Raw genomic sequence first — 57,671 nt, 5'->3', positions numbered from 1 at the left:
GTAGAGCGCCGAGAACACCAGCGAGGCGGCACCAAGCGCCAACACAAGCCGCTTGAAGGTAGGCGGTGCGCACACGTTGTGCAGGCCCATCACGATCACGGGATAGATCAAGTAGAACTGCCACTCCACCGACAGCGACCAGGTGTGCAGCAGCCAGTTTTCCTGAAGCGGTGCATCGAAATAACTGCCGTCACGGGCGAAATAATGGTTGGACGTGAACAGCAGGCTTTCCTTGCTGGTGCGCAGCAACTCCCGGTAGTCGTCCGTTGCCAGAAAGAAATACCCGAACACGGCCAGGGCGATGCACAACCCCAGCAGGGCCGGAATGATTCGCCTGGCCCTGGCCGCGTAGAAACCGATTAGCGAGAACTGCTGCTTGTCCAGGCCGCTCACGATGATCCGGGTCATCAGGTAGCCCGAAATCACGAAGAACACATCCACGCCGAGAAACCCGGCCGAGAACCCCGGGATCTTGAAGTGGTACAGCACGACCGATATGACGGCCAACGCCCGCAGGGCGTTGATGTTCTTGTGAAACAGCATGGGAGGGGTCCTGATCTGGCCTGGGCCGGGTGGCCCGCTTCCTTTTGGCATGGTCGGCGCGACCATGCATTTCGAGGGGCGCAGACTACCACATGGCCCATGGCCTGTACCTGAACGTCTTCACCCCAGGGCCTCGCGCAGCCGGTACCACAACATGCCAAGGGCCAGCAGGGGCGAGCGCAGCGCTCTGCCGCCGGGGAACGTGAGGTGGGGCACGGCGCTGAACACATCCAGCCCCTTGCTTTGCCCCAGCGCGATGCTCTGGGCAAGCAGCCTGGCCGTCCAGTGTGTGACGTTCAGCCCATGGCCCGAATAACCCTGGGCATAGTAGACGTTGGGATGATCACGCAGTCGCCCGACCTGTGGGAAGCGGTTGGCCGTGATGCCGATCAGGCCGCCCCATTGATAGTCGATGCGCACTTCGCCCAACTGCGGGAACACCCGGTGCACCTTGGGCCGCATGTACGCGGCGATATCGCGGGGATCGCGCCCGGAGTAGTGGCAGGCACCGCCGAACAGCAAGCGCCGGTCGGCGGTCAGGCGATAGTAGTCCAGCCCCACCTTCTGATCACACAAGGCCATGTCTTGGGGAATGAGTGACATTGCGACCGTTTCCTCCAGTGGCTCGGTCACGACCACGTAGCTACCCGCTGGCAGCACCTTGCCGCTGAGCCTGGGCTCCAGGCCCTCAAGGTGGGCATTGCAACCCAGTACCAGGCTGGCAGCGCGTACCTTGCCGTGCGCGGTGTGCACCGTTACGGTGGAGCCATGGTCGATGCGCATGACCGGGCTCTGTTCAAAGATCTGCACCCCCAGGGACTGCGCCGCTCGGGCTTCGCCCTGCACCAGATCCAATGGGTGCAGGTGCCCTGAGCCCATGTCCACCATGCCGCCTGCATAACGGTCGCTGCCAACCACTTCGCGCAGGCGCTCTGCCGGCACCCGGTAGGTGTGAGGCTGGTAGCCCAAGGCCGCCAGCTCCTGCTGCTCGGCGGCAAAGGCAGCGAACTGGGCGGGGGTATTGGCCAGCTCGCAGAAGCCCCAGCGCAGGTCGCATGCTATGCCGTGGCGGGCGATGCGCTCAGCCACCAAGGTCACCGAGTCGATGCCTGCCTGCTTCAGATACCTCACGCCGTCCTCGCCCACGTACCGAGCGAAGCCGTTGACATCATGGCCGATGCCACGGATCAGCTGGCCGCCATTGCGCCCGCTGGCACCCCAACCCACGCGCCGGCCTTCGAGCAGCACCACCGACAGGCTGCGCTCGGCGAGTTCCAATGCGGTGTTGACCCCTGTCAGGCCGCCGCCGACGACGCACACATCGGCATCGACTTCGCCGTCGAGGTACGGATAGCGGGTTGTATCACGGGCAGTGGCCGCATAGTAGGACGCGGCATGTTCGGCAGATAAAGGCATGGGTAAGGCTCACTCAGCGATTGGACTTGATCTTGGTCCAGGCGCGCGTCATCAGGCGCATGATCTTCGGGCTTTGTGTCGTGGAGATGTACAACTTGTCCAGCACCTGCTGGGGTGGGTAGACCTCGGGGTTGTTCACCAACGCCGGGTCCATGAATGCCTTGGCATCGGGGTTGGCATTGGCATAACCGACCGTCGCACTGACCTTGGCGATCACCTGTGGGTCGAGCAGGTAGTTGATGAAGGCCAGGGCCTGCTCGGGGTTGTTGGCATCCTTGGGGATGGCCAGCAGGTCGAACCACAGGTTGCTGCCCTCCTTGGGAATGCTGTAGGCGATCTTCACACCATTGTTGGCCTCTGCCGCGCGGTTGGCAGCCTGGAACACATCGCCCGAATAGCCAAAGGCGATGCAGATGTTGCCGTTGGCCAGGTCCGAGACGTACTTGGAGGAATGGAAGTAGGTGATATAGGGCCGCAGGGCCAGCAGGCGCGCCTCGGCCTTGGGATAGTCCGCTGCGTTCTCGCTACGCGGGTCCATGCCCAGGTAGTTGAGCATGGCCGGGAACAGCTCATCGGGCGAGTCCATGAAGGCCACGCCGCACTGCTTGAGTTTCTTGAGGTTTTCGGGCTCGAACAGCACCGCCCAGGAGTCCACCCGATCGATGCCCAAGGCTGCCTTGACCTTGTCCACGTTGTAGCCGATGCCGTTGGTCCCCCATAGGTAGGGCACTGCATAGCGGTTACCGGGATCGTTCTGCTCCAGCAGCTTGAGCAGCTTGGGGTCCAGGTGCTGCCAGTTGGTCAGCTTGCTGCGATCGAGCGGCAGGAAGGCGCCGGCCTGAGCCTGGCGTGCCAGGAAGTGGTTGGACGGCACCACCACGTCATAGCCGGTGCGACCTGCCAGCAGCTTGCCTTCGAGGGTCTCATTGGAGTCGAACACGTCGTACACCACCTTGATACCGGTGCTGGCCTGAAAGTCCGCCAGCGTCGTGTCACCGATATAGTCGGTCCAGTTGTACACGCTGACCGTCGGCGCTGCCTGGCTGGTGGCCGCGAACAATAGGGTGAATGCAGAAGGGATCAGGGCTTTCAGGTAATGCATGACGACACCTCGTTGGCATTGTTGTGGGTGTACGGTGCTAAGGGGCCGCGTTGCGGCCCCTGCAGGATCAGACGCTCAGCATCAGGAACTCGCGCTCCCATGAGCTGATGACGCGTTTGTAGTTCTCATGCTCGGCCCGCTTGACCGCCACGTAGCCCTGCACGAATGACTTGCCCAGGTACTGTTGCACGGTCTGGCAGTCTTCCATGTGCTGCAGCGCATCCTCGATGGTGATCGGCAAGCGCAGGTTGCGCCGTTCGTAAGCCCGGCCCTGGACCGGCGCGCTGGGGTCGATCTGCTCGACCATGCCCAGATAGCCGCACAGCAGGCTGGCGGCGATGGCCAGGTAAGGGTTGGCATCTGCGCCCGGCAAGCGGTTTTCCACGCGCATCGACTCGGGCGTGGACGTGGGAACGCGCAGGCCCGCGGTGCGGTTCTCTTCGCCCCACTCGACGTTGACCGGGGCGGAGGTGTCCGGCAAGAACCGGCGGAACGAGTTGACGTTGGGGGCGAACATCGGCAGCAACTTGGGTATGTACCGTTGCAGACCGCCGATGTGGTGCAGGAACAACTGGCTCATGGTCCCGTCATCGTTGGCGAACACCGGCTTGCCGGTGGCCACGTCGAGCACGCTTTGGTGCAGGTGCATGGCACTGCCGGGTTCATCGGTGATGGGCTTGGCCATGAACGTGGCCGCCACGTTGTGCTTGAGGGCCGCTTCGCGCATGGTGCGCTTGAACACCGTGATCTGGTCGGCCAGGTCAAGCGCGTCACCGTGGCGGAAATTGATCTCCATCTGCGCCGGGCCGTCTTCATGGATCAGGGTGTCCAGGTCCAGCCCCTGCAGTTCGCACCAGTCGTAGACGTCCTCGAACAAGGGGTCGAACTCGTTGGCCGCGTCAATGGAGAACGACTGGCGCCCACTCTCGGCACGCCCGGAGCGGCCCAGCGGCACCTGCAATGGCAGGTCCGGGTCTTCGCAGCGCTGGGTGAGGTAGAACTCCATCTCAGGGGCTACGATGGGTTGCCAGCCTTTATCGGCATACAGTTGCAGCACTTTCTTGAGAACGTTTCTAGGTGACAGCTCGATCGGGTTGCCCTGTTTGTCGAAAGTGTCATGGATCACGATGGCGGTCGGCTCGATGGCCCAGGGAATTTGGTACACCGCACTGGGGTCAGGCCGGCAGATCATGTCGATGTCGGCCGCATCGAGCAGGCTGTAATAGATGTCATCGTCGACATAGTCGCCGGTGACGGTCTGCAACAGTACGCTCTCGGGCAGGCGCATGCCCCGTTCGTGCAGGAACTTGGCGGTAGGGGCGATCTTGCCGCGGGCGATGCCGGTCAAGTCGCTGATGACGCATTCGACCTCGGTGATGCGGTGCTCTTTCAGCCAGGCGGACAGCTGATCGAAGGGGGCGTTCATACGGACCTCTTGAGGTTATCGGTGAGTGCGCGGCATCACAGGTGAACAGGCATTGGCTTCCCAGTCGACGCGCTGGCGACTATCTTGGTCGCAGTCCCGGCTACGATCTATCCACTTTCTACGCTGTCGAATGCACCATAAGAGTGCACAAAGGATGTCGCGTGAATACCGCAGATGCCTTGCAGGTCCAGGCTTACCACACTCACGATGTTACCGAGCAGATCCGCGTCACACCTGGGTGGCAGCAGCACTACCGGCAAATGTCGCCGGGTCATTTCAGCGGCGAGCTGCGCTGTCTGGGACTGGACGGGCTGCAGGTGTACGAAGAGCGGCTCAACACCCGGGTGGAACAATTCTTTCGACCGCCTTCGGGCTCGCTGACCTTCTGCTTCGACCGAAGCGAGAACAACCTGTACCTGCTCAATGAGCATACCCGCAACATCTGGATCACCCCCGAGCACTACCAGGAAGTGGCCGTGGTGTTCGAGCAGGCCTTCCTGCTCAGCCATGGGCTTAACCTCGAACGCCTTGATGGCCTGTTCATGGTGCCGCTGGGCAGCGGGCAAACGGCGCTGTTCAGCAGTTGGCTCAGCGCCACGCTCACCCACCTGGGGCAGTCACAGGGCTGTGTGCAGGGGCAAGCCCTGGCCGAGCAACTGCTGCAGGATTGCCTGTTCATTCTGGATAACGCCTGCCAGCGCCTGCAGGGCGTGGCATTGGGGCAGCGGGGGGAGGCAAGGGCCATCATGCGCCGTGTCAGTGACTGGGCCGCCGATTGCCCCGAGCAGACCCTGAACCTAGTCGAGCTGGCCAGCGTTGCAGGCGTTTCGCTGCGCCAATTGCAACAGGCATTCAAGGCCTTCACAGGGATGACCCCTGCGCACTGGATGCGGCTAAGACGCCTGAACGGCGCCCGGCGGGATCTGCTCAATGGGGCCAGCGGCACGGTGGCCGAAGTAGCGATGCGGTGGTCATTCTGGCATTTAGGAAGGTTTTCAAACAGTTACAGGCATTTGTTCAAGGAACTTCCCAGCGACACGCTGCGGCGCGCCAAGAGTTGAGCAGCCCCCGCATTACGGCAGGACGGTCCTCGGGTGTTTGGTGCCTGCATCAGGGCGATAAAGTTGCTATCGTGCCGCCCTTATAAACACCTGAGGTGCCGATGTTCTACCTGCCTTTGCCCAGTGACCAGGCCGACAACCTCGCCGCCGGCACCTGTGCCGATCCACTTGTCTCTGCCAGTGTGCTGCAAGCGGCTGCCGTGCTGTTTGTCCAGCGTCTGGCCAGTCAACGGACGCCGCTCACGGCCGACGCCCAGGAGCGGCGCTTCGCCGAGGTGCTGCGCATTGCCCAGCAGGTCGAGCAGGCAGCGCCCGGGCGTTTTCAGGCGCAGGTGCAGCAGCAATTCGACCGCGAAGTGTTCGCCATGGGCCTGGGCATGCTGGGCGAAAATGGTGTTGCGCTGTTGTCGCCTGAGGTTGCTCATGCGCCGGACGAGTTGCTGGACGATCAGGGGCAGTGGAACTACCAGTTCGCCGATCTGTACCGGCAGCGCGTCACGCCCCTGCATGCCGTACACCTGCCGTCGCTGGCCAGCGATCTTAGGCTCAGTGATCAGCAAAACCGTCTGTTGCGTGAGTTTCTCAGCGGGGTGGACGAATCGGTGGCTGTGCAGGGGTTTGCAGGCACCGGCAAGACCTTTCTGATTCATCAGTTCGCCAGGTTGCTCGATCCGCAGCGCACCTTGCTGCTGGCCCTGACCGAGGGGCAGCTGCGGGCGCTGCAGGCGCGGGTAAAGGATGCAAAGGCCTACACGGCCATGACATTCGGGCAACTGGCCGATGAGCTCTTGAACCGTGATCTGACCCGCACCGGCTGGCGATTGCGTGACCCGTACCGCACCCGGCAGTCCTGGCGACCGCAGGAGGCGCAGATCGTGCGCTGGCTCGGCTTGCCCGACGTCGGGCCGCTGGCCGCCGTCGACGTGGTGGGCGTTTGCGTACGCGCGGTGCGCGCCTTTTGCCACAGTGGCGACGCGCAGATTGACTTGCACCATTTGCCGTCGTCCGTACCGGGTATCACGCCGCTGGACCAGCACGTGCTGCTCGAAACGGCGCGCCGTTACTGGCAGGCGCTGATCCGCCCCCCGGCCAGCGATATTCAGTTGCCGCTGCGCGATTATCACCGGGTCAAATTGCTTGCCCTGACCGGCTACCTGATCGATGCGCGATATACCCACGTCATCGTGGACGAAGCCCACGAATTGTCAGCGCCCATGCTCGAGGTGCTCGACCGTAGCCCACAATCGGTGATTGCGCTGGGTGACGAGTTGCAGAACCTCAATGGCCTTAGCGCCCATCATGGTGGGTTCATTCGTCAACGCTACATCGACCATTCATTGCGGGTCGGGCCGGCCATGGACAATGTGCTCAACCCGTTGATTCAAGCGCATCCGGCTGCCATCCAGGCCGCGTTCAGCGGCAGTGCCGAGCATTACACACGCGTCAGTTTCTTCGACAGCGTGACCGTGCCCCAGCAGCCCACGGCCTTGATCGTCGAGGACGAATGGGGCCTGTTCGGTTGGTTCCAGCGCCTGACGCATCTTGGCGTTGCGTTCGTGATGCTGCACGGGGCACGCAAGGACTTCGAGCTGTTTGTCGAAGACTGCATCGAACTGTACCGCCACGGTACTCGGCCGCGGCACCCGATGCTGTTCCGGTACGCCAGCTGGCAGGCGCTGGCCGAGCACAAAGGGGACGACAAGGCGTTCATCGCGGTGGCTTCGATGCTGGGCAAGGGATATACCTCGCAGCATTTTGCCAAGGCCAAGAGCCGCTACCGCTGGGACAAAGCGCCCAAGCTGTTCCTGGGGCGGGTCAGGGATGTGAGGAACATGGAGTTCGCGCGGGTGATGGTGTCGCCAGAGCTGATGGTGCCGCAACAGGTGACAGGCAACCGCAACGAGCGCGCCCGGCTGCTGGCGGGGTTGTATACGGCGTGTTCCAGGGCTCGGCACGAGCTGATCGTGCCAGGTGGGATGCTCGATTGGGTGAAGGATCAGGGGCGGGGGTGATGGTGGGTGAGGGTAAGTGGGTTGTCGGGCGCTGGGCCCGATCTGCATAGTAGGCTCAGAGCCAGTGCTGTCGATCTCCCACGGGGACCGCATAACCGTGATACTCGCGTAAAGCCTGTGTGACAATTGCACCTCATCTGCGAGTTGCCGGGTCGCCGGGCCGGTCGCGGCAGGCCCCCGGATTCAGCTCGCACTCTAGATCGCCGGGGCCGCGCAGCGGCCCCCGACGGTGTAAAACGCGAAGCTAAACCCCCATCACCGTCACAACACGGCACCCAAGCCAGACAGCGCCTCAGTTGCGATCCAACCACACCGTCTGCACATTGGTGAACTCACGCACGCCAAAATGCGACAGTTCACGCCCGAACCCGCTTTTCTTCACCCCGCCGAAGGCGACACGGGGGTCGGAGGCGCAGTAGCCATTGATGAACACTGCACCTGTCTCCAGCGCCGACGTCATGCGCTCGGCCAAGGCATAGTCGGCGGTGTAGATGGTCGAGGCCAGGCCAAACTCGCTGTCGTTGGCCAACGCCACGGCATGGTCGGCATCCCGCGCGGTGGTGATCGCCGCAACCGGGCCGAACAGTTCCTGCCTGAAGGCTGTCATCTGCGGCGTCACATCCCCCAGCACGGTCGGTGCGTAAACGTTGGCCACACCCTCGACCTTGTGACCGCCGAGCAACAACGTAGCGCCCTCGGCAAGGCTGGCCTGCACCTGGCCATCGAGCTCGTCGCGCAAATCGTAGCGGGCCATGGGGCCGATATAGGTCGCCTCTTCAAGCGGGTTGCCCACCTGCAATGCCTGCGTTGCCTCAACGAACTTGCGTGTGAAGGCCTCGGCGATGCTCTGCTCGACGATAAAGCGCTTGGCGGCCGCGCACACCTGCCCGGTGTTCTGGTACCGCCCGATCACTGCTGCCTGCACGGCTGCATCCAGATCGGCATCGGCCAGTACGATAAATGGGTCCGAGCCGCCCAGTTCCAATACGCACTTCTTCAGCGCAGCACCGGCCTGGGCGCCGATCGCCATGCCGGCGCGCACGCTGCCGGTCAAGGTCACCGCGGCAATGCGCGGGTCGTTGATGGCGCGAGTCACACCTTCCGGTGTCACGTTGAGCACCTCGAACACACCCTGCGGGACGCCCGCATCCTTGAACAGCTTGTCCAGCAGGTAGGCGCTGCCCATCACATTGGGGGCATGCTTGAGCACGTAGGTGTTACCCGCCAGAATCGCCGGTACCGCGCCGCGCAGCACCTGCCAGACGGGGAAGTTCCAAGGCATCACGGCCAGGATCGGGCCCAACGGGCGGTATTCGATGCGGGCTTTTTCGACCTGGGTCGTTTCAGGCGCGAGCATCGCGGGGCCGTGCTCGGCGTACCAGCGGCATAGCCCCACGCACTTGCTGACTTCACCCCGGGCCTGGGTGATGGGTTTGCCGATTTCGCGGCTGATCATCTGGGCAAACGTCTCTGCCTGAGTCTCCAGGGCAGTGGCCAGCGCCAGGAGGTGTTCGCTGCGCTGATCGGCCGACAGCCGGCTCCACTGGCCGTAGCCATGCTTGGCCCGCGTTAGCGCAGCTTCGAGCGCGGCATCGGTGTCGAACGGGTAGGCGCCGATCTGTTCGCCGGTGTACGGGTCAAGGGAGATGGCGTGGGTCTGGCTGCTGATCGCATTCATGGCGGGACACTCTCGCTGTAGGTATGCAGTGGGCTCAGACTAGTGGGCTAGGGCTTTAATGAAAACTGAATAATAATGAGCCACTCATTCACGTTTGGAGAAAGCCGTGGACCTGATACAACTTGAGATGTTCAAGGCAGTCGCCGAGCAAGGCAGCATCAGTGCAGCGGCGCAGCATATCCACCGGGTGCCCTCCAACCTGACCACGCGCATCAAGCAATTGGAAGAGGACTTGGGCGTAGACCTGTTCATCCGCGAAAAAAGCCGCTTGCGCTTGTCCCCGGCCGGCTGGAATTTTCTGGAGTACACCCGGCGCATCCTCGACTTGGTCCAGGAGGCGCGCAGCACGGTGGCAGGGGAGGATCCGCAGGGCACGTTCGCACTGGGCTCCCTGGAAAGCACCGCGGCGGTGCGGATCCCGGCCGTGCTGGCAGCCTACAACCAGCGCTATCCCAAGGTGGACCTGGATCTGTCCACGGGACCGTCCGGCACCATGCTCGAGGGTGTTCTGTCGGGTCGGCTGGTGGCCGCGTTCATCGACGGGCCGGTGTTGCACCCGACCTTGGAGGGCATGCCGGTCTTTGAAGAAGAGATGGTGATCATCGCGCCCCTCAACCACGCGCCCGTGACCCGGGCGCAAGACGTGAACGGCGAAAACATCTACGCCTTTCGCGCCAACTGCTCGTACCGGCACCATTTCGAGAACTGGTTCGTCAACGATCAGGCCGTCCCACGCAAGATCCACGAAATGGAGTCCTACCATGGCATGTTGGCGTGCGTCAGCGCCGGTGCAGGCTTGGCCATGATGCCGCGCACGATGCTGGAGAACATGCCAGGGTGCAGCACGGTCAGTGCCTGGCCGATGTCTGAAGACTTCCGTTACCTCAAGACCTGGCTGGTCTGGCGCCGTGGAACGGTCTCGCGCAGCTTGTCAACGTTCGTGAATCTACTTGAAGAAAGTATCTCATCTACCTGATTCAAAATGATTTTGAACGATTCTTACAGCGACCAGTCTAGGCATCCGTTGCCGGCTCGATGCGTTGGACCACTATGCCAGGGCCTTGGATATGGAAAGCGGTCTAGCGCGCCTATCCAGCCCAATCCAAGTAGTAAACGGCTAAGGAACACGAGAAGTGATAGCAATCTACTTCCAAGTTCCTATACAACTGACCATAATCCGGCAATTATTACATCGTGTGACCGAAACATGAGATTCGGTTACCAAAAATTTCGAGAGGTCAAAGCCCCAGGCCGTCCAGTCGATGCTCAGCAGGCTGATGCAACCGACTGACCCAGGGTCCAGACTTCCAGTTGTCGCACTTACCATCAGGAGATGTCATAGATGAAATCCCGTATCGCTGCTTCGTTGGCTGCCGCCGTGCTGGCCTTCGCCGGGGCGAACCTGGCCCAGGCTGCTCAGGTTTCCGGCGCTGTCGGTGTTACCAGCCAAGGCGACATGACCTACCGTGCAGGCTTGTCCTTCGACTGGGACAAGCAGTGGTTCGAAACCAGTGTTGGTCACCTGACCGGCTACTGGGACGCGGGCTACACCTATTGGGAAGGCGGTGACGCCAGCGGTGCCCACTCGCTGTCCTTCAGCCCGGTGTTCACCTATGAGTTCAGCGGCTTCACCTACACCCCCTACATCGAAGCGGGTATCGGTATCGCGGCATTTTCCAAGACCCGTGTCGGCGACCAGCGCCTGGGCTCGTCCTTCAACTTCGAAGACCGTATTGGCCTGGGCTTGAAGTTGCCGTCTGAGCAGAAGGTCGGCATCCGCGCCATCCATTACTCCAACGCCGGCATCCGCCAGCCTAACGATGGCATCGAGTCGTACTCGCTGTTCTACAGCAAAGGCTTCTGATGAACAGCCCGGCTCGGCGGCTGCGTTGCCGCCGAGCCGGTCGAGTGCCTGTCAGAAGGTGTAGGCCACCCCGGCCTGCACCGTACGCGGCGCGCCGGGATAGGCGTAGGTGTTGAACGAGCCTTCGTCATAGCCCTTGTTGAACAGGTTCTTCACGTCCAGGTTCAGGCGTACGTGCTCGTTCACCTTGTAGAAGCTCAGCAGGTCCACCACGCTGTAGCGCTCCATGGTGTAGGTGGTGGTTGCGGTCTGGCCGGCGCGGTCATCCACATACTTCACCCCAACGCCCAACCCGAGCCCCTTGGCCAAACCGTCCTGAAACTCGTAGGTGTTCAGCAGGCTGAAGGTATTGCGCGGGATATTGGCAAGGCGCGTACCGCTGGGCAGGCTGGTGTCCTTGGTGACTTCGGCGTCGACATAGGAATAGCCACCGATGACGCGCCATTCGGGGGTCAGGTTGCCTGCCACATTGATATCCAGCCCGCGGCTGCGCACTTGGCCTGCGGCCACCTTGAAGGTGTTGGTAGGGTCGCCTGGATCGTTGGCCAGGACATTTTCCTTGATGATGTGATAGACCGCGGCATCCGCGCTCAGCTGGCCATCGAGCGACGCCCACTTCAACCCCAGCTCATAAGACTTGCCCTTTTCCGGATCGAAGCCGCCACCGCTGGCGGGCGTGCCGGTGTTGGGCTTGAACGAGCGCGCGGTATTGGCGTACACCGCCAGGGTATCGGTCAGGTCGTAGATCAGCCCAACGCGCGGCGTGACGCCATTTTCCCCTTTGCTGAAGTCGCGGTTGGTGGGCATCTTGTCGTCGTAGTCATGCTCGAAGCGCTCCAGGCGTACCCCGGCCAGCGCCTTGAGACGTTCGGTCAGGGCCACTTGGTCCTGAATGAAGAACGCCCAGGTTTGCAGGTTCTCCTTGTCCCAGGTGGTGGTGCGCGTCAGGGCAGGGCGAGGCTGGCCCAGTACCGGGTGATAGATATCGATGGGGTAGGTACCATCGCGCGCCGAGGAGCGCTGGATGATGGAGTTGTAATCGTAGTTCTCGTATTCGACGCCGGTCAGCAAGGTGTGGCTGAACGCGCCTGTGTCGAAGTGCCCCGTCAGGTTCAGTTGCCAGTCCCGGTCGGTCCACTGCAGCTTGCGCCAGTTGAAGTTACGCTCCAGGGTGCGGCCATCCACCGGGGCCTTGTTGGCCTCCACGGCGTTGCCGTGCAGGCTGCCATCGAGGAACTGGAAACCGCCAGCCAGCGTCCAGTCCTGGTTGAGCAGATGCTCGAAGCGTACCTGGGCCATGTTGTTGTCGTTGTGCAGCAGGTTGTCACTGCCCTTTTCCCAGATGTAGGTGTCCCGCGAGGCACTGCGCGGTTGGCTAGCGTAGCGGGTCAGGCCACGGTCGAGGGGGTGGTTGTTGCGCATGAAGTCGCCTTCGAACACCACCTTGGTGCTGTCGTTGACCTGCCAGCTGAGTACTGGCGCTACGTCATAGCGCTCGCCCTGCACATCGTCACGGAAGCTGTCGCCGCCTTCGCCCAGCACATTGAGCCGGTAGGCCACGGAGCCATCCTCGTTCAGCGGCCCGGTGGCATCGAGGGTAGCGCGGTGCATGCCTTGGTCGTCGAACTGACTGCCCAGGGTCACTTTAGGGTCTGGTAGGGGTTGCTTGCTGACCACGTTGAAGGTGCCCCCCGGATCGCCACGGCCATACAGGCTGCTCGCCGGGCCGCGGATGACTTCCAGGCGCTCGACCGTGTTGGCGTCGGGCGCGTTGGGGTAGCCCCGGTTGATCGGGAACCCGTTGCGGTAGAACTCGCCAGTGGTAAAGCCGCGCACCGTGAAGGTGGTAAGGCCCTGGCCGCCGAAGTTGTTGGCACGGCCTACGCCGCCGGCATAATCGAGCCCGTCCTGCAGGCGCGTGGCGCCAGTATCCTGCAGGACATCCTTGGGCACCACGCTGACCGACTGAGGCGTCTCGTGCAGTGCGGTGTCAGTGCGCGTGGCGCTGGCCGAGCGACTGGCCTTGTACCCCTCGACCGGGCCATCGGCCCGCTCGGCGTCGGCACTGCCGGTAATGCTCAAGGCTTGAAGTTCGATTTGCGCGGTGTCGGGCGGGGAGGCCGGGTCGGCAAACGCCAGGGGAGAAACGGCGTGAAGTACACAAAGCGAGACGAACGTGCGACGCATCGACAGTACGATCCTAAGTAGGGCGCTGATGTTGGAGGTTTAACCGCGCCGCGAAAAATACTACGAATCATTATCAAATGCATCTGTTTCGGTTTACACCTGTGCTCTGTATGCGCAGGCGGTAATGAGCAGGTCGCTAGCCAGCTGTCATCCATTTGGTCAGGCCATTACGGCCGCTTACGCCTAGCTTGGCAGCGGCGCGTTTTAGATAGGTCTCAACAGAACTGTTCTTTACATTCAACCGCTGGGCCAGCTCAGGGACAGTGCAGCCGCCCAGCAAGCCCACGCAAACCTCCTGTTCGCGCACCGAGAGCTTGACCGACGCCTGAAGCAGGCGCCTGCCGAAGGCTTGCTGCAGTCTGCCGACCTCCGCGTCATCCAACGCCTGGCCGATCACTTCGGCGCCGTCATGACCGAGCAATTGGCCGTGATGTTCCACGAGCGGCAGCAAGGTGCTCGAGAGGCTTTTGAGCTGCGACAGCTCTGCCAGCGAAAAGCGTCGCTCGCTGGGCAACCGGTAGGCACTGATCACCCAGCGCTTGCTGCCGCTGCATGACACCAGGTGGCATTGATGGGCCCGCCGCAGGTTACGCGGATTGCTACCGTCGGGCGCCTTGAACTCGATGAGCAACGGGTCGTGCATCCGCTCGATCGACTGCAGCAGGGGCTGAGGCGCGCGTGAACCCACCTGCCTGGCATGCACACCGGCGCGGCCGAGCACTTCGACGCGGCTGTCCGTCAGCTGCGGTGCATCGAGGGTCCATTCACTGATCTCCAACCCGTCGATGCTGACTTGATCCTGTACCAGGCGAAGCATCTGTTCGGCGAAACAGGCGCCTCCGGTCAGCGCGATCAATTCACCCAGTTGCAGGTAGAGGTGAGGGTCCGGGCGGTAGTCGGAGCGAGCGTTCAACATCATGTCGATGGGTTCCTGAGGCCTGCTGGAGTTGCGTCTGCCCGTGCAACCACATTGCAGCCGGACAGGGTGTATGGGCGTATTCAAGCCCGCTGGCTGGAAAGCGTCTGTAGTGGGATTCAGGGACAGAAAATGCCAGCAAAAGGTGGTAGGCGCAGGTCAACTCAAGCGCGGGGGAACGCTAGGAAACGGGCCATATGCCAGCAAATTGGCGTCAGAACGGTGGCTCATGGGACCTGAATGCAGCGAATACGGTATGCCGTGAGCCATCGTCGCCGGCCCCGTGTAGGTAATCTCCTACAAGGATTTCAGCAGCCCGCGTTGCTTCCAGGGCTGTCCGGGTTTAATGGGCCATACACAGCAGGCGCCCGGTGTTTGAATCACACGCTGACCCCTCAGAAGGACCTGACCGATCATGCCTGCCGCCGACCTTTTCGACCTGACCGTTGCCCAGCGGGATATCTGGCTGGAGCAACTCAGCCAAAGCTCGTCCCCGCTGTACAACATTGGCGCCTATGTCGCGCTGGAGGGGCAGGTGGACAGGACCAGGCTGGCGCAGGCACTGGATCATCTGGCTAGCCTGCACGATGCCTTGCGCACCACCTGGGTGCAGGACGGTGGCTTGGCACAGCAGCGTTTCGCCACCCAACTGCCCGTGAAATTGATGTGGGAAGACCTGCAGGCTGAGGCCCACCCCGCCGATGCCGCCCTGAACCTTCTCGACGCCTGGATGCGCAGCCCTATTGCACTGGAGCAAGGGCCACTGTGGGAGGCCAGGCTGATCAGGCTGAGTCCCCACGAGCACCTGCTGGCCTTGCGCGCCCATCACCTGGTGCTCGATGGGTGGGGCGTGGACCAGTGGTTCAAGCAACTAGCCGACCTCTACCACAAGCTCGAAGACCACCAGCCGTTGCCCGCCAGTGCGCCCTCGTACTGCGCCTACATCGAGGATGACGCCCGTTATCAGGCCTCGGCACGTTATCAGCGAGACCGTGACTACTGGCTGGCCAGGCTTGCCCAACTGCCCGACCCCCTGCTGCGGCCTAACCCGTCGGCCCTGTCGCTGGAGGGCTCACCTAGCCATGCGGATGACCTGGCGGTTGCGCCTGACCTGATGCGCAACCTGCGAGCGCTGGCCAACACCCTGGACGTGTCGCCGTTGCCCGTGTTGCTGGCGGCACTGCACGTCTGCGTCTGCCGCACGTGGCAGCGCGATCAGTGGATGGTCGGCTTGCCGGTGCGCAACCGGGCCAACGCACAGTTCAAGGCGACCCTGGGATTGTTCACCCAGGTCAGCCCGCTGCGCATGGACTTTGGCAGGAACCTGCCCTTCGCGGGCCTGATTCAAGCCATTGCCGCTACGCTCAAGCAGGACTTTCGTCATCAGCGCTACCCGCTGAGCGCGCTCAAGCGCGACCTCGCCGCGCAACATGAAGGGCGCACGCAGTTGTTCGAGCTGCTGGTGTCGTTCGAAGAAGACACCAACGCACTGCGAATCGGCGATGCAGCAGGTGCGACGGTCATGATCTGCAATGGCCATGAACCCTCACCCTTGAGCATCCATCTGCGCTGCAACACCCACGCAGGCACGGCGCGCCTGCACCTGGTGCACAGCCGCGCCTGGTTCAGCGACGAACAAGCCGAGGCCATTGGCGCACGGTTGCTGCACGTGCTGGAGCAGGGGCTGGCCCAACCCCAGGCCCTGGTATCGGCCTTCGACATGCTGACTGCACCCGAGCATCAACGCCTCAAAGCATGGAACCTGACAGCCCTGCCGGCGACCGACACTGCGCCCTGCCTGATTCAGCAACGCATCGAGCTGCAAGCCCGCACTCGTCCGCAAGCCCTGGCAGCCTGTTTCGGCGACCAAACCTTGAGCTACGGTGAGCTTGACCACCGCGCAAGCGCCCTGGCCCAACACCTCGCCAGCCTGGGCGTGGGCCCTGAACGGCGCGTGGCGGTGGTCGCCCAGCGAGGGCTGGAGACCCTGGTTGGGCTGCTGGCGGTGCTCAAGGCAGGCGGCGCCTACGTGCCGATCGATCCGGCTCACCCGGCAGAGCGTATCGCTTACCTGTTGCAGGACAGCGCCCCGCACGCGGTCCTGACCCTTTCGCGGTTCGCACCGCGCCTGCCCAAGCACGGCAGGCTACAGATCGAACTGGACAACCCGTCGTGGCCCACCGAGCCCGTAGCCAGTTTCTCATTCGCACCGCAAACGAGTACGGATTTGGTCTACGTCATCTATACCTCTGGCTCCACCGGCCAACCCAAGGGGGTGATGGTCGAGCAACGCATGTTGGCCAACCTGGTGGACTGGCACTGCACCCAATTTGCGCTTGGCCCAGGTCGCCATCAGTCCAGCGTGGCCGGCTTTGGCTTCGACGCCATGGCCTGGGAGGTCTGGCCAGCGCTGTGCAGTGGCGCCACTTTGCACCTGGCCCCCGTGCGCGAGGGCGCCGAAGACGTGCACGCCTTGCTCGCCTGGTGGCGGGCGCAACCGCTTCACGTCAGCTTCCTGCCCACGCCGATTGCGGAGCTCGCCTTGGCCCAGGGGATGCCTCATCCAACGTTGGAAACCCTTCTGGTGGGCGGTGACCGCCTGCGACGACTGGGCCCAGCGCTGACGTACAAAGTGATCAACAACTATGGCCCGACCGAAGCCACGGTGGTGGCCACGTCAGGCCAGGTGCTGCCGGGTGGGTCATTGCACATCGGCGTCCCGATTGCCAACACCCAGGTGTATGTGCTGGACGGCCAGGGCCAGCTGCTGCCGCCCGGCGCGGCCGGCGAGCTGTACATCGGTGGCCAGGGCGTGGCCAGGGGCTACCTCAACCAGCCGCAACTGAGCGCCGAGCGCTTCGTACAAGACCCGTTCAGTAGCGCGCCTGGCGCCCGGCTTTACCGGACCGGTGACTGGGTGCGCTGGTTGCCCGACGGCACGCTCGAGTACCTGGGCCGCAACGATGACCAAGTGAAGATCCGCGGCATGCGGGTGGAGCTTGCGGAGATCGAAGCCGCCTTGAGCCGTCACCCGGCGGTAAGCGACGGCGTGGTCATGCTCTGCGAGGGTCAGCTGCATGCCTGGTTCACGGCGCCCTATCCGGTCATTCCCAGGGCCTTGCACGATCATCTGCGCGACAGCCTGCCTGTCGCCCTGCTGCCGGTCGCCTACATGCAGGTCGCCCACTGGCCCTTGACTGCCAATGGCAAGCTCGACCGGCGCGCCTTGCCTCCAGCCAATGACACGGCCATGGTGCGGCACGAACACGAGCCGCCAGAAGGGGAGATGGAGCAACGCTTGGCCGCGCTCTGGAGCCAGTTGCTGCACATCGAGCGCATCGGCCGCTACGATCACTTCTTCGAACTGGGCGGGCATTCGCTGCTGGCTGTCCAACTGATCGAGGGCATGCGCCAACAAGGCCTGCAGGTCGATGTCCAGGTGCTGTTCGGGCAGTCGACCCTGGCAGCGGTCGCCGCCAGCACCAGGGCCACCGAGTGCGTGCAGACCCCCGCGCCTTGCATTGCGTCGGGTTGCCAGCGCATCGAGCCCGGTATGCTGCCTTTGGCCACGCTGGGTCAGGCAGCGCTCGACCGCATCGTAGCGAGGGTGCCGGGTGGCGCGGCCAATGTGCAGGAAATCTACCCCTTGGCGCCCTTGCAGCAGGGGCTGCTGTACCATCACCTGACGGACACGGTCGACCCGTACCAGCAACAGGCTGTGTTCTCGTTCGCCACCGAGCAACAGATGCATAGCTTCGCCGCTGCGTTGCAGCATGTGGTGGAGCGCCACGACATCCTGCGCACAAGCTTGGCCTGGGAAGGGCTGGAGACGCCGCATCAGGTGGTCTGGCGCCATGCCCGCCTGCCGGTCGAACGATGGCAGGGGCCTGAAGGTCAATGGCGTGAGCACTATCATCCCAGCCGGCGCCCGCTCAGTCTGGACAAGGCCCCGATGCTGGCGCTGGTGTGCATGGATGCACCTGAACAGGGCCGTTGGCTGGCGCTGCTGCGGTTTCACCATCTGGTCAATGACGCGGTGTCGTTGCAAGTGCTATTGGGTGAGCTGGAGGCCTGGATGGCAGGGCAGGGCGCGCAATTGCCAGCGCCTGTGCCGTACCGGGATTACGTGGCGCTCACTAACCGCGCCGAGCGCCAGGCCGCCCACCGGGCATTTTTCACCGAGCAATTGGCGGGTTTGGAGCCGCAGCAGCCCTTGGCAGGCTGGGGCGGGGCGGCGCTCGATCAGGCCGACCTCGAGAACGCCAGCCATGACCTGCCCGCCGCCACGGTTGCCGGCCTGCGCAGCCTGGCAAGGGCGCATGGCGCCAGCCTTGCGAGCCTGCTGCACCTGGCATGGGCCCATGCACTCGGTAGCCTGGGTGGGCGCGACCAGGTCGTCGTGGGCACGGTATTGCTGGGACGCAGCATGGCCGGCACCGGCGCCGACCGGGCGCTGGGGATGTTCATCAACAGCTTGCCACTGCGCATCAACCTCAATGGCTGCACGCCAGCGCAGGCGTTGGCGGACACCCATGCTCGCCTGGCGGCGCTGCTGGCCCATGAAGATGCGCCGCTGATCCTGGCTCAGCAATGCAGCGGTCTGCCGGCCGGCAGCGCACTGTTCGATAGCCTGGTGAACTACCGCCAGGGTGCCGTGCCATTGGGCGAGGTCATGCCGGGTGTCGCGCTGGTCGAAGCCAGTGAAGTGACAAGCCATGGCTTGGTATTGACGGTGGATGACCCGGGAGACTGCCTGCAATTGGCCGTGCGCGCCCCGCGTGCGCTCGGGGCGCAGCGTATGCTGGACTACCTGGACACGGCGCTTGAGCAGATCGGCCAGGCATTGTCGGCCCCGGCGTCCGGTATGCTCCAGCAGCTATGCCCGGTGCCTGCACGGGAGCTGGCGTTGATGCTCGAGTACTTCAACGCCACCGAAGATCCCACCAGCCCTGTTCACCACACCCTGCCAGCGCTGTTCGAAGCCCAAGTGCAACGTACGCCCTGGGCCATCGCCCTGCAGGCCGACGGCCAGAGCCTGGACTACCAGACGCTGAACGAACAGGCCAACCGCCTGGCGCATTACCTGATCGGCCTGGGCGTGACACCTGATAGCCGCGTGGCGGTGTGCATCGAGCGAGGTGTCAGCCTGATGATCGCATTGCTCGGGGTGCTCAAGGCAGGCGGCGCCTACGTGCCGCTGGACCCCGAATACCCGGAAGAACGGCTGCGCTTCATGTTGCAGGACTGCGACCCGGTCACGGTGCTGGTGCACGGGGCCACGGCAGGGCTGTTCGCGCCGCTGCAACAGCCCACCCTGAACCTGGACCGCTGTGATGTGACCGAGCGCCCCTGCACCGACCCTCAGGTGCCAGGCCTCGGCCCACAGCACCTGGCCTATGTGATGTACACCTCAGGTTCCACCGGCACGCCCAAGGGCGTGATGATCGAGCATCGCGGCCTGTGCAACCTGATGCACTGGGGTTCGCAGATCCGGGCCCCACGCGCGGGTGACGCATTGCTACAGCGCGCCCCGTGCACGTTCGACGGTTCGGTCTGGGAGTTGTTCTGGCCGTTGACCGCGGGCTTGCGCCTGGTCCTGGCTCGCCCTGGCGGGCACCGGGACCCTGGCTACCTGGTGGAGCTGATCAAGGCGCAGCAGGTCAGCATCGTCAAGTTCGTCCCAGCGCTGTTGCAGCAGTTCCTCGATCAGCCAGGTGTGCAGGGGTGCACCCGCCTCACCGACATCTTCTGCGGAGGCGGCGACCTCACCCCAGCGTTGCTGCAAAGCCTTCGCGAGCGCTTGCCTTGGGTTTGCGTGCATAACGTGTATGGTCCCACCGAGGCCACAGTCGACAGTACCGCCTGGTCGTTGCCGGCCCATGCGCCATTGCCGGTGCAGGCACCGCCCATCGGCCGTCCGATCCCCAACACCCGCGTCTACGTGCTCGATGAACACGACCGCCCGGTACCGCTGGGTGGCGTGGGCCAGTTGCATATCGGTGGAGTCGGCGTCGCGCGCGGCTACCTGGGCCTGCCTGAGCTTCAAGCCGAGCGCTTCATCCCCAGCCCCTTCGTCGACGGCGACCGGCTCTACCGCACAGGCGATCTGGTGCGCTATCGAGAAGACGGCGACCTTGAGTTCATGGGCCGCAACGACTTCCAGGTCAAGCTGCGCGGCCTGCGCGTGGAGCTGGGTGAAATCGAAGCCTCGCTTACCGCCCACCCGGCGGTTGCGCAGGCGGTGGTGCTGATGCGCGAGGAGCGCCTGGTGGCCTACTTCACCCTGTGCGACGACCAGCCCGCGCCGGCCCTCGAAGCCCTGCGCGGTCACCTGCTGGCCTGCATGCCGGAGTACATGGTGCCCCAGGCCTTCGTGCGCCTGGCGCAGTTGCCCTTGAGCGCCAACGGCAAGCTGGATCGACGCGCCTTGCCCGAGCCCGGCGCCGATGCGGTCATCAGCCGTGCCTACCGTGCACCCGAAGGCGAGCTGGAAGCGGCCATGGCAGCCATCTGGGCCGAGTTGCTCAAGATCGAACAAGTGGGCCGTGACGACAACTTCTTCGAGCTGGGCGGGCATTCATTGTTGGCCGTGAGCCTGGTGGCGCGCCTGCGCCAGGCCGGGCTGCATGTCGATGCCAGGGCGCTGTTCACCCAGCCCACGCTCTCGGGGCTCGCCGCCAGTACCCAGGCGCAGCCTGAACAGGCCGTCATCGCGCCTACCACCATCCCAAGCCTGGGCAAACGCAGGCGCCTTTGACGCCAGGCCCGGGGCCAGCCGGCCCCGGCAATCGTTTGCGCAGTTGTCCCCACTTCCCATGTCAGACCGGCCGGTCGCGTTGCTTTAGCGTGTCGGCCATCAACCCTTCCAGGCAAAGCAGGATGCTTACCGATGCACTTCAGCGAACTGATCAACGCACTTTCCACCCGTCCCATCCGTCTGCAGCGTGAAGATCAGGACCTGATCGTCCTGGGTGACGATCAGACGCTGGACGACCCGTTGTGGGAGGCGTTGGCCCGGCACAAGCCGGCTTTGCTGGAGATGCTTGCAAGTCAGGATGACGATTGGCTCAGCCCAGCATTTCGGGTCACCCCGGACATGCTGCCATTGGTCAGCCTTGACCAGGTGGCCATCGACCGTATCGTCGACAGCGTGCCGGGCGGCGCCGCCAACGTACAGGACATCTACCCGCTGGCACCCCTGCAGCAGGGCATGCTGTACCACCACCTCTCGGCCCAGGACGGCGACCCCTACTTGTCGCAGGTGCAATTGCGCTTGGCCAGCAAGGCGCACCTCGATGCCTTCGCCGATGCCCTGCAAGCGGTCATCCAGCGCCATGACATCCTGCGCACTGCCGTGCATTGGGAATACCTGGACGAGCCCGTGCAGGTGGTGTGGCGCGAAGCGGCCCTGGTGCGTGAAGCGTTGCCGTTCAAGGGCCATGACGCACTGGCCGAGCTGTGCGAGCGCCTCGCCCCACGCCGGTATCGACTGGACCTGCGCCAGGCGCCCCTGATGCACCTGGCCCATGCCCAGGGTGAAGGGCAGACGTGGGTGGCGCTGCTGACCTTCCATCACATGATCATGGATCACACGGCGCTGGATATCGTGCGCCGGGAAATTCAGGCGCACCTGGCCGGTACTGCCGCCCAATTGCCCGCGCCGACGCCGTTCCGCAACCTCCTGGCGGCGGCGCGCCAGGCCCTGGACGAACAGGCCCATACCCAGTTCTTCGAGCACATGCTGGCCGATATCGACGAGCCGACCCTGGCCTTCGGTGCCCAGGCAAGCCCCGAGCAGCGCCTGCAGCAAGCGCGGGTGACCTTGCCGACACCCCTGGCTCGGCGCCTGCGCCAGCAAGCCCGGCAGCAGGGGGTCAGCCCAGCCAGTGTCCTGCACCTGGGCTTCGCCCGTTGGGTGGGGCAGCTGGCCGGGCGTCAGGCAGTGGTGTTCGGCAGCGTATTGCTGGGCCGCATGACCGCCGGGGAGGGTGCTGAGCAAGCCTTGGGAATGTTCATCAACACGCTGCCGCTGCGTATCGACCTGGCAGAGGTGGGGGTCAAGGACGGCTTGTTGCACACCCACCGTCGCCTGACCGGCCTGCTGGCCCACGAGCAGGCGTCCCTGGCCCTGGCCCAGCGCTGCAGCGGTGTGGCGGCGCCCACGGCCCTGTTCAACAGCATGCTCAATTACCGTCACAGCGACGCCGGCGATGCCGCCGAGATCATTCCTGTGGCGCCGGGCATCGACATTGTCGACGCCGAAGAGCGTACCGATTACCCGTTGACGGTTAGCGTCGACGACCTGGGCGATGACCTGCGCCTGACCGTGCAGAGCCTGCCTCAGTGGGATGCCGCACGCTTGTGCCAGCAGTTCCAGCAGGTGCTCGCCAATCTCGTGCACGCCCTGGAACAGGCGCCCGACACGCCCTTGCTGCACGTGGCCGTGCTGCCAACGCAGGAATTCGATCAGGTGGTGCGTCGCTTCAACGACACCGCCTGCACTTATCGCCAGGGCGACACCGTGCACGCACGGATCGAAGCGCGCGCGCGCGTGGCGCCAGACGCCATCGCGTTGCGTCAGGACGGCCAGGCACTGAGCTACGCCGCGCTCAACCAGCAGGCCAATCAGCTGGCCCACCGGCTGCTGGCAGAAGGTGTGGAGCCAGGCCAGCGCGTCGCCCTGTGCCTGCCGCGCAATGCCAACAGGCTGGTCGGCATGCTTGCGGTGCTCAAGGCCGGTGCGGCCTACGTGCCAGTCGACCCCGCTTACCCCGCAGACCGTATTGCCTACTTGCTGACCGACAGCGCGCCCGCCTGGGTGCTGGCCGAGTCCGGCATCGAGGGCCTGCCCACGGGCGTGCCGCGCATGGACCTGGACCAGCCCCATGCCGACGCCCCTACGCACGACCCTGTAGTCACGGGTCTGGATGATCGGCAACTGGCCTACCTCATCTATACCTCAGGCTCGACCGGCCACCCCAAGGGTGTGATGGTCGAACACCATGCCCTGGCCAACCTGGTGGACTGGCACTGCCAGGCCTTCGACCTGGACGAGCACGGCCATGCCTCGAGCGTGGCCGGATTCGGTTTCGATGCCCTGGCCTGGGAGGTATGGCCCTGCCTGTGCGCCGGGGCAACATTGCACCTGCCGCCGGCCGATCTTGGCAATGAGCATGTGGAGGCCCTGCTCGACTGGTGGCTGGAGCAGCCGCTGACGGTGAGTTTCCTGCCAACGCCGGTGGCCGAGCACGCGCTGCGCCGCGAGCGCCAGCACCCGACCTTGCGCACCCTGCTGGTGGGCGGCGATCGCCTGCGCCACTTCGAGCGCGACCCAGGCTTTGCGTTGGTCAACAACTACGGCCCTACTGAAACCACTGTGGTCGCCACTTCTGGAGAACTGCGCCCTGGCGGTGCCCTCCATATCGGCACCCCGATCGCCAACACCCAGGTCTACGTGCTGGACGCCGGCCTGCAACCGGTGCCTGTGGGCGTCGTAGGCGAGCTGTACATCGGGGGTGCCCAGGTGGCGCGGGGCTACTTCAACCGCCCAGAACTGACGCAATCGCACTTCATCAAGGATCCGTTCAGCGATGATCCCCAGGCACGCCTGTACCGCAGCGGTGACCTGGTCCGCTGGAACACCGACGGCACGCTGGACTACCTCGGGCGCAATGACGATCAGGTGAAGATTCGCGGCGTGCGCGTCGAGCTGGGTGAAATCGAGGCTGCGCTCAAATGCCAGCCCGGTGTCGAAGACGCCGTGGTGCTGGTGCGAGACGGGCGGCTGCTGGGTTGGTACACGCAAACCCAACCCCTTGAGCCGCTGGCGCTGCGCGAGGCCTTGCAGGCCTGTCTGCCGGCGCAACTGGTGCCGGCGGCAGTGACCTGCCTCGATGCGCTGCCGCTGACCCGCCATGGCAAGCTCGACCGCCGTGCGTTGCCAACGCCGGACACCGCCAGCCTTGCGGCCACCGCGTTTGAAGCCCCGCACACCCCGACCGAAACGGCCATGGCCGCGATATGGGCCGAGGTGCTGCAGGTCGACCGGGTAGGGCGCCATGACAACTTCTTCGAGCTGGGTGGGCACTCGTTGCTGGCGGTCACGCTGGTCGAACGTCTGCGCCGGGCTTCGCTGGTGGTGGACGTGCGCGTGCTGTTCGCCCAGCCCACTGTCGCCGCCCTCGCCGCTGTGGTCGGCGATAGCCCGGCCCAGCAGGTGCCGGCCAATCGCGTGCCGACGGGCGCGCAGCGCATTACGCCAGACATGCTCAGCCTGATCGCGCTCGAGCAACCCGTGATCGACCGCATCGTTGCCCAAGTGCCAGGCGGCGCGGCCAACGTTCAGGAAATCTACCCACTGGCGCCGTTGCAACAGGGCGTGCTCTACCATCACCTGAGCGCAGAGCAGGGCGACCCCTACCTTTTGCAGACATGCCTGGCATTCGACAGCATCGAGCGCCTGCTGGCCTGGGCCGGGGCCCTGCAACAGGTCATCGACCGCCATGACATTCTGCGCACCGCCGTAGTGAGTCATGGCTTGCCGCAGCCGCTGCAGGTGGTGTGGCGCAAGGCCGAGCTGGGCGTCTTTGAGGTGACCGACCTGGCCGAGGGTTCGAGCACCTCGCGCATCGACCAGTTGCAGGCGCGCTTCGATGCCCGCCATCACCGCATGGACCTGGGCCAGGCACCCCTGGCGCGGCTGCACTACAGCCTGGACCCTGACAATCACCAGGTGGTGGCCGTGTTGCTGTTCCATCATCTGGCACTGGACCATACGGCCCTGGACGTGGTGCTGTTCGAGATGCGCGCTTTGCTGTTCGGGCAAGGGCATACCCTGCCGCCGGCCGTGCCGTACCGCAATTACGTTGCCCAGGCCTGCCTGGGCGATGAAAGCGCCCACGAGGCCTTCTTCAAGACCTTGCTGGCCGATATCGATGAGCCCACCCTGCCGCTTGGTCATGCCGACGTGCAAGGCGACGGCGCTGGCATCGAGCACGCCCTGCTGCCGCTCGACCACGGCCTGGCCCAGGGTCTGCGTGCCCAGGCCAGGCGCCTGGGGGTGAGCGCTGCAAGCCTGATGCACGTGGCCTGGGCCCGTGTGCTGGGGGTGCTGGCCAACCGCAGCGATGTGGTGTTCGGCACGGTGCTCATGGGGCGCTCGCAAGCAGGCGAAGGCGCCGACCGCGCGCTGGGCATGTTCATCAACACCCTGCCACTGCGCGTCGATACTGCCGCCGGGGTAGAGCAGGGCGTGCTGGCCACGCACCGCCACTTGTCGGCGCTGCTGGCCCACGAGCATGCGTCATTGGCACTGGCCCAGCGCTGCAGCGGCGTGGCCGCCGGTACGCCATTGTTCAGCGCATTGCTCAATTACCGCCACAGCACCGACCCGGCAGCCCAGGCAAATGATGGGCTGTGGGAGGGCGTACAACTGCTGGGGGCAGAAGAGCGCAGCAACTACCCGCTCACCCTCAGCGTCAACGACCTGGGAGATGGCTTTACCTTCAACGTGCTGGCGTTGATCGACATCGGCGCGGCGCGGGTTGCCGGGTGGATGGCAATGGCCGTGGCGCAGTTGGTTCGGGCGTTGGAGCACGAGCCGCAGGTCAGCGTTCAGCGCCTGTCCATACTGGACGACGGGGCGCGCGAGCAGGTGCTGGGCGGCTTCAACGGGACCGCGCAAGCGTACCCCCAAGGCCAGACCGTTCATGGCTTGATCGAGGCCCAGGCTGCCGCGGTGCCCGATGCCACAGCGGTGTGCCAGGGCGCTTTGACCCTGACCTACGCCCAGCTCAACCGACGCGCGAACGCGTTGGCCCATCGACTGATCGCAGAGGGCGTAGGCAAGGGTGAGCGCGTCGCCTTGTGCCTGGATCGCACGCTGGACCGTATCGTCGCCCTGCTGGCCGTACTCAAGGCCGGGGCCGCCTATGTGCCCGTGGACCCGGCCTATCCGGCCAGCCGTATCGCCTACCTGCTCGAAGACAGCGCACCGACCCTGGTACTGGCCCAGACCGATATCGGCGGCCTGCCGCCGCACATGCGCCGCCTCGACCTCGACCAGCCGGATGCGGGCCTGAGCCGTGCCGACAACCCGCACGTGGCGGGGCTGACTGCCACTGACCTGGCGTACCTGGTGTACACCTCAGGTTCCACCGGCCAGCCCAAAGGCGTCATGGTCGAGCACCAGACAGTGACCAACCTTGTCCACTGGCACTGCCAGGCATTTGCCGTGCAGGGGGGCACACGCACCTCCAGCGTGGCTGGTTTCGGTTTCGACGCCATGGCCTGGGAAGTCTGGCCAGCCCTGTGCGCGGGGGCCACGCTGCACCTGCCGCCGGCCTGCCTGGGCAATGAGCAGGTCGAGGCGTTGCTGGACTGGTGGCTCGAACAACCCCTGGCGGTCAGCTTCCTGCCGACGCCTGTGGCTGAACAGGCGCTGCGCCGCCCACACCAGCACGCCACGTTGCGCACCCTGCTGGTGGGCGGCGATCGCCTGGGTCAGTTCAAGCAGGACCCAGGATTCACCGTGGTCAACAACTACGGCCCCACCGAATGCACCGTGGTCGCCACCTCGGGTGCGTTGACACCCGGCGCAGCCCTGCACATCGGCATGCCCATTGCCAATACCCGTGTCTACGTGCTCGATGCCCTGGGCCAGCCTGTGCCGGTCGGGGTCACCGGCGAGCTCTACATCGGTGGCGCGCAAGTGGCGCGAGGCTATTTCAACCGGCCGGACCTGACCGCAGAACGCTTCCTGCGTGACCCGTTCAGCCGCCTGCCCAACGCCCGGATGTACCGCAGCGGCGACCTGGTGCGCTGGAACGGCGATGGCACGCTTGACTACCTGGGCCGTAACGACGACCAGGTCAAGGTGCGTGGCGTCCGGGTGGAGCTGGGTGAAATCGAGGCCGCGCTCAGGGGGCAAGCCGGTGTCGGCGATGCTGTGGTGCTGGTGCGCGGCGAACGCTTGCTGGCCTGGTTCACCGAGACGTCTGCCGTCCAGGTGAGCGACCTGCGCCAGGGCTTGCAGGCGTGCTTGCCGGGTCAGCTGATGCCCCAGGCCTTTATCCGCATTCAGGCGCTGCCCCTGACCAGCCACGGCAAGCTCGACCGTCGCGCGCTGCCCGAGCCACAGCCCCATGACCTGGTGCAGCAGGGGTACGAGGCCCCGCTGGGTGAAACCGAGGCCATCATCGCCCAGGTCTGGGCCAACGTGCTGGGCCTGGAGCAAGTCGGCCGGCACGACAATTTCTTCGAACTGGGCGGGCATTCGCTGTTGGCCGTGAGCCTGATCGAGCGGCTGCGCGAACAAGGCCTGGCCCTGGATGTGCGCGTTTTGTTCGCGCAACCGACGGTGGCGGCACTGGCCGGGGCGCTGGGCACAGCCCGTCAGGTACGCATCCCTGCCAACGGTATCCCGGCCCACTGCGCCCGCATCACCCCGCCCATGCTGCCCTTGTTGACGCTGGAGCAGGCTGCGCTGGACCGCATCGTCGCTGCAGTCCCCGGCGGCGCGGCCAACGTCCAGGATATCTACCCACTGGCGCCGCTGCAGGAGGGCATTCTCTATCACCATCTCAGTGCAGACGGTGTCGACCCTTACCTGCTGCAATGGCGAGTTGCCTTCGATTCGCTGCAAAGGCTGCATGCCTTTGCCCAGGCCCTCGACCAGGTGGTGGCCCGCCACGACGTGTTGCGCACGGCGGTGCTCTGGGATGGCTTGCCCCAGCCGGTGCAGGTTGTACTGCGCTCGGCGAACCTGGCGTTGATCGAGGTGACAGAAAAGGACGTGATGCTCGACGGCCAACGCATCGAGCTTGCCTCGGCGCCGCTGATCCGGCTGTTGCATGTGCATGATGCGGCAGGGGTGCAGGTCGTGCTGCAGTTCCACCACATCGTGCTCGACCACACCGCCATGAAAGTGGTGCTGGCAGAGATTCGCGATCACTTGCAGGGCCAGACGCCGGCAGGGGCGCCGGTGCCTTACCGCAACTATGTGGCCCAGGCTCTGCTGGGTATCAGCGAGGCCGAGCATGAGGCGTTTTTCAGGACCGAACTGCGCGATGTCGAAGAGCCGACGCTGCCCTATGGGCTTGCCGATCTGCAGCACCAAGCCAGTGATTTCGAGCTGGCCAGTACCGAATTGGCCCCTGAGCAGTATCAACGGCTGCGGGCTCTGGCCCGCCAGTGCGGGGTGAGCGCCGCAAGCCTGGTGCACCTGGCCTGGGCGCGGTGGGTCGCAGCCACCAGCGGCAAGGACGACGTGGTCTTCGGCACCGTGCTGCTCGGGCGGCTGCAAGGCGGCGAGGGCGCCGACAGGGCATTGGGCATGTTCATCAACACCCTGCCGCTGCGCCTGGACCTGGCAGGGCTCGACGTACGGGCAGCGCTACAGCTGACCCACCAGCGCCTGGCTGCGCTGCTGGTCCACGAGCACGCCTCGCTGGCGCTGGCCCAGCGCTGTAGCGGCGTGGCTGCACCCACACCCCTGTTCAGCGCGATGCTCAACTACCGTCACGGCGCGACCGAGCAAGAGCAGCAGGCGCGCGACCAGGCCCTTGAGGGTATCGAAGTGCTGCCGGCCGGTGGGCATGGCAACTACCCGATCAGCGTCAACGTCGACGACCTGGGCTCAGGGCTGCGCATCACCGCTCAGGTGTGCAGGCCCATTGGCGCACGGCCGCTGTGCGAGCAATTGACGCATGTGCTGGTCGAGCTGCTGGAGGCGCTTGAACGGCGTCCGGCCCTACCGGTGCACAGCGTGTCACTGCTTGACCCTGCGGCGCGCGCAGCGGTGCTGGGTAACCACCGCGCCTGCCCACATGACCTGACGCAGACCCTGCACGGTCTTTTCGAAGCACAGGCCCGGCGCAGCCCACAGGCCATCGCGCTGGTGGCCGAAGAGGGCGAGCTGAGTTACGCCGAGCTCGATCGACAGGCCAACGGCCTGGCTCACCATCTGCTGTCGCTGGGCGTACAGCCTGACGACCGCGTTGCGATCTGCCTTGAGCGCAGTGCCGCGCTGGTGGTTGGCCTGCTGGGCATCCTCAAGGCCGGCGCGGCCTATGTGCCGATCGACCCTGGCTACCCCGCCGAGCGCATCGGTCACATGCTGCGCGACAGCGACCCACGCGCGGTGCTGGTGCATCGCGCCATCGGCGAGCTGGCGCTGCCCACCCAGGCGCCCAGGGTGGACATGGACGCCGCTCAATGGGGGGAGCAAGCGCATCTGGCTCCCCTGGTGCCAGGGCTCACTGCACGCAACCTGGCCTACGTGATCTACACCTCCGGCTCCACCGGGCTACCCAAGGGCGTCATGGTCGAGCACCGCAACGTGGTGAACCTGGTGCACTGGAGCCAAGGGCAGTGGCCGCTCGCTGCGACCCAGGCTGTACTGCACAAGACGCCGATCAGCTTCGACGCCTCAGTGTGGGAGCTGTTCTGGCCGCTGTGCAGCGGCTTGCGCCTGGTGCTCGCCCGCCCGTTGGGCGAGCGCGACCCGGACTACCTGGCGCGGTTGATCCAGGCGCAGGAGATAGGCGTGGTGCAGTTCGTGCCTGCGCTGCTGCAGCAGTTCCTCGACCACCCTGGCAGCCGCCTGTGTTCAGGGTTGACGGACATCGTGTGTGGGGGCGGGGAGCTGACCTGTGCGCTGGCCAGCCAAGTGCGCGAGCAGTTGCCCCAGGTGCGTCTGCACAACGTCTACGGCCCCACCGAGACCACGGTCGATTGCAGCGTCTGGACACTGCAGCCCACTGCCGCCATCCCCGTCGCTGGCCTGCCCATCGGAAGCCCGGTGGACAACACCCGCTTGTATGTACTCGATGCACACGACCAGCCAGTGCCGCCCGGCGTTGCCGGGCACCTGCACATAGGCGGTGCTGGCGTCAGCCGCGGGTACCTGGGCTTGCCCGAGCAGCAAGCGGAGCGGTTCCTCGATAACCCCTTCGTCGAGGGCGAGCGGCTTTACCGCAGTGGCGACCTGGTGCGCCTGAATGCTCAGGGCGAGCTGGTATTCCTCGGCCGCCTCGACCAGCAGATCAAGCTGCGCGGCCTGCGGATCGAACCCGGCGAGATCGAAACCTGCCTGCAGCGCTTGCCTGGTGTGGACTCCGTGGTAGTGCTCGCGGTGGACGCCACCCGGCTGGCTGCCTGGTACACCGGTGACCCGCAGGCCCCCGAGGCACTGCGCCAGGGCTTGCTCGAGCACGTGCCCGAGCACATGGTGCCCGCGGTGTTCATTCACCTGGATCGCTTGCCTTTGACGCCCAATGGCAAGCTTGACCGCAAAGCCCTGCCCACCCCGGACAGCGTGTTGCAGGCACGGGCCTTCGAGGCGCCGGTAGGTGATACCGAAGCCCTGCTGGCCCGCCTGTGGGGCGAATTGCTGGCGGTGCCGCAGGTGGGCCGATACGATAATTTCTTCGAATTGGGTGGCCACTCGCTGTTGGCCGTCACCCTGACCGCTCGGCTGCGCCTTGAAGGCTTGCAGGTCGATGTGCGCACCTTGTTCGGCCAGCCGACCGTAGCGGCTCTGGCGGCCACGCTCACGGCCAGCCGCCAGGTCCAGGTGCCCGAAAACCGCATCCCGGCGAACTGCTCGCACATCACCCCCGACATGCTCAGCCTGATCGAGCTGGACCAGGCCGCCATCGGGCGGATCGTCTCGCAGGTACCGGGCGGTGCGCCCAACGTGCAGGACATCTACCCCCTGGCGCCGTTGCAGGAAGGCATCCTCTACCATCACCTGTCGGCCGAGCATGACCCCTACGTGCTGCATACGCGCCTGCGTTTGAGCGACAGGCAACGGCTGCAGGCCTTCGCCGCTGCACTGGACCAGGTCATCGCCCGCCACGATGTATTGCGCACGGCGATCTTCTGGGAAGGGCTGCCGCAAGCGGTGCAGGTGGTGGTGCGCCAGGCTCGCCTGAGCGTGGACGCCGTAGCTGACCTGTCGGCCACTGCCAACCTTGACCTGGCACGGGCCCCGCTGCTGCGACTGGTGTACAGCCAGGGGCAGGACGGCATCGAGGCCAGCTTACACTTCCACCACATCGTGTTGGACCACACGGCGCTGGAGGTAGTGGGCGAAGAGCTGACGGCCCTGCTTAGTGGTGCCCCTGCACCGGCTCATGCTGCGGTGCCTTACCGCAATTACGTGGCCCAGGCCAGGCTAGGGGTCGATCAGCACGCCCATGAGGCGTTCTTCACCGCGCAGCTGGGTGACATCGATGAGCCGACCTTGCCCTATGGCCTGGATGACGTGCAAGGCGACGGCCGCGACCTGGATGAGGCCAAGCAGGTCTTGCCCGAGGCCCTGTCTGCCGGCTTGCGCCAACAGGCGCGGCGCCTGGGCATCAGCGTTGCTTCGTTGTTCCATTTGGCCTGGGCCCGCCTGCTCGGGGCTGCCAGTGGCAGATCGTGCGTGGTGTTCGGCACCGTGCTGCTGGGGCGCCTGCAGGGCGGTGAAGGGTCCGAACGGGCGCTGGGCATGTTCATCAACACCTTGCCATTGCGCGTGGACCTGGAGGCCATCGGCCTGGTGGAGGCGGCCAAGGCCGTGCATCAGCGGCTCAGCGACCTGTTGGCCCATGAGCATGCTTCGCTTGCGCTGGCACAGCGTTGCAGTGGCGTCGCGGCGCCGCAGCCGTTGTTCAGCGCCATGCTCAACTACCGCCATGGCACCCAGCCGGGCGCCGATCGCGGCGAAGGCTGGGCGGGCATCGAGGTGGTGGACGGGCAGGAGCGCACCAATTACCCCCTGAGCCTGAACGTGGATGATCTGGGCGACGCGTTCCGACTGGTGGCTACCGTACCTTCCCAGATCGGCGCGCAGCGCATCTGTGGGCAGGTGCAGCAGGTGCTGCAAGCGCTGCTGAGCGGGCTTGACCGCACCCCGACGCTGCCCGTGCAGCAATTGCCCGTGCTCGAGAGCCATGAGCGTGAGCGCGTGCTAGTAGGTTTTAACGCTACCGAAAAGGCCTACGGGCTCGATCACACGCTGCATCGACTGATCGAGGATCAGGTACAGCGCACCCCGCAGGCTGTCGCCGTCAGTGCCGAGGAGGGCGAGCTGACCTTCGAGCAGCTCAACGCCCAGGCCAACCGCCTGGCTCACCACCTGATCGCGCTGGGTGTGAAACCCGACGATCGCGTGGCGATCTGTGTCGAACGCGGCTTGTCGATGATGGTGGGCTTGCTCGGGATCCTGAAGGCAGGCGGCGCTTATGTGCCGGTCGATCCGGACTACCCGGCAGAACGTATCCGCCACATGCTCACCGACAGCGCGCCGGTAGCGGTACTGGTGCACGCGGCGACCAGGCAGGTGCCTGAGCATGGCGTCGTGATCGATCTGGACGCGCCTTTGAGCCTTGAACTGCCTGCCCGCAACCCTGAGGTGCCGGGGCTCACCGCGCAGCACCTGGCGTACGTCATCTACACCTCTGGCTCTACCGGCCTGCCCAAAGGGGTGATGAACGAGCACGCCGGCGTGGTCAACCGCCTGCTGTGGATGCAGGACGCCTACGCGCTGGATGCTGGCGACGTCGTGCTGCAAAAGACCCCGTTCAGCTTCGACGTTTCGGTTTGGGAGTTGCTGTGGCCCTTGCAGACCGGTGCGAAACTGGTCATGGCCCGGCCCGGTGGGCATCGCGATCCGCAATACCTGCAACAGGCCATCGAAGCCGAAGGCGTCAGCACACTGCACTTCGTGCCGTCGATGCTGGACGTATTCCTCTCGGCCATGGAATCAGGCTGGTCCGCGCCTTCGCTCAAGCGGGTGGTGTGCAGCGGCGAAGCATTGCCGGGCAGCTTGGTGCGCCGCTTCCACCAGCAACTGCCAGGCGTGCAACTGCACAACCTCTACGGCCCAACCGAAGCCGCTGTGGATGTGAGTGCCTGGCACTGTGTGACCGCACCCGACAATACGCCCATCGGCAAACCCATCGCCAACACCACCCTGTACGTGCTGGACGAGCAAGGCCAGCCGGTGCCGCAGGGCGTGGCCGGTGAGCTATACATCGGTGGCGTACAGGTGGCCCGCGGTTACCTGAACCGACCCGAACTGACCGCCGAGCGCTTCGTGGATGACCCGTTCGGCCAGCGCCCAGGCGGGCGGCTGTACCGCACAGGCGACCTGGCACGGCACCTGGCGGACGGCAACCTCGAATACCTGGGCCGTAACGACGACCAAGTGAAGTTGCGCGGTCTGCGTATCGAATTGGGTGAAATCCAAGCAGCCATGACGGCTGTCGAGGGCATTAAGGAGGCCGTGGTGGTCGCCCGCGACCAGCGCTTGATTGCCTACTACACCGGTGCCCAGCAACCGGTGGACGCGCTTCGCGGGGCCTTGCTGCGTCAATTGCCGGACTTCATGGTGCCGGCGCTGTTCATGCACCTTCAGGCCTTGCCGCTGAGCCCCAACGGCAAGCTCGACCGCAAGGCCTTGCCTGCCCCTGACGTGACCCAGGAACGCGCCTTCGAAGCACCACTGGGCGAGACCGAAACCTTGCTGGCCGCGCTCTGGGCCGACCTGTTGGGCGTGGACCGCGTGGGCCGACAGGACAACTTCTTCGAACTGGGCGGCCATTCGCTGCTGGCGGTCACCCTGACGGCGCGCCTGCGGGAACGCGGGCTGCAAGCCGACATTCGAGTGCTGTTCGGTCAGCCGACGTTGCAAGCCCTGGCTGCCGCGCTGGGTAGTCAGCGCAGCGTCGTCGTGCCGGAAAACCTGATCACGCCTGACTGCACCCGTATCACACCTGAGCTGTTGCCGCTGGCGGACCTTTCGCAAGCGGCCATCGACACGCTGGTGGCGCAGATACCCGGCGGGGTCGAGAACATCCAGGACATCTATGGCCTGGCGCCCTTGCAGCAGGGCATTCTTTATCACCACCTGACCTGCGAAGACCGCGACCCCTATGTGCTGCAGGCCCGCTTCAGCTTCCCCGACCAGGCGCAGCTGGACGCTTTTGCCGCTGCCCTGGACGTGGTCATCGCTCGCCATGACATCCTGCGCACCAGCATCCATTGGCACGCGCTCGAAGAACCCGTGCAGGTGGTATGGCGCAACACCCCTGCGCTGGCCAGCCAACTTGCCATCGCTGGCGAGGGGCTGAAGCTTACCCAGGCGCCGCTGGTGCGCCTGGTGCAAGCGTCCTCTGGGCAACAGGTGCAGGCAACGCTGTTCATCCACCACATCATCCTCGACCATGCGGCGGTCGAGCAGCTGGTGGCGGAAATAACCACGGTGCTGCAAGGCCAGCCGGTGCTGCACGCCAGCACGCCCTACCGTAACTACGTGGCCCAGGCACGCCTTGGCGCCGATCCGCAGGCAGACGAAACGCTGTTCCGTGAGTTGTTGGGCGACATCGACGAGCCAACTGTCGTGTTCGGCCTGCACAACGCCGATACAAGTACGGGCGAGGTGTTCGAGACGCGTCAGTGGATCGAAGGCGAGGTGGTCGTGCAGTTGCGCGAACAAGCGCGCCGACTGGGCGTGAGCCTGGCCAGCCTGGTGCACCAGGGGTGGGCGCAGGTGTTGTCGCAGCTCAGCGGCCGCGAGGAGGTGGTGTTCGGCACTGTCCTGCTCGGCCGCCTGCAGGGCGGCGCAGGCGCCGAGCGTGCCTTGGGCATGTTCATCAATACCTTGCCGCTGCGCGTCAGCGCAGGCGCGGCGGGTGTCGCCGATGGCGTGCGCCTGACCCATCAGCGCCTCGCCAGCCTGCTGGCCCACGAGCAGGCATCCTTGGCCTTGGCCCAGCGCTGCAGTGCGGTGCCGGCTTCACAAGCACTGTTCACCAGCCTGCTGAACTTCCGCCACAGCGCACCGGCCCAGCAGGGCTTGAGCCAGGCCTGGAACGGCATCGAGCAGGTGGCGGCGGTGGAGCGCAGCAACTATCCGCTGGTGGTCAACGTAGACGATGTGGGCGATGCAATGGCACTTACCGTGCAGGCCGTGGCCCAGGTCGATGGCCAGCAGGTCTGCACGCTGCTGGCCCATGCGCTTGGCCAACTGGCGCAGGCCTTGGAACAGGCGCCCGGTACCCCGTTGTGGCAGGTTTCGCAGCTACCGGCTGGCGAACGCGAACGGGTGCTCGACGGCTTCAACGCCACCGCGCGCGACTATCCACGGGACCAACCGCTGCATGCATTGTTCAGCGCACAGGCTCACCGTGCGCCCAGTGCCTGCGCCGTGGTGCATGGCGAGCAGCAATGGACGTATGCCCAGCTCGAACGGCATGCCAACCGTCTCGCGCACCACCTGCTGGACCTGGGCGTGATGCCGGGGGACAGCGTGGCGCTGCTGTTACCGCGTAGCTTCGACCTGTTGGCGGCGCAACTGGCCGTCAGTGCCTGCGGCGCCGTCTACGTGCCGCTGGACAGTTATGCGCCCGTGGAGCGCCAGGCCTATATGGTGCAAGACAGCGGGGCAGCCGTGCTGCTGACGTTGAGCCACGAGCCCGCGCCGCACTGTGCCGTACGCATCGACCTGGACCGCTGTGATCTGACCGATCAGCCGGCCCAGGCGCCGCACACCGAGGTTTCAGCCCAGCGCGCGGCCTACGTGATGTATACCTCCGGCTCCACCGGGGCGGCAAAGGGGGTGCAGGTGCCCCATCGGGCCATTGCCCGTTTGGTCATCAACAACGGTTTTGCGGCGTTCACCGCCCAGGACCGTGTCGCCTTCGCCTCGAACCCGGCATTCGACGCCAGCACCCTCGAAGTGTGGGCGCCGCTGCTCAACGGCGGCGTGGTGGTGGTCATCGATCAGGACCAGGTGCTGGCGCGCGACAAGCTGCGCGATGCATTGCTGAACCAGCAGGTGAGCGTGTTGTGGCTCACCGCCGGCCTGTTCCATCAATTTGCCGAAGCCTTGCTGCCAGCCTTTGCACGCCTGCGCTACCTGATGGTCGGTGGTGACGTGCTGGACCCGCATGTCGTGGCCCGGGTGCTGCGTGACGGTGCCCCGGCACACCTGCTAAACGGCTACGGGCCAACCGAAGCCACGACCTTTACCACCACCTTCGAGATGACCCGTGTCGAGGCGGGCAGCCTGCCCATAGGCCGGCCGATCGGCAACACCCGCTGCTACGTGCTGGACACTCACCAGCAACTTCTGCCCGTGGGGGCCGTCGGCGAGTTGTACATCGGCGGTGACGGTGTAGCCCTGGGTTACCTGGGCCAGCCCGCGCTGACGGCCGAGCGCTTCATCGCCGATCCGTTCAGCGGCCGGCCGCAGGATCGGCTGTACCGCAGTGGCGACCTGGTGGCCTGGCAACCAGACGGTACCCTGCGCTACCTGGGCCGCGCCGACCAGCAGGTCAAGCTGCGTGGTTTCCGCATCGAGCTGGGTGAAATCGAGACGCGCCTGGCCGAATGCGACGGCGTGCGGGAAGCCGTCGTGCTGCTGCGCGAAGATCAGCCGGGCGACAAACGGCTGGTGGCCTACTTCACTGCCCACGCTGCTGCGCCCCTGATCGCCGACCTGCACGCCAGGTTACAGACGCAGTTGCCCGACTACATGCTGCCGGCTGCGTACGTCCAGCTTCAGGCATTGCCCCTCACGGCCAATGGCAAGCTTGATCGCCGTGGCTTGCCGGCGCCTGGCCTCGACGCGGTGCTGACCCGTGGCTTCGAACCCCCGCAGGGCGAGGTCGAAGTGGCCTTGGCGAGCCTCTGGGCCGAGGTGCTCAAGGTCGAGCGCGTCGGCCGGCATGATCACTTCTTCGAACTGGGCGGGCACTCGCTGCTGGCCGTGACCCTGGTCGAACGGATGCGCAAAGCCGGCCTGGGCGCCGACGTGCGTGTGCTGTTCGCCCAGCCCACCCTGGCAGCCCTGGCCGCCGCCGTGGGCCAGGACCGCGACCTGCAAGTGCCTGACAACCGCGTGCCAGCGCACGCCGAGCGCATCACGCCGCAGATGCTCAGCCTGATCGCGCTTGATCAGGGCAGCATCGACCACATCGTGGCCAGCGTGCCTGGCGGGGCGGCCAACGTGCAGGAAATCTACCCCCTGGCCCCGCTGCAGCAAGGCATTCTGTTCCATCACCTGAGTGCCGAGCAGGGCGACCCGTACCTGCTGCAATCGCGCCTGGCCTTCGACAGCCTGGCGCACCTGCAGCGGTGGGCCGCGGCGTTGCAACAGGTGATCGACCGCCACGACATTCTGCGCACCGCCGTGATCAGCGAAGGCCTGGCGCAACCGGTGCAGGTGGTATGGCGTAAAGCGCAGATGGCGGTCAGCGCCGTCGACGGGCTGGACGAGGCCGACGTGCTGCACGCCTTGCAGGCCCGCTTCGATGCCCGCCAGCAGCGCCTGGACCTGGCGCAGGCGCCGATGATGCGCATGATATACGCGCCCGATCCGCGCAATCTGCGCGTGGTGGCCATTTTGCAGTTCCACCATCTGGCCCTGGACCACACCGCCATGGAAGTCATCGCCAGCGAGATGCAGGCGCTGATGACCGGGCAGGGGGACACCCTGGCGGCGCCGGCGCCGTATCGAAACTACGTGGCCCAGGCCCGGCTCGGTGCCGACGAGGCGGGGCACGAGGCGTTCTTCCGGCAGATGCTGGGTGATGTGGACGAACCGACCTTGCCGCTGGGCCTGGCCGACGTGCAAAGCGAAGGGCATGCCATCGAGGAGGCGCGCCTGGGCGTCGATGCCCGCGTGGCCGGAGGGTTGCGTGAGCAAGCGCGGCACCTGGGGGTGAGCGTCGCCAGCCTGGCGCACCTGGCCTGGGCGCGGGTGCTGGGCGCACTGGCCAACCGCAGTGACGTGGTCTTCGGCACCGTGTTGATGGGCCGCCTGCACGGCGGCGAAGGGGCCGACCGGGCGCTGGGGGTGTTTATCAATACCTTGCCGCTGCGTATCGACCTGTCCGTGCCGCTGGTCGAAGCCGTGCGCACCACTCACCAGCGTCTGAGCGCGCTGCTGATGCACGAGCACGCGCCCCTCGCGCTGGCCCAGCGCTGCAGTGGGGTGGCCGGCTCGCTGCCGCTGTTCAGTGCCTTGTTCAACTACCGCCACAGCAGCGCCGCGGACGGCAGCCACACCGGGGCCATGCAGGGCGTGCGTCTGCTCGGGGGCGAAGAGCGCAGCAACTACCCGCTGACCTTGAGCGTCGATGATCTGGGCGAAGCCTTCAGCTTGAGTGTGCTGGCCCAGGTCGGGATTGACGCTGCGCAGGTGGCCAGTGCCATGAACCAGGTGTTGACGGGCCTTGTGGCCACGCTTGAGCAGTTGCGTCAGCCAGGCGCAGCCTCTGGAACGGGCCTGCCGGTGGCCCTGCTGCCGGTGCTTGGCGCTCCAGCGCAGGCGCAGCTGTTGCACGCCTTCAACGCCACCCACAAAGCCTACCCTCAAGGGCAGACCGTGCATGGGCTGATCGAAGCCCAGGCGGACCGCGCGCCACAAGGGGCTGCGCTGGTGCAGGACGGATGTGTGCTGAGCTATGGCGAACTCAACCGCAGCGCCAACCGCCTGGCGCATTTCCTGATTCAACAGGGCGTAGGCCTGGGCGACCGCGTTGCCCTGTGCTTGCCGCGCAACCCGCAGCGGCTCATTGGCCTGCTGGCCGTGCTCAAGTGCGGGGCGGCCTATGTGCCGATCGACCCGGCTTATCCCGATGAGCGCATCGCCTACCTGCTCGGTGACAGCGCCCCGAAAACGGTGCTGGTCGATCATGTCAACCAAGGCCGGATGGGCCCTGTGCATTGCACAGTCGTGGACCAGGACGGCTGGCAGGGCGAATCGCACGTCAATCCCTGCGTGGCCGGGCTCGATGCGCACCAGCTGGCCTATGTGGTCTACACCTCCGGCTCCACCGGGCAGCCCAAGGGGGTGATGGTCGAACATGCCACCCTGGCCAACCTGGTGCATTGGCACTGCGACGCCTTTGGCGTAGGGGCGGGAACCCACACCAGCACCGTTGCAGGCTTCGGTTTCGACGCCGTGGCCTGGGAGGTCTGGCCGGCCCTGTGCGCCGGGGCTGTGTTGCACGTGCCCCCCGCGCACATCGGGGCCGAGCACGTGGATGAGCTGCTCGACTGGTGGCTGCAACAACCGCTGGCGGTGAGCTTCCTGCCTACCCCGGTGGCCGAGCAGGCGCTGCGCCGCGAGCACCAGCACCCGACCTTGCAGACCTTGCTGATCGGCGGTGACCGTCTGCGTCAGTTCGAGCGTGATCCAGGCTTCACGGTGGTCAATAACTACGGGCCGACCGAAGCCACGGTGGTTGCCACCGCCGGGGCCCTGACCGCGGGCGCGCCGCTGCACATCGGCAAGCCGATCGCCAACACCCGCGTCTACGTGCTGGATGCCTATCGCCAACTGGTGCCATTGGGCGCGGTGGGCGAGTTGTACATCGGTGGGGCAGGTGTGGCACGCGGCTACTTCGACCGTGAGACCTTGACCCACGACCGCTTCCTGCCCGACCCGTACAGCCCCCAAGCCAATGCGCGCATGTACCGCAGTGGCGACCTGGTGCGCTGGCGAGCGGACGGCACCCTGGAGTACCTGGGCCGCAACGATGACCAGGTCAAGGTGCGCGGCGTGCGTGTGGAACTGGGCGAGATCGAATGCACGCTGGCTGCCCAGCCGGGGGTTGGCGATGCCGTGGTGCTGGTACGCGATGACCGGCTGCTGGCCTGGTTCACCGAAACCGCGCCGGTCAACGTCGACGCGCTGCGTCAGGCCATGCTGGCCAGCCTGCCCATGCACCTGGTGCCGCAGGCCTTCACACGTCTGGATGTGCTGCCCTTGACCAGCCATGGCAAGCTCGACCGCAGGGCGCTGCCCGAGCCTGCCATGCTGCACCGGGCCGGCGAGGACCATGAGCCACCCCAAGGCCCGGTAGAAACCGCGCTGGCCCAGGCCTGGGCTGATCTGCTCGGCGTCGAGCAGGTCGGTCGTCACGACAACTTCTTCGAGCTGGGCGGGCACTCCTTGCTGGCCGTCAACCTGACCGCGCGCCTGCGCCGCGAAGGGCTGCAGGTCGATGTCCGCACCTTGTTCGGCAAGCCGACCATCGCGGCGCTGGCCAGTACCCTGGGCCAGGCGCGCGCGGTCACGGTGCCGGCCAACCTGATCGCCCCCGGCTGCGAGCAGATCACCCCGGCGATGCTGCCGTTGATTACGCTCGATGAGGGCGCCATCGCGCGCATCGTCGCCCAGGTGCCAGGCGGCACCGGCAACGTCCAGGACATCTATCCACTGGCGCCGTTGCAGGAAGGCATTCTCTACCACCATGTCAGTGCCGACGGCCACGACCCCTATGTGCTGGAGTCCCGCTTCGTCTTCGATACCCGTGGGCATCTGGACAACTTCGTGGCGGCATTGAACAAGGTCATCGCCCGACACGATGTGCTGCGCACGGCCATTTTCTGGCAGGGCTTCCCCCAACCTGTGCAGGTGGTGCTGCGCCAAGCTTCGCTGGCCGTGCTATCGGCGCAGGACGCCGTGGGCGGGCCACCACCGGCGTTCGACCTTGGCCAGGCACCGCTGATGCGCCTGGTGGTCGGCCCGGTAGGCACTGACCAGCAGGTGCAGGCCACGTTGCAGTTCCATCACATCGTGATGGACCACACGGCCATGGAAGTGGTGGCGCAGGAGCTGATCGCCTACCTGCAGGGCGATGACGCGCCTGACCAGGCGCCGGTGCCTTACCGCAATTATGTGGCCCAGGCGCGTCTGGGCATGAGCCAGGACGAGCACGAAGCGTTCTTCCGGGCGCAGCTGAGCGCGGTTGATGAACCCACCTTGCCGTTTGGCCTGAGTGATGTGCAGGGCAATGGCCAGGCGCTGGAAGACGCCACGCTGTGGCTTGATGATGCACTGGCCGACCGCTTGCGCAGCCAGGCACGCCGCCTGGGCATCAGCGCCGCAAGCCTGTTCCACCTGGGCTGGGCGCGTCTGTTGAGTGCAGCCACAGGGCAGGGCACGGTGGTGTTCGGCACCGTGCTGCTGGGCCGTCTTCAGGGCGGCGAAGGGGCCGAACGGGCCTTAGGCATGTTCATCAATACCTTGCCGCTGCGCATCGACCTGGCGGGTATGCCCGTCGAGGCCGCGGCACGGGCGGCCCACCGCCAGCTCAGCGAACTGCTGGCCCACGAGCATGCCTCGTTGGCCCTGGCCCAACGCTGCAGTGGCGTGGCCGCGCCGCAGCCGCTGTTCAGCACCATGCTCAACTACCGGCACAGCACCCAGGCCAGCGCCAGCCAGAAAGCGGCGAGCGCAGGCATTACCATCGGCCAAAGCCAGGAACGCAGCAACTACCCTCTGGGGTTGAACGTGGACGATGTGGGCCAGGCCTTCCGCCTGGTGGCCACGACCACGGCTGCGGTGGGTGCAGCGCGTATCTGCGGGCAGATGCAGCACGTGTTGCGGGCGCTGGTGACGGCGCTTGAGCAAGCCCCTGATCGAGGCGTGCAGCACTTGCCAGTGCTGGAAGCCGCAGAGCGCGAGCGGGTAGTGGCAGCGTTCAACGCCACGGCCAGGGACTACGACCTGGACCACACCTTGCACGGGCTGATCGAAGCCCAGGTACGACGCACGCCGACGGCGGTGGCGGTGAGCGCCGAGGAAGGCGAGCTGACCTTCGAGCAGCTCGACGCCCAGGCCAACCGCCTGGCTCATCACCTGATTGGGCTGGGTGTGAAGCCTGATGATCGCGTGGCGATCTGCGTCGAACGCGGTTTGTCGATGATGGTGGGCCTGCTCGGGATCCTGAAGGCGGGCGGCGCTTATGTGCCGGTCGACCCGGACTACCCGGCAGCGCGTGTGCGCCACATGCTGACCGACAGCGCGCCCGTGGCCGTGCTTGTGCATGGCGCAACCCGCCATGTGCCGGAACACCCGGTCCTGATCGATCTGGATGCACCCGTCTGGCAACACTGCCCGGCTATCGCTGCGTCGGGGACCGGGCTGACCCCTCGGCATCTGGCCTATGTGATCTATACCTCGGGCTCAACCGGCTTGCCCAAAGGGGTGATGAACGAGCACGCCGGCGTGGTCAACCGCCTGCTGTGGATGCAGGATGCCTATGCCCTGGAGCCTGGCGACGTCGTGCTGCAGAAGACCCCGTTCAGCTTCGACGTTTCGGTTTGGGAGTTGCTGTGGCCCTTGCAGACCGGTGCAAAACTGGTCATGGCCAGGCCCGGTGGGCATCGCGACCCGCAGTACCTGCAACAGGCCATCGAAGCCGAAGGCGTCAGCACACTGCACTTCGTGCCGTCGATGCTGGACGTATTCCTCTCGGCCATGGAATCAGGCTGGTCCGCGCCTTCGCTCAAACGGGTGGTGTGCAGCGGCGAAGCATTGCCGGGCAGCCTGGTGCGTCGCTTCCACCAGCAACTGCCAGACGTGGAGCTGCACAACCTCTACGGCCCGACCGAGGCCGCAGTGGATGTGAGTGCCTGGCACTGCGTGAGCGCGCCCGACAACACCCCAATCGGCAAACCCATCGCCAATACCACCCTGTACGTACTGGATGAGCAAGGCCAGCCGGTGCCGCAGGGCGTGGCCGGTGAGCTATACATCGGTGGCGTACAGGTCGCCCGCGGTTACCTGAACCGCTCCGAGCTGACCGCCGAGCGCTTCGTCGATGACCCCTTCGGCCAGCGCCCAGGCGGGCGGCTGTACCGCACCGGCGACCTGGCACGGCACCTGCCGGACGGCAACCTCGAATACCTGGGCCGTAACGACGACCAGGTGAAGGTGCGCGGGCTGCGTATCGAACTGGGTGAAATTCAAGCAGCCATGACGGCTGTCGCGGGCATCAAGGAGGCCGTGGTCATCGCCCGCGACCAGCGCTTGATTGCCTACTACACCGGCTCCCAGCAACCGGTAGACGCGCTTCGCGCAGCCTTGCTGCGTCAATTGCCGGACTTCATGGTGCCGGCGCTGTTCATGCACCTTCAGACCTTGCCGCTGAGCCCCAACGGCAAGCTCGACCGCAAGGCCTTGCCTGAACCCGACGCACTGCCGCAGCGCCCGTTCGAAGCGCCCGAAGGGCCAACCGAAACCCTGATGGCTGCACTGTGGTGCGAGCTGCTGGAGGTAGAGCGGGTAGGGCGGCACGACAACTTCTTCGAACTGGGCGGGCACTCGCTGCTGGCCGTCACCCTGACCTCCAGGCTGCGCGAAGCAGGCCTTGAGGCCGACGTGCGGGCCCTGTTCGACCAACCGACACTGGCAGGCTACGCAGCCATCACAGACAGAATGGAGATCGTCCTGTGAGCATCAACCAATTACTGGCCACACTGGCCAACCACGATGTGCAGCTGGCGCTCAAGGATGGCCAACTGGTGGTGCAGGGCAACCGACAGGCACTGACCGACGGCGCCCTGGTGGCCCAGTTGCGGGCCCACAAACCGGCGCTGGTGAGCCTGATCGAGCGCGGCGAGTACGTGGCCCGCAAGCACGGCCCGGTGGCCGTGCCGCCCAACCTCATCACACCTGGTAGCACCCACATCGACGCGGCGATGCTCAACCTGGTGACCCTGGACCAGGCCACCGTGGATCAAGTGGTCGCGGCCATCCCGGGCGGGGCGGCCAACGTGCAGGACATCTACCCGCTGGCGCCCCTGCAGCAGGGCATGCTGTTCCACCATGCCAGCGCCGAAGGCCACGACCCGTATGTGATGCAGGCGCGCTTCGCCTTTGCCAGCCAAGCACGCTTCGACGCTTTCGCGCAGGCGCTGCGCGGCGTCATCGCCCGCCATGACATATTGCGCACGTCGGTGCACTGGGAAGGCCTGGCCCAACCCCTGCAGGTGGTCTGGCGGCACGCCGAGCTGGCGGTGCTGACACTGGCAGACCCGGCGACCGAACGGGACTGGATCGACCTGACCCAGGCACCCCTGATCCGCCTGCTGCGCGAGCCCACCCAGCTCGACGGCACGCTGCATGCCACCTTGCAGTTCCATCACATCGCCCTGGACCACAGTGCACTGGACGTGGTGCGGCAGGAGCTGATCGCCTTTCTGACCGGCAACAGCGAGCAGCTTGGGGCCGCGGTACCGTTTCGCGACTACGTGGCTCAAGCCGTGCTTGGCGTCAGCCAGGCCGAGCACGAAGCTTTTTTCCGCGACATGCTCGGCGACATCGACGAGCCGACCCTGGCCTACGGGCTTGCCCAGGTACAGGGGGGCGACCCGGTGCATGAAGAGCATCAACTCGACTTGCCGCTGGCGCTGTGCCAGGGTTTGCGCAGCCATGCCCGCACCCTGGGGGTAAGCGTTGCCAGCCTGTTCCACCTGGCCTGGGGGCGCGTGCTGGGCGGGCTGACCGGGCACGATCAGGTGGTGTTCGGCACGGTGCTGATGGGGCGCTTGCTCGGCGCGCAAGGGACCGACCGGGCCTTGGGCATCTTCATCAACACCTTGCCATTGCGGGTGGACCTGGCGGCAGCAAACCTTGAAAGCGCTATCCACGCGACCCACAAGCGACTGACCGCCTTGATGCGCCATGAACACGCGCCACTGGCGCTGGCCCAACGGTGCAGCGGCGTGGCCGCACCCGCGCCGCTGTTCAATAGCCTGCTCAATTACCGGCACAGCGCCGTCGGCCCGGCTGAGCCGCGCCGGGCAGCATTGGCCGGCATCGACATCATCGACTCGGTCGAAGCCACCAACTACCCATTGACCTTGAGTGTCGACGATTTGGGCGAGGGGTTGCGCCTGACCTTGCTGGCCGATGCCCAGGTACCGGCGCCACGTGTTTGCGCCTATCTGCAGCAGACTCTTGAGAGCTTGTTGCGCGCGCCGCAGGCGGCGGTACTCGACCTGCCCATGTTGCCGGAGGCCGAGCGTCAGTGGCTGCTGGACAACTTCAATGCCTGCCACGGCGATTATGACCAGCAGCATACGCTGCACCAGCGTATCGAGCAGCGCGCCCAGCACTGCCCGGATGCGGTGGCGGTAACCTTTGGCGAACGTCAGTTGAACTATGGCCAGCTCAACCTGCAGGCCAATGCCCTGGCCCATCACCTGATCGCCCTGGGGGTGCGACCGGATGACCGCGTGGCAGTGCTGGCCCGGCGCGGCCTGGAGACGCTGGTGGGCCTGTTGGCGGTGCTCAAGGCAGGCGCAGGCTACGTGCCTGTCGATGCTGCCCATCCTGACGAGCGGGTGCGCTACCTGCTTGAGGACAGCGCCCCGGTGGCGGTACTGACGCAGCGGGCGCTGCTGTCACGGGTCGGTCATAGTGAACGGCCGGTGCTGCTGCTGGACCAGCCCGACTGGCCGACCCGTAACGACGACCCTGTTGTCAAAGGCCTCACCCCTCGGCACCTGGCCTATGTGATCTACACCTCCGGCTCGACCGGTGAGCCCAAAGGGGTGATGGTCGAGCACCTGACGGTGAACAATCTGGTGGACTGGCATTGTCGCGCTTTCGGCCTGGGCCCGGGTCGGCATACTTCAAGCCTTGCCGGGTTCGGTTTCGATGCGATGGCTTGGGAAATCTGGCCGGCACTGTGCGCCGGCGCAACCGTGCACCTGGCGCCGACGAGCGGCGCCAGCGACGACCTGGACGCCATGCTGGCCTGGTGGCAGGCGCAGCCGCTGGATGTGAGCTTCTTGCCCACGCCCGTGGCCGAATACGCCTTCAACCACCACCTGGAACACCCCACGCTGCGCACCCTGCTGATTGGCGGTGACCGCTTGCGCCAGTTCAACCGTACCCAGCGCTTCACCGTGGTGAACAATTATGGCCCCACCGAAACCACGGTCGTGGCAAGCTCCGGCGCCGTGCAGGCCGGCAGCACCCTGCACATTGGCAAACCGGTGGACAATGCCCGGCTCTACGTGCTCGACGCGCGCCGGCAACCGGTGCCGCTGGGCGTGCCTGGCGAGCTGTACATCGGCGGTGCCGGGGTTGCCCGTGGTTACCTGAACCGCCCGCAACTGACAGCCGAGCGCTTCGTGCAAGACCCGTTCGCAACCTCGGCCAGTGCCCGCATGTACCGCTCAGGCGATTTGGTGCGCTGGCTTGCCGACGGCTCCCTGGAGTACCTGGGCCGCAACGATGACCAGGTCAAGATCCGCGGCTTGCGCATCGAGCCCGGCGAGATCGAGAGCCGCCTGGCGGCCCTGGCAGGTATCGACGAGGCGGTGGTCATCGCCCGCGAAGATCAGCCGGGGCACCCACGCCTGGTGGCTTACTACACGGCCAAACCCGACGTGGTACCGCTCGAACCTGACGGTCTGCGCGCGCAATTGCAGGCCCACCTGCCTGAATACATGGTCCCGGTAGCCTTCATCGCCTTGCCAGCGCTACCCCTGACCGCCAACGGCAAACTTGACCGGCGCGCACTGCCGGCACCGGAGCGCTCAGCGCTTTTCGAGGTGGGTTTCGAAGCGCCGGTGGGCGAGCTCGAGCAGGCCCTGGCCCAGCTGTGGGCAGAGCTGCTGCACGTGGAGCGGGTCGGGCGGCATGACGACTTCTTCCGCCTGGGTGGGCATTCGCTGTTGGCCATGCGCATGGTTTCCCAGGTGCGCGTACGCCTGGGGGCTGAGCTGAGCCTGGCGGCACTGTTTGCCGCCCCGCAACTGGCCAGCGTGGCCAGGCACCTGGAGGAGGCTGGGCGCAGCGAGGTGCCGCCCATCGTGGCGGTAGCGCCAGGGCAGCCCTTGCCCATGTCCTTCGCCCAGCAGCGCCTATGGTTCCTGGCACAGCTGGAGGGTGGCAGCCAGGCCTACAACGTTCCCCTGGCCCTTGGCCTGCGCGGTGCGCTGGATGTCGATGCGCTGGAAGCAGCCCTGCTGCGCCTGCTGGAGCGCCACCCGGTGCTGCGTAGCCAGTTCAAGGCCGTGGCGGACAGCGCCGAGGTGGTCATTTGCCCCGTGCCGCAGAGGGGCTGGTTGCAACGCGAGGCAGTAACGCCCGAGGCCTTGCCCGCCCGGCTTCAGGTGCTTGCCCGGGCCCCCTTCGACCTGGCCTGCGGGCCCCTGGTGCAGGCGCACGTGTTGCGCCTGGGCGAGCAGCACCATGTACTGGCCATGATCATGCACCATATCGTGGCCGATGGTTGGTCCCTGGGCGTGATGACCCACGAGTTGAACCTGCTCTACGCCGCATTGCGTGAGGGCCGGGATGACCCGCTGCCCGCGCTGGCCCTGCAGTACACCGATTACGCCCTGTGGCAGCGTCGATGGCTGACGGGCGAACGCCTGCAACAGCAGCTCGATTACTGGCACCAGACGCTGGAGGGTGCCCCGGCGCTGATCAGCCTGCCCACCGACCGGCCACGCCCGGCGCGTCAGGACCTGGCCGGTGCCAGCGTGCCGGTGCACCTGTCGCCGCGTCTCTCGGCGGCGCTGCGCACTCTGGCCCATCAACACGGTGCGACCCTGTACATGACAGTGCTGGCAGCCTGGTCAGCGCTGCTGGCGCGCCTGGCCGGACAGCCTGAGGTAATAATCGGCTGCCCGGTCGCAGGACGCGGGCGCGCCGAACTCGAACCCTTGGTCGGGCTGTTCGTCAATACGCTGGCCGTGCGCATCGACCCAAGTGCAGCACCGACCGCACAGGCCTTGATGGGCCAGGTACGCGACCGGGTTCTGCAGGCTCAGGCCCACCAGGACGTGCCGTTCGAGCACGTGGTGGAAGTGCTGCGCCCGGCGCGCAGCCTGAGCCATACGCCCGTGTTCCAGGTCAGCTTGAACTGGCAGGCAACCGAGGGGGCAGCGCTGGCGTTGGCCGGCTTGCATCTGGAGGCCGTCAACCAGGCCAGCGCCGTGGCCAAGTTCGACCTGACTTTGAACCTGGGAGAACAGGGCGACTGCCTGATTGGCAGCCTGGACTACGCCACAGCGCTGTTCGATGAGGCGACGGTGTGCCGCTACCTGGGTTACTTCGAGCGGCTGCTCTGGGCGATGACGGCCGATGACCAGCAACCCTTGGCCCAGGTGGACCTGTTGGACGCCTGCGAGCGTGATCACCTGTTATTCGCGCTGAACCAGACGCAAACCGCCTGCACCCGTGAGTGCAGCGTGACGCACCTGTTCGAGCGGCGCGCGGCCGAGCACCCCGCGGCCATCGCCGCTGTGCATGGCGAGCAGGTCCTGCGTTATGGCGAGCTCAACCGTCAGGCCAACCGCCTGGCACGGTACCTGGTTGACCAGGGCGTCAGGCCAGATGCGCAGGTGGCGCTGCTGCTGCCGCGCTCGTTCTCGTTGCTGGTGGCCCAGTTGGCCGTGCTCAAATGTGCGGCCAGCTATGTGCCGCTTGACCTGCACGCACCTGCCGAACGCCAGGCGTTCATGGTGCAGGACTGCCATGCCAGCCTGGTGCTGACAATGGCCACGATCAACGCACACCTGGACGCCCGACGCATCGACCTCGATGCCTTGCAGCTTGCAGGCTGGACGGATGATGACCTGGGCCTGGCAGCGACCGCCGACAGCACCGCCTACGTGATGTACACCTCCGGCACCACCGGCCAACCCAAGGGTGTGTGCGTGCCGCACCGTGGCATCGTGCGGCTGGTGGTGGACAACGGCTATGTCGAACTGGGCCCCAATGACCGCCTGGGCTTGGTCTCCAATCCGGCGTTCGATGCCAGCACCTTCGAGGTCTGGGGTGCGTTGCTCAACGGCGGCCAGGTGCAGGTGATCGACCACGCCACGCTGGTCGACCCTGAGCGTTTTGCCTGCGCGCTGCATGACCAGGCCATTACGGTGCTGTTCCTGACCACTGCGCTGTTCAACCAGTATGTACAGCTGATGCCCCAGGCACTGGCCGGGCTGCGGGTGCTGATCAGCGGCGGTGAGCGGGCCGAGCCGGCCGCGTTCCGCGCACTTTTGACCCAGGCACCTGGCCTGCGCCTGATCAATGCCTATGGCCCTACCGAAACCACCACCTTCGCTGTCACCTGCGAAGTTCACGCGCTGGCGCCGCAGGCAAACCAGGTCCCTATTGGTCGCCCCATCGGCAACACCCAGGTGTACGTGCTTGATGCGTGGCAGCGTCCGGTGCCACAGGGCGTGGTCGGTGAATTGTATGTGGGCGGTGACGGTGTGGCCCTGGGTTATCTGAATCGGCCCGACCTGACCGCACAGCGTTTCGTCGAAAACCCCTTCGGCCAGCAGGCGGGGGCCCGTCTTTACCGCACCGGCGACCTGGTGCGCTGGAATGCCGACGGCCAGCTCGAATGCCTGGGGCGTAACGACGATCAGGTGAAAATCCGCGGCTTCCGCATTGAGCCAGGCGAAATCGAGCAAGTGCTGGCGCAGGCACCCGGCATCGGGGAGGTGCTGGTCATGGCCATCGAGCAGGCCCACGGGCCCCACCGACTGGTCGCCTGGTACACGCGCCGTAGCGAGGAACTCGATGGCACGGGGCTGCGCGATTACCTGCGCGTCCGACTACCCGACTACATGGTACCTTCGGCATTCGTGCCTCTGGCGCGGATGCCGCTGAACAACAACGGCAAGGTCGATCGGACGGCGCTGCCGCCCCCGGGGCTACAGGATCTGTCGACGGTGGCGTTCGAGGCCCCTCGGGCTGGGCATGAGTCAGACCTGGCGCGAATCTGGGCCGATCTGCTCGGGCTCAACACCGTCGGCCGGCAGGACCGGTTCTTCGAGCAGGGCGGGCACTCCTTGCTGGCCATGCGCATGCTGGCCCAGGTGCGCGAACAGATGGGCTGCGAACTGGCGTTGGCCGACCTGTTCGCCGACGACTGCCTGGCCGCGGTGGCGGCCACCTTGCAGGCCAGCGTGCAAGCCTTACCCGCTCTGGAGCCGATGCCACGTGAAGGGCGCCTGCCGCTTTCCCTGGCCCAGCAGCGCCTGTGGTTCCTGACCCAGATGGGTGAAGCCAGTGCTGCGTATCACATTCCGGTGGCGCTGCACCTGCAAGGGCGCCTGCACCGCCAGGCGCTGGAGCGCAGCCTGCGGGCGCTGGTGGCCCGTCATGAAAGCCTGCGCAGCCACTTCCATGAGCATGACGGGGAACCGTATGTGGCGCTGGCAACCGATACCGGCGCCTTCACCGTGCAGTGGCACCAGGCCTGCGGGCTGGATACGCCTGCGTTGCAAGCCTGGGCCCGCGCCGAGGCGGCGCGGCCCTTTGCCTTAGACCAGGATTTGCCGGTGCGCGCTCATGTGCTTGAGCTCAGTGATGACCGCCACGCGCTGCTACTGGTCGTTCACCACCTGGTGGCCGATGGCTGGTCCCTGGGCATTCTGATTGGCGAGCTGGCGGCGCTCTACCAGGCTTTCGCTACGGGCGCCCCCGACCCGCTGCCCGCGCTTGGGGTGCAGTACCTCGATTATGCCCAGTGGCAGCAGCGCTGGCTCAACGGTTCGGCGCTGCATGCCCAGGCCGACTATTGGCGCAAGCAGCTCCACGGCTCGCCTGCGCTGCTCACTCTGCCGTGGGACCGGCCTCGTCCGGAGCGCCAGCAATACGCCGGCGACAGTGTCCAGGTGCAGCTCGACCTGCCGTTAAGCGAAGCCCTCAAGGCTGTGTGCACACGCCATGGCGTCACACCGTTCATGCTGTTCACGGCAGCGTGGGCAGCACTGCTCGCTCGGCTGTCCGGGCAGCAGGATGTGGTCATCGGCTCGCCGGTCGCCAGTCGACGGCAGAGCCAGGTCCAGGGAATGGTAGGCATGTTCGTCAATGCCCTGGCCCTGCGCCTTGACCTGTCGGGCCGCCCGCAGGTGTCTGCGTTGTTGGCCCAGGCCAAGGCCGTGGTGCTGGAGGCCCAGGCCCATCAGGATGTTCCGTTCGAACAGGTGGTGGAGCTGTTGCGCCCGCGTCGAAGCCTTGGGCATACGCCGCTGTATCAGGCAACACTGGACTGGGATGCCAACACCGGGCACCGGGCCCCTGCGTTTGCGGACTTGCACGTCAGCGCCATGGCTGCCGAGGCCGCAGTGGCCAAGTTCGACCTGAGCTTGAGCATGGGTGAGCGGGCCGGCTGCTTTGCCGGTGGCATCGTGTATGCCACCGCGCTGTTCGACCGCGCCACAATCGAACGCTTCGCCGGTTACCTGCAGCGCGTACTGCAAGTCTTTGCGACCAGCGACCAGGCTACCGTCGCGGACATCGACCTGTTGGCTGCCGAAGAACGTGAGCGGGTGCTGCACGCCTTCAACGCGACCAGCACCGACCATGACCTGGACTGTACCCTGCACGCGCTGATCGAGGCCCAGGCGCAGCGCACACCCCAGGCCGTCGCCGTCAGTGCCGAGGAGGGGGAGCTGACCTTCGAGCAACTCAACGCCCAGGCCAACCGCCTGGCTCACCACCTGATCACGCTGGGTGTGAAACCCGACGATCGCGTGGCGATCTGCGTCGAACGCGGCTTGTCGATGATGGTGGGCCTGCTGGGGATTCTGAAGGCAGGCGGCGCTTATGTGCCGGTCGATCCGGACTACCCGGCAGAACGTATTCGCTACATGCTCACCGACAGCGACCCGGTAGCGGTGCTGGTGCACGCGGCGACCCGGCATGTGCCTGAGCACGGCGTCGTGATCGATCTGGACGCGCCTTTGAGCTTCGAACTTCCTGCCGACAACCCGCATGTGCCAGGGCTCACCGCGCAGCACCTGGCGTACGTCATCTACACCTCAGGCTCTACCGGCCTGCCCAAAGGGGTGATGAACGAGCAGGCCGGCGTGGTCAACCGCCTGCTGTGGATGCAGGACGCCTACGCGCTGGATGCTGACGACGTCGTGCTGCAGAAGACCCCGTTCAGCTTCGACGTTTCGGTCTGGGAGCTGCTGTGGCCCTTGCAGACCGGTGCAAAACTGGTCATGGCCCGGCCCGGTGGGCATCGCGACCCGCAGTACCTACAACGGGCTATCGAGGCCGAAGGTGTCAGCACGCTGCACTTCGTGCCGTCGATGCTGGACGTATTCCTCTCGGCCATGGAATCAGGCTGGTCCGCGCCTTCGCTCAAACGGGTGGTGTGCAGCGGCGAAGCATTGCCGGGCAGCTTGGTGCGTCGTTTCCACCAACAACTGCCAGACGTGGAGCTGCACAACCTCTACGGCCCGACCGAAGCCGCGGTGGATGTGAGTGCCTGGCACTGTGTGACCGCACCCGACAACACCCCCATCGGCAAACCCATCGCCAACACCACCCTCTACGTACTGGACGAGCAAGGCCAGCCGGTGCCCCAAGGCGTGGCGGGTGAGCTGTACATCGGTGGCGTACAGGTGGCCCGCGGTTACCTGAACCGACCCGAACTGACCGCCGAGCGCTTCGTGGATGACCCCTTCGGCCAGCGCCCAGGCGGGCGGCTGTACCGTACGGGCGACCTGGCGCGGCACCTGGCGGACGGCAACCTTGAATACCTGGGCCGTAACGACGATCAGGTCAAGCTTCATGGTCTGCGCATCGAACTGGGTGAAATCCAGGCGGCGATGACGGCCGTGGACACCGTCAAGGAAGCGGTCGTGCTCGCCTGCGACCAGCACCTGGTTGCGTACTACACGGGCCAGCGTCTGGCCCCCGAGGCGTTGCGGGCCATCTTGATGGCGCGCTTGCCCGGGTTCATGGTTCCGGCGCAATTCATCCACCTGGCCGCGCTTCCGCTGGGCCCTAACGGCAAGCTTGATCGCAAGGCGTTGCCAGCGCCCGAAGTGCAGCAGCGCCCCTTCGAAGCCCCTTGCGGGGACGTCGAGCAGCTAGTCGCGAGCCTTTGGCGCGAGTTGCTCGAGGTCGATGAGGTGGGCCGCCATGACAACTTCTTCGAGTTGGGCGGTCACTCGCTGGCCGCCATTCGCCTGGTGGACCGCCTGCACAAAGCCGGGGTGCCCGCGGCGCTCAATGACGTCTTCCAGCGCCCAACGGTGGCAATGCTCGCCAGGCTGGTGGAACGGCAGGCGCCCGCGGTACCGACCGTCATCACGGTCCGGCCGGGTACTGCCCAGGCGCCGCTGTTCCTTGTGCATGAATTTTCCGGGCTGGACTTCTACTTCCCCGTGCTTGCCCAGCAGATAGGGGGCGACTTTGCCATTCACGGCCTGCCAGGCGTACCCCACGGCGCCCCGCAGCCGCGCACGCTGGAGTGCCTGGCGCGCTACCAGATCACGCAGATGCGCACCGTACAACCCCATGGGCCCTACCGTCTGGCCGGGTGGTCGTTCGGCGGTGTGCTGGCCTTGGAGATGGCCAATCAGCTGCGCGGCGCCGATGAACAGGTGGCGTTCGTGGGGTTGATCGACACCTACGCACCGCGCCTGGCCGACCAGGGCAAGGCACGCTGGGAAGGCCCGTATGCCTTGGAGCGGCAGTTGCTGCTCAACTGCACGGCGTACTGGCAAACCAAGGGTGAGGCAGGCGACGCCAAGCGGGCGCTGCTCGCGCGCCTGGAGCAGGACCAGGCCGACTTCGCGACCCTGGTGGCAAGCTGCCGTGAGCACGAGGTGCTTTACGGCCTATGGGCCAGCATGACGGACGCGGACCTGCGGCATTATTTCTGCCGCGAGCTCGCCCATGGCCATGCGTTGGCCCATTACCGCCCAGCGTCCGTGGATGTGCCGGTGCACCTGCTCTGCGCCGCAGAGGCTGACGAGGTGCCAGAGGGCCTTGGCTGGCGTACGGCGTTGCCGACCCAGGTGCTAGTGACGCACAGCGTTCCGGGGGATCATCGCAGCTTGATGCAAACGCCCCATGTGACCACGGTTGGCCAGGTGCTGACGCAGGCACTGGCAACTGCTGCCGTTACGCCTGTACCACCGCCCTCGGCCCCCGTGGCCATCCAGACCGGCGCTGCCGGGCACGCGGCCGTGTTCTGCGTGGCCGGTGCCGGCGACAGTGTGACCAGCTTCATCGGCTTGGCCGAGGCGTTGGGCCCACAGTGGCCCGTGCAGGGCTTGCAGGCCCGAGGCCTGGATGGCCTGTCGCTGCCGCACAGCTGCGTCGAGGCTGCAGCAGCGTGCCATGTGCAGGCGATCGAAGCGGCCTATCCCGAGGGCCCGCTGAACTTGGTGGGGCACTCGTTCGGAGGCTGGGTGGCCCATGCCATGGCCGCGCGCTTTGAGGCCAAAGGGCGTCAAGTGCGGTCCTTGACGTTGATCGACAGCGAAGGCCCAGGCCCGGGGAGCACCTGCGGCCAGCCCCATACCTTCACCCAGACGCTGCTGCGCCTGATCGATGCGTTGGAAATGTCCACCGGCAAACCCCTTGGCCTGGACCGGGTGGCGTTTGCCCAGGCCAGCGACGATCAGCAACAGCACCAGCTGCACGCGGCCATGGTGCGTTCAGGACTGCTGCCTGCCAGGTCCAGTACGCGTGTGCTCGACGGCACGGTGCGCACCTTTGGGGCGGCGCTGCGCACGGCCTACCACCCCGAGCTGCCGTACACCGGCCCGGCAGGGTTGGTGCTGGTGGACGATCCGGGACTCGACACTGAAGGTAATGCTGCCGAGCACCGTCTCATGCAGCAACGCTGGGAACAGTTGTTGCCTGAACTGAAGGTGTGGAAGGCGCCGGGCGACCATTTCAGCATCCTCAAGGTGCCGCATGTGTTCAGCCTGGCCGCCTGGTGGCATGACGGTCAGGCACTTGCTCAGGCCCAGGTCGCTCAGTAGCCGGTTACCTGGCAGCAGGTGGGCGAGCCCGCCGTTGCCAGGTCTCGGCGCAGTCTTGTCAAACAAAGGAATAACGTGTGTCCATGGATAAAACCAAACTGCGCAAATGGGGCATCGGGCTGGGCCTTGCCGTGATGGCGAGTATCGGCCTGTATGCGGTTCAGGCCCCAGCCAAGGCACCGCAGTACATCACCGCCCAGGTCGAGCGCGCCGACATCGAGAACGCGGTACTGGCTACCGGGGTGCTCGAAGGGATCAAACAGGTGGATGTGGGTGCCCAGGTATCCGGTCAGCTGAAATCGCTCAAGGTGAAGCTGGGCGACAAGGTGACCGAAGGCCAGTGGCTGGCCGAGATAGACCCGCTGGTGCTGCGCAACACCTTGCGCCAGGCGGAGGTGGACGAGCAGAAGCTGCAGGCCCAGCGCCGCTCGACCCTGGCCCAACTCAAGCAGGCCAAAGGGGTCTATGAACGCTATCGGGCGCTGCAGGTCGATGCCTCGGTATCGCGCCAGGAATATGAAAAGGCCGAGGCCGACTATCAGGTCCAGCAGGCCGCCGTGGGCTCGCTCGATGCGCAGATCCGCAGCGCCCAGGTGGAAATCGACACGGCCCGAGTCAACCTGGGCTATACCCGCATCAGCGCACCGATCACAGGCCACGTGGTGGGCATCGTTACCCAGGAAGGGCAGACGGTGATCGCCAACCAGCTGGCCCCGGTGCTGCTCAAGCTGGCCAACCTGGACACCATGACCGTCAAGGCACAAGTCTCGGAAGCGGATGTGATTCACATCACGCCGGGCCAGGAGGTGTATTTCACCATCCTGGGGGAAGACAAACGCTATTACGCCAAGCTGCGTGGCACCGAGCCTGCCCCTCAGCACTACGCCCAAAGCGACAAGGCAGAGGGCGGGGCCGGCAAGCCAACGGGCGCTGTGTTCTACAACGCCTTGTTCGAAGTCCCCAACCCTGATCACCGCCTGCGCATCGCCATGACGGCGCAAGTGCACATCGTACTCGACACCGCGCAGCAGGTGCTGACCGTGCCGGTGGCGGCACTGGGTGGGCGCGAGGCCGACGGCAGCTTCGCCGTGCGGGTGCTCGATGACAAGGGCTTCGCCGAGCAGCGCAAGGTGGTGGTGGGGATCAACAACAACGTTCGGGTACAGATCGAGCAGGGTCTCAACGAAGGTGACCGTGTGGTGATTGGCGAGCCGATCACCGGCGACTCGGGAGCCTGAACATGAACATGAATGTGCAACCGACCGCCCCCCTGAGCCAGGCAACAGGGCAGGGGGAGCCCTTGCTTTGCCTGAAGGGCGTTACCCGTAGTTTCCAGGCCGGCGAGCGGGCTTTTCTCGCCCTCAAGGGTATCGACCTGCAGATTCACCGTGGTGAGCTGGTGGCCATCATCGGCGCCTCGGGCTCGGGCAAGTCCACGCTGATGAACATCCTGGGCTGCCTGGACAATGCCAGCGCTGGCAGTTACCGGGTCGATGGTCAGCAAACCCGGGACCTTGACGCCGATGCGCTGGCCGCTCTGCGCCGCGATCACTTCGGGTTCATCTTCCAGCGCTACCACTTGCTGCCGCACCTGGACGCCCTGCACAACGTCGAGATCCCTGCCGTGTACGCCGGGATGGACCTGCAACGCCGCCATGAGCGGGCGCAGACGCTGCTGAGCCGGCTGGGGCTGGGCGAGCACTTGCGCCACCGTCCCAGCCAGCTGTCCGGAGGCCAGCAGCAGCGGGTGAGCATATGCCGGGCCCTGATGAATGGCGGCCAGGTGATCCTGGCAGACGAACCCACAGGCGCGCTGGACAGCGCCAGCGGCAAGGAAGTCATGAAGATCCTGCTGGAGCTGCACGCCGCGGGCCACACCGTGATCCTGGTCACCCATGACCCGCAGGTGGCCGCACATGCCGAGCGCATCATCGAAGTCAGCGACGGTCAGATCGTCAGCGACCAGCGCAAAGCCCCTGAAACGGTGCCTGCACGGGCCGTTGCCCCAACGCCGGCTCGGCCAGGTGGGCATCGCCTGTTGGCAAGCCTGGGCATGTTCCGCGAGGCGTTCAAGATGGCCTGGCTGGCCTTGGTGTCACACCGCATGCGTACCTTGCTGACCATGCTGGGGATCATCATCGGCATCACCTCGGTGGTGTCTATTTCAGCTATCGGCGAGGGGGCCAAGGGGTATGTACTCAAGGACATCCAGGCCATCGGCAGCAACACCATCGATGTGTATTCAGGAAGCAACTTCGGCGACAGCCGGGCCAGAAACATCGAAACCTTGGTGCCGGCGGATGTGGCGGCGCTCAACGCCTTGTATTACGTCGACAGCGCAACGCCTGTGATCGGTCAGGGCACGCTGGTGCGCTACCGCAACCTGGACGTGGACGTACAGCTCAATGGCGTCAGCGAGCACTACTTCCAGGTGCGCAACATCCCACTGGCAGCGGGCATCGTGTTCAGTGCCGAGGATGCCCGGCGCCAGGCCCAGGTGGTGGTCATCGACCATAACACCCGCGAACGCCTGTTCGGCCCGGCCATCGCCCCCCTTGGGCAAGTGATCCTGGTCGGTAACCTGCCCTGTACCGTGATCGGCGTCACGGCCCGCAACAAGAACCTGTTCGTGGCCAGCAACCAGCTGAACATCTGGGTGCCGTACGAGACTGCCGCCGGGCGGGTGCTGGGACAGCGTCACCTGGACAGCATCAGCGTGCGGATCAAGGATGGGGTGCCCAGCAAGCGGGTCGAGGAGGAGGTCAGCCGGGTACTGCTGCAGCGCCACGGCAGCAAGGACTTCTTCACCAACAACCTGGACAGCATCATGCAGACCGTGCAGAAGACCAGCCGCTCGCTGACCTTGCTGCTGTCGCTGATCGCGGTGATCTCGCTGGTGGTGGGCGGCA

Annotated in this window: 16 protein-coding genes (2 of these 16 cut by a window edge); 9 read left to right on the top strand and 7 right to left on the bottom strand. The window is 65.5% G+C overall.

Annotation, left to right across the window (positions count from 1 at the left end; all coding sequences use genetic code 11):
- The 4 genes from FS777_RS06205 to FS777_RS06190 form a co-directional block, all read right to left on the bottom strand.
- Window positions 1–543, bottom strand: partial view of an acyltransferase family protein gene (locus FS777_RS06205; protein ID WP_078478656.1) — the 5' end (the start) only. Its footprint begins 1,377 nt before the window's first position; only the first 543 of its 1,920 coding nucleotides appear in the window; the start codon lies at window positions 541–543; its stop codon lies off the left edge, out of view.
- 120 nt (window positions 544–663) lie between these two features.
- On the bottom strand, window positions 664–1,959 hold the full coding sequence (locus FS777_RS06200; protein WP_145254502.1) for an FAD-binding oxidoreductase: 1,296 nt from the start codon (window positions 1,957–1,959) through the stop codon (window positions 664–666).
- Window positions 1,960–1,972: 13 nt separating this feature from the next.
- Window positions 1,973–3,061: a polyamine ABC transporter substrate-binding protein gene (locus FS777_RS06195; RefSeq protein WP_058639235.1), complete on the bottom strand. Its 1,089-nt coding sequence runs from the start codon at window positions 3,059–3,061 to the stop codon at window positions 1,973–1,975.
- A 67-nt stretch (window positions 3,062–3,128) separates the two neighbouring features.
- On the bottom strand, window positions 3,129–4,487 hold the full coding sequence (locus FS777_RS06190; RefSeq protein ID WP_058639236.1) for a glutamine synthetase family protein: 1,359 nt from the start codon (window positions 4,485–4,487) through the stop codon (window positions 3,129–3,131).
- A 161-nt stretch (window positions 4,488–4,648) separates the two neighbouring features.
- Between FS777_RS06190 and FS777_RS06185 the strand changes: the two genes are divergently transcribed.
- Together FS777_RS06185 and FS777_RS06180 are read left to right on the top strand one after the other, a co-directional pair.
- Window positions 4,649–5,548, top strand: a complete 900-nt coding sequence (locus tag FS777_RS06185) for a helix-turn-helix domain-containing protein (RefSeq protein ID WP_058639237.1) — start codon at window positions 4,649–4,651, stop codon at window positions 5,546–5,548.
- A gap of 101 nt (window positions 5,549–5,649) precedes the next feature.
- Entirely contained in the window at window positions 5,650–7,560 is a 1,911-nt protein-coding gene (locus FS777_RS06180) for an AAA family ATPase (protein ID WP_145254499.1), read from the top strand.
- Between the two features lie 292 nt (window positions 7,561–7,852).
- On the opposite strand, the gene FS777_RS06175 is transcribed toward FS777_RS06180, so the two are convergent.
- A complete protein-coding gene (locus FS777_RS06175) occupies window positions 7,853–9,238 on the bottom strand; it encodes an aldehyde dehydrogenase family protein (RefSeq protein WP_145254495.1) in 1,386 nt (461 codons plus the stop codon).
- Window positions 9,239–9,344: 106 nt separating this feature from the next.
- On the opposite strand from FS777_RS06175, the gene FS777_RS06170 reads away from it, so the two are divergent.
- On the top strand, window positions 9,345–10,214 hold the full coding sequence (locus tag FS777_RS06170; protein WP_058639239.1) for a LysR family transcriptional regulator: 870 nt from the start codon (window positions 9,345–9,347) through the stop codon (window positions 10,212–10,214).
- A 366-nt stretch (window positions 10,215–10,580) separates the two neighbouring features.
- Entirely contained in the window at window positions 10,581–11,102 is a 522-nt protein-coding gene (locus FS777_RS06165) for an acyloxyacyl hydrolase (RefSeq protein ID WP_058604547.1), read from the top strand.
- 51 nt (window positions 11,103–11,153) lie between these two features.
- Here FS777_RS06165 and FS777_RS06160 read toward each other — a convergent pair whose 3' ends face one another.
- On the bottom strand, window positions 11,154–13,289 hold the full coding sequence (locus FS777_RS06160) for a TonB-dependent siderophore receptor (RefSeq protein ID WP_058639240.1): 2,136 nt from the start codon (window positions 13,287–13,289) through the stop codon (window positions 11,154–11,156).
- A gap of 136 nt (window positions 13,290–13,425) precedes the next feature.
- Complete coding sequence (locus FS777_RS06155) at window positions 13,426–14,208, bottom strand: helix-turn-helix transcriptional regulator (RefSeq protein WP_145254492.1); 783 nt, start codon at window positions 14,206–14,208, stop codon at window positions 13,426–13,428.
- 412 nt (window positions 14,209–14,620) lie between these two features.
- Between FS777_RS06155 and FS777_RS06150 the strand changes: the two genes are divergently transcribed.
- From FS777_RS06150 to FS777_RS06130, 5 genes are all read left to right on the top strand, one after another.
- Complete coding sequence (locus FS777_RS06150; protein ID WP_145254488.1) at window positions 14,621–20,962, top strand: non-ribosomal peptide synthetase; 6,342 nt, start codon at window positions 14,621–14,623, stop codon at window positions 20,960–20,962.
- Window positions 20,963–21,094: 132 nt separating this feature from the next.
- Window positions 21,095–43,447: a non-ribosomal peptide synthase/polyketide synthase gene (locus FS777_RS06145; RefSeq protein WP_145254485.1), complete on the top strand. Its 22,353-nt coding sequence runs from the start codon at window positions 21,095–21,097 to the stop codon at window positions 43,445–43,447.
- Window positions 43,444–54,762, top strand: a complete 11,319-nt coding sequence (locus tag FS777_RS06140) for a non-ribosomal peptide synthetase (RefSeq protein WP_145254483.1) — start codon at window positions 43,444–43,446, stop codon at window positions 54,760–54,762. Before FS777_RS06145 ends, FS777_RS06140 begins: the two co-directional genes overlap by 4 nt.
- Window positions 54,763–54,845: 83 nt before the next feature.
- Window positions 54,846–56,000, top strand: coding sequence for a macrolide transporter subunit MacA (gene macA, locus FS777_RS06135; RefSeq protein WP_145254480.1), 1,155 nt, complete (start codon window positions 54,846–54,848; stop codon window positions 55,998–56,000).
- A 2-nt stretch (window positions 56,001–56,002) separates the two neighbouring features.
- Window positions 56,003–57,671, top strand: the 5' portion of a protein-coding gene (locus tag FS777_RS06130; RefSeq protein WP_145254477.1) for a MacB family efflux pump subunit. 335 nt of this gene lie beyond the right edge of the window; the window shows 1,669 of its 2,004 coding nt (coding positions 1–1,669); it begins with the start codon at window positions 56,003–56,005; its stop codon lies off the right edge, out of view.

Source organism: Pseudomonas sp. DE0157 (genome assembly GCF_007678615.1).
Lineage (GTDB): Bacteria > Pseudomonadota > Gammaproteobacteria > Pseudomonadales > Pseudomonadaceae > Aquipseudomonas > Aquipseudomonas parafulva_B.
The sequence above is the reverse complement of the archived record's forward strand: the minus strand, read 5'-3'. Positions and strand labels throughout refer to the sequence as shown.

Coding starts and splice junctions, on each gene's coding strand:
- macA (WP_145254480.1), top strand. CDS start 54,846: ATGGATAAAACCAAACTGCGCAAATGGGGCATCGGGCTGGGCCTTGCC.
- FS777_RS06145 (WP_145254485.1), top strand. CDS start 21,095: ATGCACTTCAGCGAACTGATCAACGCACTTTCCACCCGTCCCATCCGT.
- FS777_RS06165 (WP_058604547.1), top strand. CDS start 10,581: ATGAAATCCCGTATCGCTGCTTCGTTGGCTGCCGCCGTGCTGGCCTTC.
- FS777_RS06150 (WP_145254488.1), top strand. CDS start 14,621: ATGCCTGCCGCCGACCTTTTCGACCTGACCGTTGCCCAGCGGGATATC.
- FS777_RS06175 (WP_145254495.1), bottom strand. CDS start 9,238: ATGAATGCGATCAGCAGCCAGACCCACGCCATCTCCCTTGACCCGTAC.
- FS777_RS06195 (WP_058639235.1), bottom strand. CDS start 3,061: ATGCATTACCTGAAAGCCCTGATCCCTTCTGCATTCACCCTATTGTTC.
- FS777_RS06160 (WP_058639240.1), bottom strand. CDS start 13,289: ATGCGTCGCACGTTCGTCTCGCTTTGTGTACTTCACGCCGTTTCTCCC.
- FS777_RS06190 (WP_058639236.1), bottom strand. CDS start 4,487: ATGAACGCCCCCTTCGATCAGCTGTCCGCCTGGCTGAAAGAGCACCGC.
- FS777_RS06200 (WP_145254502.1), bottom strand. CDS start 1,959: ATGCCTTTATCTGCCGAACATGCCGCGTCCTACTATGCGGCCACTGCC.
- FS777_RS06155 (WP_145254492.1), bottom strand. CDS start 14,208: ATGATGTTGAACGCTCGCTCCGACTACCGCCCGGACCCTCACCTCTAC.
- FS777_RS06180 (WP_145254499.1), top strand. CDS start 5,650: ATGTTCTACCTGCCTTTGCCCAGTGACCAGGCCGACAACCTCGCCGCC.